This is a genomic window from Streptomyces sp. URMC 124 (assembly GCF_051386455.1).
Lineage (GTDB): Bacteria > Actinomycetota > Actinomycetes > Streptomycetales > Streptomycetaceae > Streptomyces.
The window spans coordinates 1-47,378 of sequence record NZ_JBPQTS010000040.1 but is presented as its reverse complement, the minus strand read 5'-3'; the positions used below and the strand labels follow the sequence as shown (position 1 = coordinate 47,378).

The window sequence follows — 47,378 nt, the reverse complement described above, 5'->3', positions numbered from 1 at the left end:
CTTCCCGGCAAGGACTGGCGCTCGGCCCTCGACGCCAAGAACAAGGCCCAGCTGCGCCGCCGCCTCGCCGAGACCGGCGCCGACACCGTCCGCTCCGCCGAACTCGCCCCCGGCGACGAGCCGGAGGGCCTGCCCGGCCGGCTCGCCGCGCTGGGCGTGGCCTACCCCTGCGTCGTCAAGCCGCGCGAGGGCGTGGCCAGCGAGGACGTCGAGCTCGCCGAGGACGCGGCGGCCCTCGTACGCCACTGCCACGCCATCCGCGGCCGCAGACCCGGCGCCTCGCTCGTCGTGGAGGAGTACCTGGAGGGCGAGCTGCACACCCTGGAGACGCTCGGCGACGGCAGCACCCTGCACGCCCTGGCCTCGTTCCGCACCCGCCTGTCCCCGCTGCCGCACTTCATCGAGGAGCGCCTGGACCTGCTGCCCGCGCCGCCGCAGCCGCACACGGAACAGGTCCTCGCCCAGCTGCGCGCCCTCGGCATCGGCTTCGGCGCCTGCCACACCGAGTACGTGGTCCAGGGCTCGCGCGCCCGCATCATCGAGGTCAACTACCGCGCCATCGGCGACCAGTGCGACATCGCGCTCGCCGACGCCCTCGGCATCCCCCTCTTCGAGCACATCCTGCGCACCCACCTCGGCGAGCCGCTGCCCGCGGACCTCGGAGCGCGATCCGACGGCCGGTTGCGCGTGGAGTATGTCTGTGCGGACCGCGGGGGTACGCTCGAAAAAGCGCCCCCGGCGAGCGATACCGAGCGTGATGGCGTGCGGCTGGTCTACCGGCCGCTGCGCGCGGCCGGCGAGGCGCACCCGCTCCACCGCACCAACCGCGACTACCTCGGCGTCATCAGGGCGACCGGCACCGACCAGGGCCGGATCGACCAGGCGGTCGAGGCATTCCTGGCCGCAGAGCGCTGGGAGATCCTGTCATGAGCCTGACCAGCACGGACGGGGTGGAGGACGACCTCCTGCGGCGCGTCCTCAGCACCCTGCTCCGCGAGGACGCCTACGGCCTGCGCCGCCACGCCCTCACCGAGCACCGCCCCGACGGCGACTGGCTCCACCTGCGCACCGCGGGCGAGACCCTCCTGCTGCCCGTCGCCCCCGACGGCTTCCAGTGCGAGGTCCAGGCGCGCGAACCGCTCCTCGAGACGGACGGCGGCGTCCTCACCGGCCTGCGCCCCGTCCTGGCCCGGCTGCGGGCCGCGGTGCCCGCCGAGGACCGGGCCGGCTACGACGCCTTCCTCTCCGAGTGCGAGGAGGCCCTGGCCGCCGCGCGCCTGCACGACCGCGTCCGCGACGGCGTCACCGCGCGCCTGGCGCAGACCTACGGGCGGCGCACCTGCGGCTGGACGGGCCCGGGCGGCTCCCTCGCCTACGACACCCTCGCCGCCTACCGGGACCACCCCGTCTACCCCACCGGCCGCTCCCGCTCCGGCCTCAGCGAAGGCGAACTACGCGCGTACGCCCCTGAGTTCCACCCCTCCTTCTCCCTGCGGTGGCTCGCCCTCCCGCACGGCGCCGTGCGCGGCGACCGGTCCGGCCTGCCCGACTGGTGGCCCGCCCCCGGCGGCCTCGGCCTGAGCGGGCTGGACGCCACCCACGTCGCCCTGCCCGTCCACCCGCTCACCGCGGCCGGCCCGCTGGAGGCCGCCCTGCGCTCGGCCGGACTGGGCGGCTCCGCCCGCTTCGCCGAGAAGCCCTGGCTGGAGGTGCTGCCCACCCTCTCCACCCGCACCGTCGCCGTCGCCGACGACCCCGCCGTCCACCTCAAACTGCCCCTCGCCACCGCCACCCTGGGCCTGCGCAACCGGCGCACCATCAAGCCCGGCACCCTCCTCGACGGCGAGACCGGCCAGCGCCTCCTCGAAGAGGTCATGGCCCACGAGCCGCGCTTCGCCGGGCGGATCCTCCTCGCCGACGAGCGCACCCACCTGCAGTCCGACCACGAGCTCCTCGCCGTCCTCGCCCGCCGCTACCCCGCGGGCCTGCAGGACGCCCACGTCCTGCCCGTCGCGGCGCTGCTCGCCCGCACCCCCGCCGGCGCCCTCGTCGCCGACGAACTCGCCGAGCGCTACTACGACGGCTCCCTCACCGCCCTCCTCGACGCCTACCTCACGCTCCTCCTGGACTGGCACACCACCCTCTTCTCGTACGGCATAGGCCTCGAGTCCCACCAGCAGAACACCTCCCTCGTCCTGGACGCCCCCGGCGGCCGGACCCGAATGCGGCTGCTGCTGAAGGACAACGACGGGCCGCGCGTGCACGGCGTGCGCCTGGCCGCCCGGCTCGGCGGGGAAGCCGCCGACCTGCTGGGCTTCGACGACCGGCGCATCCTCGTGGCCGGCGACGGGCCCGTGGCCGACGTGTTCGCCACCATCACCGTCCACCTGTGCGCCGCCGCCCCCCTCTTCGAGCTCGCCCGGCTCGGCCGCGCCCCCCTCGGCGAACTCCTCGCCCGCCTGCGCGACCGGCTCACCGAGGCCGTCGAACGCACCGCGGACACCGCCCCCGGCGCCGCCGCCGTGCTGCGCGCCCGCGTCCTCGACGCCGACCGGCTGCCGGTCAAGGCCATGGTCACCGCCGGCACCCTGCTCACCAAGGAGCGCTCGGGCGCGTCCGACATCAACAAGCACTACGTGCAAGGGCCCAACTACCTGCGGGGCGCCGGACGATGACGGCCGTACTCCACGACGGCCGCACCCGCGAGGAACGGCCCGTGCTGCGCACCCGCCAGGTCCACGCCGTCGCCGCCTGCTACTTCGTCGCGTCGTTCGCCGCCCTCGGCCTGCCGCCCTACCTCACCGAGATCCTCCCCGCCCTCGGCGACCACGGCGCCCGGTGGGCCGGGCTGCTCTACATCGTCCCCACCGTCTTCGGCGCCCTCGGCGCACCCCTGTGGGGCCGCCTCGCCGACCGCTACGGCCGCAAGCGCCTGCTGCTGCGCGCCCAGCTCGGCCTCGCCCTGTCCTTCCTGCTCGCCGGGCTGGCCGACAGCCTGCCCGCCTTCGCCGCCGCCCTCGTCCTCCAGGGCGTCCTCGGCGGCACCTTCGCCGCCTCCAACGGCTACCTGGCGGCCTCCCTCGACGGGCACAAGCTCTCCTGGGCGCTCACCCTGATGCAGGGCAGCGCACGCCTCGCGCTCGTCGCCGCGCCCGTCGTCGTCGGCGGCCTCACGCCCTGGCTCCCCCCGCACCGCCAGTACGCCCTCCTCGCCGTCCTGCCGCTGGCCGCCGCCCTGATGCTGGCCGCGCTCCCCGAGCCGCCGCGGACGGCGGCCCCGGCACCCGCCGCCCCGGAGGGGGAGGAGCCGCGGCCCGGACCGCTGCGCACCCTCTACGCCCTCGAATTCGCCTTCGTCCTCGCCACCGTCATCTCCTACCCGTACCTCATCACCCTCGTCGGCGAGCGGCTGCCGGGCCTCGGCCCCTCCGCGAGCGGCGCGCTCTTCGCCCTCCCGCACGCCTGCTACCTGCTGCTGGCCAAGCCCGTCCACACCGCCGTCGCCCACCGCCCGCACCTCGGCGCCGTCACCGGCTTCGCCTGCGTGGCCGTCGCCCTCGCCGGGCACTGGGGAGCCGCCACCGTCACCTCCTTCGTGGCACTGAGGGTCCTCCTGGGCGCCGGCATGACGCTGGGCCTGGTCAGCCTGTCCGCCCTCGCCGCCGAGGCGAGCCGGGGCCGCGGGCCCGGCCGCCTCTTCGGCTCGCTGGAGTTCATATCCAAGGCCGGAGCCGTCGTCGCCGGAGCGGCAGCCGCCGCCTCCACCGGCCTCTGGGGCCCGGCCGCACCCGCCGTCGCAGGATCCGCCGTCGCCGCCCTGACGGCCGTCGTCAGCACCCCCACCCTCCTCCGCACCCGCTGGAGCCGCTGAATGTCCTCCGCACCCGCCGCCGCCCCCGCCGGCGTGGCCACCGCCGACCACGTGGTCGCCCACACCCTGCTCAACTGCCTGCTGCGCGAGGTCTCCGGGCCCGAGCACCAGACCGCCGTCACCGACGGCCACCTGGTGCTGCGCCTGCCCCGCTGCGGCGTCCTGCTCCGCGTCGGGCTGCGGCGCGCCTCCCTGATCGGCGCCCACCGCTTCACCGGCCCCGTGCGGACCCAGCGCGACGGCACCTGGACCGAGCTGACGTGGCAGGAGCTCGCCGAGCACATCCACCGCGAGCTGGAGCTGCGCACCGGCGTCCGCAACGACGAGTTCCTCGGCCAGGTGGCCGCCAGCCACGCCGGTGTGACCGCGGCCCTGGGCGCCCCGCGCGGCGCGGCGGGCCCCGACCTGTACATGGACTCCGAGCAGTCCCTGCTGTTCGGCCACCGCTTCCACCCCACCCCCAAGGCCCGCACCGGCGCCGCGGAGGACTGGGGCCGCTACGCCCCCGAGGCCCGCGCCCGCTTCCCGCTGCACCACCTGGCCGTGCGGCGCGAGCACGTGCGCGAGGAGAGCGCGGCCGACGGGGCGCTCGCCGCCCTCGACCGGCAGCGGCCCGTCCCCGACGGCTACCGGCTGCTGCCCGCCCACCCCTGGCAGCACGCGATGCTGCGCGACCACCCCGTGCTGCGCGCCGCCGTCGCCCGCGGCGACGTCCTCGACCTCGGCCCCGGCGGCGAGCCCTTCGAGCCGACCGCGTCCGTGCGCACGCTCTACGACGGCCGGGACTTCCTGAAGTTCAGCCTCAACGTGCGCATCACCAACTGCCTGCGCAAGAACGCCGAGTACGAGCTGGCCGGCGCTGTCGCCCTCACCCGCCTCCTGGAACCCGTCGCCGCCGGCCTCACCGCCCGCTTCCCCGGCACCGGCCTGCTGCGCGAGCCCGCCTACCGCACCCTCGACCTCGGCAGCCGCGAACTCGCCGAGGGCTTCGGCGTCATCGTCCGCGAGGGGCTCGGCGCCCGCCTCGCCCCCGGCGTCACCGGGCTGCTGGCCGCCGCCGTCGCCGACGAGTACCCCACCGGCGGCGCCCACCTCGGCGCACTGCTGCGCGGCGCCGGCCCCGCGGAGGCCCTCGCCTGGTGGAAGGCCTACCTCGCGCTGCTCGTCCCGCCGGTGCTGGCCGCCTACTTCGACCACGGCGTCGTCCTCGAACCCCACCTGCAGAACGTCGTCGTGGGCGTCGGCGCCGACGGCATGCCACGCCAGGTGCTCTTCCGCGACCTGGAGGGCGCCAAGCTGCTCCCCGAACACCACGCCGCCGCCCTCGCGGCGCTCCCCGCGGACGTGGCCGGGCCCCTCACGTACGACCGCGAGCGCGGCTGGGACCGCGTCGTGTACTGCCTGGTCGTCAACCACCTCTCCGAGGTGCTCGCCGCCCTCGCCGACCTCCACCCCCGCCTCGAACCCGAGCTGTGGTCCGCCGTCCGCCGCATCCTCGCCGACCGCGCCGCCGCCCACGGCAACCCCCCGCTGCTGCGCGCGCTCGTCGCCGGGGTGCCGCTGCCCGCCAAGGCCAACCTGCTCACGCGCTGGGAGCGCAAGGCCGACCGGGACGCCGGCTACGTGCGCATCGCCTCGCCCCTGGTGCCGGACGTGCTGTCCGCCCTCACCACGGGCGCCCGCACCGAGACCACCTGGAGCGCCGCACAGTGATCCTGCCCCGTGTCGCCCGGCTCGCCGCGGACCTCTCCGCCGGGGAACTACCCTCCTACGTCTACGACCTGACGGCTCTGGCCGCGCACGCCGCCGACGTGCGCGCGGCCCTGCCGCCGGAGACGGAGCTGTACTACGCGGCCAAGGCCAACCCCGCCCCCGAGCTCCTGCGGGCCCTCGCCCCGCACGTCAGCGGCTTCGAGGTCGCCTCCGGCGGCGAACTGGCCCACGTCCGCGAGGCCGTCCCCGGCCTGCCGCTCGCCTTCGGCGGGCCCGGCAAGACCGAGGCCGAACTGCGCCTCGCGCTCGGCCTGGGGACCGAGCGCATCCACGTGGAGAGCGAGAGCGAACTGCGGATGCTGGCCGCCCTCGCCGCCGAACGCCCCGGCGAGGCGCCGGTGGACATCCTGCTGCGCGTCAACCTGCCCGTGGGCGAGAACGGGGACGAGGGCGAGCGCGGCGGCCGCGAGAGCCGCGGCGGCCGCGGAGAGCTGGCCGGGGCGGCCCTGGCCATGGGCGGCCGGCCCAGCCCCTTCGGCCTCGACCCGCGCCGCGCCGAGGCGTGCCTGCCCCTGCTGCGCGGCACCCGGCTGCGGCTGCGCGGCATCCACGCCCACCTGGCCAGCGGCCTCCCCGCGCCCGCCCTGCTCGCCGTCGCCGCCCGCATCACGGCCTGGGCGCGCGAGCTGGACACCCGGCACGGCCTCGGGCTGGAGGAGGTGAACGTGGGCGGCGGCATGGCGGTCGACTACGCCCGCCCGTACACCCGCTTCGACTGGGCCGCCTACGGCGCGGGCCTCGCCCGGCTCGCCACCGCGCACCCCGGCTACACCCTGCGCATCGAACCCGGCCGCGCGCTCACCGCCCACTGCGGCTGGTACGTCACCGAGGTCCTCGACGTCCGGCACAGCCACGGGGAGGCCTTCGCGGTCGTGCGCGGCGGCACCCACCACATGCGCACCCCCGCCGCGAAGGGGCACGACCACCCCTTCACGGTGCTGCCCGCCGACACCTGGGAGCGCCCCTGGCCGCGCCCGGCCGCGCTGGACGAACCCGTCACCCTCAGCGGGCAGTTGTGCACGCCGAAGGACGTCCTCGCGCGGGCGGTGCCGGTGGCCGAGCTGCGGGCGGGGGACCGGATCGCGTTCGCGATGGCGGGCGCGTACGCCTGGAACATCTCGCACCACGAGTTCCTGATGCACCCGGCGCCCTCCTTCCACTTCCTGTCCTGAGCGGGCGGGGGCCGGGGCCGGCCCAGCAGTTGGCCGGTTCCCACTGGTTTCCCGGCGTTTTACTCCTACATGGATGGTGAATGCATCTATGTGGGCGTACCGTTGATCCCCGCGGTCCCCGCCGCCCCCGAGGCGGGGACCGCACCCCACGGGGGAGCAGCCGTGCCCGGACACCCGGGCCGGCCTACCGAAAGGGGACAACGCAACGATGTGCGGGATCACCGGATGGATCTCCTACGCCGACGACCTCACGGCCCTCACCACGGCGCGCGGCACGCTCGACGCGATGACGGGGACCATGGCCTGCCGCGGACCCGACGCCGGCGGCACCTGGCTCGACACCCACGCCGCCCTCGGCCACCGCCGCCTCGCCGTCATCGACATCGAAGGCGGCGCCCAGCCCATGCGCGTCGAACGCGACGGCCGCACCCTGCTCGTCACCACCTACAGCGGCGAGGTCTACAACTACCGCGAGCTGCGCGCCGAACTGGAGGGCCGCGGCCACGCCTTCCGCACCAGCAGCGACACCGAGGTCGTCCTGCACGCCTACCTCGAATGGGGCGAGGACTTCACCGAGCGCCTCAACGGCATGTACGCCTTCGCCCTGTGGGACCCGCGCACCGAGGAACTCCTCCTCGTCCGCGACCGCATGGGCATCAAGCCGCTGTACTACCACCCCACCCCGGACGGCGTGCTCTTCGGCTCCGAGCCCAAGGCCATCCTCGCCCACCCCGCCGTCCGCCCCGCCGTCGACGCCGAGGGCCTCGCCGAGCTCATCGCCTTCACCAAGACCCCCGGCCACGCCGCCTACAAGGGCATGTACGAACTGCCCCCCGGCCACACCGCCCGCATACGCCGCGGCGGCCTGGTCCTGCGCCGCTACTGGGCCCTGGAGGCCCGCGAGCACACCGACGACCTCACGACCACCGTCCGCCACGTGCGCGACCTGCTCGACGACATCGTCGGCCGCCAGCTCATCGCCGACGTCCCCCTGTGCACCCTGCTCTCCGGCGGCCTCGACTCCTCCGCCATCACCGCCCTCGCCGCCCGGGGGCTCGCCGGCGCGGGAGCCGGACCCGTGCGGTCCTTCTCGGTCGACTTCACCGGCCACACCGAGAACTTCGTCCCGGACGCCCTGCGGCCCACCCCCGACGGCCCCTACGCCCACGCGCTGGCCGCCCATGTCTCCTCCCACCACTCCGACATCGTCCTCGACACCGCCGACCTGATGGCCAAGGCCCACCGCGACGCCGTCATCACCGCCCGCGACATGCCCGTCAGCGGCTTCGGCGACGGCGACGTCTCCCTCTACCTGCTCTTCAAGGCCATCCGCGAACAGTCCACCGTCGCCCTGTCCGGCGAGTCCGCCGACGAGGTCTTCGGCGGCTACCGCTGGTTCCACGACCCCGCGCACGTGCACGCCGACACCTTCCCCTGGGCCGCCGCCGGCGCCGCCGACCGCTTCTCCGGCGAGCACAGCGGAGGGCGCGCGGCCCTCCTCGACCGCGGCCTCCTCGCCAAGCTCGACCTCGCCGGATACCAGGACGCCCGCTACCGCGACGCGCTCGCCGAAGTGCCCCGCCTGCCCGGCGAGCAGGGCCTGGAACGCCGCATGCGCGAGATCGGCTACCTGCACCTGACGCGCTTCGTCCAGCTGCTCCTCGACCGCAAGGACCGGGCCAGCATGGCCGTCGGCCTGGAGGTCCGCGTCCCCTTCTGCGACCACCGCCTCGTCGAGTACGTCTTCAACACCCCCTGGGCCATGAAGACCTTCGACGGCCGCGAGAAGTCCCTCCTGCGCGCCGCCACCCGCGACCTCCTGCCCGACCTCGTCGCCGACCGCGTCAAGAGCCCCTACCCCAGCATCCAGGACCCCCGCTACGCCGCCGCCCTGCGCACCGAGCTCCGCCGCGTCCTCGCCGACAAGGACGCGCCCGTACGGCCCCTGCTCGACACCGCCGCCGTCGCCGGATCCCTCGCCGACGACGCGGGCGAGTCCTTCCGAGCCGCCACCGAGCTCGTCCTCAACCTGGACACGTGGCTGCGCATGCACGACACCGCCCTGGAGCTGTAGGGCTTGCGGAAGCGGTAGAGTCCGCACGTGGCCCTGAAGATCACCGTCGACCCGGACGCGGCCGAGCCGCCCTACGAGCAGATCCGCGCCCGGATCGCCGACCGCGCCCGCTCCGGCGAGCTGCCCGTCGGCTTCAAGCTCCCGACCGTCCGCGGCCTCGCCGAGGAACTGGGCCTCGCCGCGAACACCGTCGCCAAGGCCTACCGCGCGCTGGAGACCGACGGCGTCATCGAGACGCGGGGCCGCAACGGCACGTTCGTCGCCGCGCCCGGCGACACGGCGGCCCGCGAGGCCGCGGCGGCCGCCGCGGCTTTCGCCGCGCGGGCGCACCGCCTGGGCCTGGACCACGAGTCCGCCCGCGCAGCGGCGGAGGAAGCCCTCCGCGCGGCCTACGGCTGACCCACCCGGCCGGGCGGGCCCGGCACCGCCGGACTGCGCCGTCGTGGCGTTTCTCCGCTGCGGCGGAAAGAAAAGAAAGGGTGCGGCCGGTCGGGCAGGCACCGACGGCGCACCCCCACTGAGGCAAGAGCCACGGGGGGTTTTCCCCGCCGCAGCGGCGCTCAGCCACCACGTGCCGGTCCGGCGGTGCCGTGCCGGCCCCGGTCGGGTGGGGCCGGTGCCGAAGCCGCCCCGGCCGGAGGCCGTGAGGGCCGTCGGTGCGGGGGCGCTACAAGTACAACCCCGCGTCCGAGTCACCGGGCTGCGGTGGCACCGTCGCCGGGCCGGTGCCCCGCCGCAGGGCGAAGAGCTCCGCGAGCGTCGCCCCCTCGCGGCCGACTCCCCGCTCCGTGCCCAGCCAGCCGACCGCCTCCGCGCGGCTGAGGGGGCCGACCTCGATGCGGGCGAGGCAGCGGCCCGGCCGCACCACGGCGGGGTGCAGCCGCTCCAGGTCCTCGTTGGTGGTGACGCCGACGAGGACGTTGCGGCCCTGCCCGAGCAGGCCGTCGGTGAGGTTCAGCAGCCGCGACAGGGCCTGCCCCGCCGTGTGCTTGGCCTCGCCGCGGATCAGCTCGTCGCAGTCCTCCAGGAGCAGCAGCCGCCAGCGTCCCTTGGAGCCGCCGTCGTCCTCGCCGATGGCGATGTCCATCAGATAGCCGACGTCGTTGAACAGCCGCTCGGGATCGAGCACGCAGTCCACCTGGCACCAGTCCCGCCAGGACCGCGCGAGCGTGCGCAGCGCGGACGTCTTCCCCGTGCCGGGCGGCCCGTGCAGGAGGAGCAGCCGCCCCGCGATGTCATCCGGGGTGATCTTCATCAGCCGGTCCATGGCGTCCGCGACGCGCGCGGTGTAGTTGGGCCGGACCTCCTCCCACGTGCCGGCGGAGATCTGCCGGGTCGTCCGGTGCGGCCCGCGCCGCGGCGAGACGTACCAGAACCCCATGGTCACGTGTTCGGGCTGGGGTTCGGGCTCGTCCTCCGCGCCCTCCACGGCCTGGCCGAGCACCTTCTTGGCCAGCTCGTCGGTGGTGGCGGTGACGGAGACGTCCGCGCCCCGGTTCCAGCGGGAGATCAGCAGCGTCCAGCCCTCGCCCTCGGCGAGGGTCGCGCTGCGGTCGTCGTCCCGCGCGGAGCGCACCACGCGGCCCGCGGGCGGCAGGAGGGTGGCCCCGGACTTCACGCGGTCCACGGAGCGGCTGTGCGCGTACGGCTGCTCGCCGGTGGCGAACCGGCCCAGGAAGAGGGCGTCGATGACGTCGGACGGCGAGTCGCTGTCGTCCACGTTGAGACGGATGGGCAGCGATTTCTCGGTCGGAGTGAAGTCCGGTTCGGTGGGCAGGGCCTGCCTCCTGGCGCTGGGTCGGCGGTCGGCACACATGCGGCCCATGATCCGGCACCGACGGCCCTTGCGCACACAGGTTTTCCCTTGATTCACGACCGGATCCGCGACACCCGTCCACGTTCGCCCGGAACGCGCCGCACATCGTTTCGGCCGCGGATACGCTTGCCCGTGATGGCACGACGTGGTGTGAGTCGGACGTTTTGGCGGGCCGGGCGCCGGCGGTTCGCCGTGCTGCTCGCGGCCGGTGCGGTCGCGCTGGCGGTGCTGGCCGTGCTGACGGTCCTGTGGGCGACCGGCCGGCAGACGGGAGGGGACGGTTCGCAGGACGGCACCAACGGGGACAGGGCGGCCGTCGAGCTCGGCTGGGGCTTCACGCACACCCAGTACAGCGCCGACCGCGGTGACGACGCCGCCCGGCGGGCCGCGGCCGGACTGCTCACCGGCTTCCGCATGCCGCAGAACCAGCACATCATGGGCTGGGGCGTCGACAACCCCGAGCCCAGGCCGGGCTCCTACAACTTCGGCGACCTCGACCGCCGGGTCGCCTTCATGCGCAAGACCGGCACGACCCCCGTCCTCACCCTGTGCTGCGCGCCCGACTGGATGAAGGGCGGCGGGGAGCGCACCGACTGGTCGCTGAAGTCCCTGGAGAAGGCGCCCGACCGCGCCCACTACAAGGACTTCGCCAAGCTCGCCGGCGTGATCGCCAAGCGCTATCCGGACGTCCGTCATTTCATCGTCTGGAACGAGTTCAAGGGCTTCTACGACGAGGGCCGCAACCGCTGGAACTACGAGGGCTACACCGAGCTGTACAACCTGGTCTACGCGGAGCTGAAGAAGCAGAACAGCGCCAACCTCGTCGGCGGCCCGTACATCAGCATGGACAGCAATCCGCCCGGCTCCTCCTCCAACGCCTCCTCCCTGCGCGGGGACTGGGGCTCGGTCGACCAGCGGGCCGTCGACGCCCTCACGTACTGGAACGCCCACAAGAAGGGCGCCGACTTCCTCGTCGTCGACGGCGCCAGCTACACCCGCGAGGGCAGCAAGCTCATCCCCGACGAGTTCGCCGCGACCCGCAAGTTCGCCGACGTGACCACGTGGCTGCGCCGGACCGTCGGCCTGCCGGTGTGGTGGTCCGAGTGGTACGTGGAGCCCGGTGACGCCAACGACGACCGCAAGGCCTGGACCGAGCCGCACCGCACCGCCGTCCACGCCACGGCCCTGATCCACTTCGCCCGGGCGGGCACCTCCGCGGCCTTCTACTGGAACCCGGAGGAGACGGGCGCGGACTGCCCCGGCTGCCTGTGGCGCAGCACCGAACTGAAGGGCGGCGGGGGAGGGCTGCCCATGCTGGACCTGCTGTCCCGCTTCGGCAAGGCCTTCCCGCCCGGGGCGGAGCTGCGCGTCCCGGAGGTCACGGGCGACAACCGCGACGCCGTGACCGCCCTCGCCTCCGGCAGCACCGTCCTCGTGGTCAACATGCAGGACCGCCGGCTGACCGTCGAGGTCGACGGAAACAGCCTGGATCTGGCACCCAACGAGATCCGCTGGGCGGACTGACCCCCCTCGGAGCGGGCGACGGCGCCCGCTCTACGACATCGTCGCGAACCGCTGCACCAGCGACGCCAGCAGGACCAGCAGCAGCGGCAGCGCGAACCAGTACGACCCCTGCAGCCAGCGCAGCTGCCGCACCCCCGGCCGGCCCACGACCCGCAGCACCTCCCGCGCCGTCAGCAGCACCAGCAGCGCCACCGCCGCCAGACCGCCGACCACCGACACCGGCGTCCACGTCACGCGGGGACCCGCCGGGCCCGGCCGGGGCAGCGGGGCCGCACCGGCGGGCCGGTCCTTCAGCTCGTACAGCACCGCGTCGTCGTTGACGAGGACGCGGCGCAGCTCCGGCCGGCCGTCGAGCGTGCGGCGCATCCGGCCGTCCCAGTCCGCCGCATAGCCCGCGTCGAGTTCGAGATAGACCGACTGGCCGCGGTTGACCATCAGATACGCCCGGGGGCCCGCCTTGCGGAGCGCGGTGACCAGATCGTCCACGCGGGCGGGATCGCGCGGGGCGAGCATCGCGTCGTAGTGGACCCGCTCCATGTCCTTCGCGCCCCACGGCATGGCGGGGGTGACGTTCTTCGAGGGGTCGCTGCTCATCCACAGCAGCCGTACGGTCGGCTTGTCGTGCGCGTACACGAAGTCCATCGCGGCGACCTCGCCGGGCCGCACCCGCTCGAAGGACTCGTTGCCCCAGCGGGCCACCAGGAACCCGAAGACCAGGACCAGGCCCGCCACCAGCGCGGCCAGGGGCGCGAGGACCGCGCGGCCGGGCCGTTCCGCGGCGTGCGGGAAGAGCGCGAGCGCGGCCAGGACGCACGCGCCCGGCAGGGCGAAGAGGAAGACCCGCAGGGCCACTTCGCCGCCGTAGGACTGCATGCCGAAGGCCAGGAAGGGCACCCCGGTCAGCACCAGCAGCGCCACGTCACCGATGCCCGCCCGGCGGCGGCGCCACCAGCCGATCGCGGCGAAGGACAGCACCCCGCCGGCGAGCAGCACGCGCGCGTAGAGCACCAGCTTGTGCACGGGGCTCCCACCCTCGATCCGGCCGGAGACCGACGAGGAGACGTTGCCGCCCAGGGAGCCCAGGCCGCCGAACAGTTCGTCGAAGTGACCCGACCAGTAGGGCTCGGCCAGGAAGCCCACCCACACCACCAGCATCACACCGCACAGCAGCGGCAGCCCGCTCAGCGTGGAGCGGCGGGTGACGACCAGGGCCGTCAGCACCCCCAGCATGACGAACGGCGTCAGCTGGTGGCTGGCCACCGACGCCGCGAACAGGGCGATGACCACGGCCAGCAGCGCGCCCTGCGCCCTGCGCCCGGCGGGCTGCGGCTCCGTCTCGCCCGGCAGCAGCGTGCCGCGCAGCTGCCGGGGCCAGCGGAACCACACCAGCAGCACGGCGGCGAACAGCAGGTAGAAGAAGTAGTTGAGCGCCTGGGGCGAGAAGTAGTCCTGCCCCACCCAGCCGCACAGCACGAACAGCCAGGCCGCCGTCCACTTCGCCCGCCACCCCGCCCGCACGGCCCGCAGCAGCAGCGCGAGCGGCGCCAGGCACAGCAGCTGGATCACCGTCGGCCACCAGCGCAGCACCTCGGTGAAGTCGCTCACGCCCGCCGTCTTCGCGGCGAACGCCATCAGGGCGAAGAAGCCGGGCCAGCTCCAGCGGGCGTCCAGGTCCGGCGCCGCGACGCCCGTGCGGTCGATGAAGTCGAGGAAGCCCAGGTGCTGCCAGGCCGTCGCGAAGCGCGGCTGGTCCTCCAGCACCGCGGGCAGGGCGTGCAGGGAGACCACCGTCAGCAGCAGCACCGCCGTCAGCAGCCGGCGCTGCTGCACGTCCAGCCGCAGCGCGGCCACGAAGGAGACGACCAGCAGCGCCGCGCCCGCCAGCGTCGCCATGGGCAGCACGGAGATCAGGCCGAGCCCGCCCATACGGTCCAGCGTCGCCTCCCCGGCCCCCACCAGGGGCAGCCAGTACAACGCGAGGGCGGCCGCGAGCAGCAGCCAGACCGTCGCTTCGGGGCCGCACCACCACGGCGCCGGGCCCGGGGGAGCGGCCTTCTCCAGGACGGTCTTCTCCCGGGCGGGCGCCCCGGCGGGCTGCTGGGGGGCCGCCTGGGACGCGGCCTGGGAGACGGAGTGGGACACGACGACTGCCTCCGGGGTGTGCCGGAGATCAGGGCGCCTCTCCAAGTGGTCGAAGTCCAGCCGCACGCCTAGCGGCATCGTGTCCGCGTCGAGCGCGGCCCGTAGCGCCCAGCGGGTCCCGTAGGCGCCGCTGTCTCTCTCGCCGGGCTCCTGCTCGCCCTCACCTCCTAAGCCACGGGTGATGCCGTGGCGTGCCCCGCGCCGGAGCCCGTGGGGCTCGGTGCGCGGGGCGTCCCGCCGGTCGCCGCGGACCGCCAGGTCGGCCAGGTCGCCGTCCGGGGCCACGTCGGGGGCGTAGGCCGCGGGCTCGGGCCGGGCACCGCGCAGTATCCGGCGGAGCCTGACCGCCGAGATGGAGACGATGACGGCCAGGCTGCAGATCTCCGCCACTCCCGCCCCCGTGAGCCCCATGCGCGGCAGGAGCAGCAGCGTCAGCCCCAGCACCAGGACGCACAGCAGCCCCTGGAGATAGGCCAGCCCGGCCGTCCGGCTCTGCGCCCGCAGCACCGCGAAGTAGACCTCCATCACCACGCGCAGCGCCGCGCCCACCGCGAACCAGCGCAGCAGCGGAGTGGCCGCCTGGGCGTAACCGGGGCCGAAGACGCGCAGGATGTACGGCGCGAGGAGGAACAGCAGCAGGCAGACCGGCACCATGATCGTGGCCATCCGCCGCAGCGCCGCCCGGCAGTTCTCCGCCAGCCGCGCCGGGTCGTGCGAGCCCTCCACCGTCAGCGACGCGCCCATGTTGATGGCGAGCAGATTGACCGTGCCGCCGATGGTGGTGGTGATGTAGAAGTACGCGTTGTCCTCGGAGCTGACCTGGGAGGCGATGATCACCGGCACCAGATAGACCACGGCCAGGGAGAACAGCGAGCCCGTGTAGTCCCCGGCGAGGAAGCGGCCCATCTCCCGGTACGAGACGGGCCGCGCGGTCGCCTCCGTGGCGGCCACGTGCGCGGGCACCAGCCGGCGGAAGACCAGCCAGCCCAGCGGCACCACCGACACGGCGATCGAGACCACCCACGACACGAAGACGCCGGAGGTGGGCAGCGCCGCCGCCAGCGCCACCAGCAGGGCCAGCTTCACGGCCGAGAAGACCGTGTTGCCCACGGGCACCCACAGGGCCCGGCGCAGGCCGGTCAGCACACCGTCCTGCAGGGTGAGCACCGACCAGGCGATGACGGCGGCGACGAAGCCCAGGCCGTTGAGCGACCCGTCCAGAAAGCGGTACGAGGGCCCCCACGAGCCCAGGGTGAGCAGGAAGACGCACGCCGCGGACGCGACGAGCAGCGAGCTGCCCGCGTACGTCCGGAAGACGAGCTTGCCCGTCGCCCGCCCGGCGACCGGGATGAACCGCGCCAGCCCCCCGGTCAGGGTCACCGCGGTGAGCCCCGCCAGGAGCTTCATCGCGGCGATGGCCGCCGAGCCCTGGCCGACCGCCTCCTCCGTGTAGTACCGGGCGGCGATCAGCCAGTACCCGAGCCCGAGGACGGCGCTGATGCCCGTGTTGAGCATCAGCGCGAAGGCGTTGCGGAACAGCGGGCTGCCGCCGCCCCGCCCCGGCAGCCGCAACCTGCGGCCGGCCGGCCCCTCCGTCTCCCGCTCCTCGGTTCGGGTGGACGTGTCAGACACGGGTTTCGGTTGCCTTCCTGACGACCTGACGGGTTCTGCGGTAGAGGGCGTAGCCCTTGGTGAGCGTCCGGTCCCGGGCGAAGATCCGCCCCACGCCCCGGCCCTCCACGAGCCGCTCGAACTCGGCCATACCCGTCGAGCGCCGCACTGTCACCCGCTCCAGGGCGTAGGGCCCCTGGGGACGGGCGGCCAGGCCGTTGCCCACCGCCAGGGAGATCCCGAAGCCCGCCGCCCGCACGATGCGGCGGACCCTGCGGCTGGAGTAGCCGTACGGATAGGCGAAGGAGACCGGCGCGCGCCCCAGCTCCGTGGCCAGCACCTCGCGGCACTTCAGCACCTCGAACCACAGCTGCTCGTCCGGGAGCTGATCCAGCTGCGGGTGGGTGTGGCTGTGCCCGCCGATCTCCATCCCCGAGGCCGCCAGCTCCTTGACCTGACCCCAGCTCAGCATCAGGTCGAGCGCGCCGCCCGACTCGTGCCGGCCGCGCAGCCAGCCGGTGGAGGCGAACAGCGTGGAGCGGAAACGGTGCTCCGCCAGCGTGGGCAGGGCGTGCCGGTGCACGCCCTCGTAGCCGTCGTCGAACGTGATCAGCACCGGCTTCCGGGGCAGCCCGGAGCCGGAGCGCCACGCCGTGGCCAGCTCCTCGGCCGTCAGCGGGTGGAACCCGCGGTCGGCCAGGAGCCGCATCTGCCGCGCGAACGCGTGCGGCGAGACCGACAGGCCGTAGGTGGCGCGCGCGGGCGCGTGCGCCACCGCGTGGTACATCAGTATCGGGACCCGGGACGCGCTCATGCGCCGGCCTCCTCGGCGGGGGGTCTCGGCCCGGCCGGCTCCTGCGTCGCCGCCACCGCGTACCGGCTACCGCTGCGGCGCGCCCGCAGGGTGCCCACCGCATAGCCCCCGGCCGCGGCCGTCACCCCGGCCAGGATCGCCCCGGCCCGCCCGGCCCCGCCGGGCCGGCCCAGCAGTGCGTCGCGCACGCCCCGGGCGATGCCGGCGGGCAGCACCCGCGTGGTGTAGCGGCGCTCCGAGGCCAGCCCGGCCTGCGCCCCCACGCTCCGGGCCACCAGGGCCTTCGACAGGCCCTCGGCGTACGAGCGGGTCCACAGGTAGCGGAAGCGCTCGCGGGCCGCGGGCACCCGGTGGTGGATGACCGAGCGGTCGTCGATCAGCAGCACCGCCTCGGGCATCGCCCGGGTCAGGCGGATGCACAGCTCCGTCTCCTCGCAGCCCAGCGGCAGCCGGTCGCCGTCGCGGCCGATGCCGCAGGCGAACCCGCCGGCCAGCTCGAAGGCCGACCGGCGGAAGGAGGCGTTGCCCCCGAGGACGTTGCGCACCGGCACCTTGCCGGGCGGCAGGCCCCGGTACGTACAGCCGACGGCCCAGTCGAACTCCTCGGGGAACCAGGCGGGACGCCGCCGGGACTCCCACACCGGCTGGGTGCGGCCCCCCACGGCCATCACCAGGGGATCGGCGTAGGCCTCCGCGAAGTGCCGCAGCCAGTCCCGCTCGGCGACGGCGTCGTCGTCGAGGAAGGCGATGACCTCGCCGGACGAGGCCTCGATGCCGGTGTTGCGGCCCGCCGACAGGCCGCGGGGGCCGGCATTGGCGAGCACCCGCAGGCCGTCCCCGGCACGGCCGTCGTCCGTGAAGTGCCCGGCGAGCCGCCGCAGCAGGGCCGGATTGTGGTCCACGACCACGAGGGTCTCCAGCGCGGGCCGGGACTGCTCGCGGACCGAGGCCACTGCGGCGACGATGTCGTCCCAGCGGTCCTCGGTGTACACACAGATGACCACCGAGACCGAGGGCCCGGAGGCCGGGCCGGCGTCGTTCGCGGCGCCGGCCCGGGAAGTGGTGATCGTCAAGACACTTCCCCACGGTTGGCCGCGGGCGCGATGGCGAGCCGCTGCGGGCGCCGCCGCCGGGTGCCGCGCTCCTGCAGGATCACTTTGAGCACCCGCAGTCCGTCGCGCACGGCCCGCAGGTTGCTGGTGCCGTGGATGCGGACGAACTCGTGGCTGGGAATCTCCTGGACGCGCAGGCCCGCCTTGACGACTCTGATGTTCATCAGGGTTTCGACCTCGAAGCCGGCGCAGTCGAGGGCGATCTCGTCCAGGCAGTGCTTCCAGAAGGCGTTGTAGCCGTAGCACAGGTCGGTGTAGCGGGCGCCGAACTTGTGGTTGACGATCGAGCACAGGACGCGGTTGCCCAGCTTGCGGATGGGCGTCATGTCGTCCGTGCCGCCGCCGTTGGCGAAGCGCGAGCCCTTGGCGAAGTCCGCGCCGCCGACGAGCGCGGACACATAGCTGACGATCTCGTTGCCGTCGGCGGAGCCGTCCGCGTCGACCATCACGATGATCTCACCGGTGCAGGCGGCGAAGCCGGTGATGAGGGCGTCGCCCTTGCCCTTGCCGAGCTGGCGCACCACCTTCACGTCCGGCCACAGCTGCCGTGCGACCTCGATGGTGTCGTCGGTGGAGTTGCCGTCGACGAGGACCACTTCGTGGACCCACTCCGGCAGGGTCTTGAAGACGTACGGAAGGTTCTCCGCCTCGTTCATGGCGGGGATGACGACGCTCACGGGTGGCGCTATCGCGAGATGCGACGTCACCGGGCGGTAATGGGCGGCGACCAGGGCCTCCTGATCGGCCGCCGGGCGCAGGAAAGAACTCATGGCTCGGATGTCCCTCTCGTCCGGTGGACCGCCCGCCCCGAGCGGTCCGGTGGCGTATCCGGTTCGAAAAGGGGGTACTCACCCCGCCCTGCAGCGCTCATCGCCGCAGGGGCCGGGTGAGCTGGCAACGGTTGCTCGCCGCGCGGTCAACGCGACACGGCGACTCTGATCAGCCGGACGCGGCACCCCCCACCGCGCCCCGCCCCGGGCCCCATCGCGACGCTTGCCCTCCCCTTGAGCCGCTTTGCATGATGGGCCGATGCGGGTGGATGTACGACGGTATTGATGGTTGAGACTGTATGGCAAGAGCTGGTGCGGTGACTCCTCCTTTGGGTGTTTTTTGCGCCCAAGTCATGCACTGTGTTGACGCTTTGCGCCGTTAACGGCGCGCGCACGACCCGGTGCGCCCTCAGCCGCCCGAGCGCAACCTGCCCATGCGCTTGAGCAACCGGTCGGCGGGCTCGAAGAGTTCGGGCCGGGAGACCACGGTGTTGCGCAGCGCCCGCACCGGCGCCCGCCGGGCCCGGTGCCCCAGCGCGACCGGATGACGTCGCATCACCCATCCCTCCGACACGCTGAGTTCGCGCGTCTTCAGCGAATCCTTGTACGCCTTGTCGCCCCGCCCGAGGTCGAGGTAGGCCAGGCCCGCGGCGGCCGCCCCCTCCGCCATGCGCAGGTGCAGCACCAGGCCCGGCGAGTACTTCGAGAACGCCGGGTCGTACGACGGGAACCAGCAGGAGAGCACCTGCCGCGAGCGCAGCCCGAAGTGGGCCGCGACCGGCCGCCCCCCGGCGTAGAGCACCGACAGCAGCCCCGCGAAGGACTCCGTCCTGGTGTGGAAGAGCTGTTCGACCAGACGCACTATCCACGGGCGCGCGAACCGGTCGCTGCGGCCCGTTCTTCGGTACTGCGCGGACTTCCAGGCGATCAGCGTCCGCAGCATCTCCGGATCGCGCTCGTCGTGCACGTACCGCACGTCGCCGACGTCCCGGCCGAGCCTGCGCTCCTTGGCGAACGTGGCGCGCAGGAACTTCGGCGACTGCTTGCGCAGGAGCGCCAGGTAGGACTCGAAGCCCTGCTCCACGTCCATCACCGGCGACCGGAACGCTCCGGAGGCGCTCACCTCGAACGGCTTCTGTCCCTCCACGAGGTGGTCGAACTCCCACACCGACAGCCCGCACGCGTGCAGCAGCTCGCGGGCGTCCCACTGGAAGCCGGCCCGGTGGACGAGCCCCTGGGCGTCCGAGAGCCCGAGCCCGATCGCGCGGCCCACCCCGAGGGCCGAGCGCTGGTAGGGGAAGAACCCCACGGGCTCGCCGTCCTCGCGCACCACCGCGATCCGCGCCCCGGTCCGGCACCGGCCGACGGCGAGGGCGAACTCGGGTGCGAGGAAAGGATTCGCAAGCTGCGGCGAGCCGTCCTCGACCGCCGCCGCCTGCAGGGCAGACCAGGCCGCCCGGTCGGCCGCGGTGAGGTCACCGGGCCGGTACACGCTGATGTTCACCTCAGGAAGCCCGACTTTTCGCCGTGCGGCACCGGTGGTGACGCACGTGTGCCAGCAGGAACAGGAGAAGGCTGACGGCCGCGACCGCGGCGACGCCACCCCGCACCGTCCAGGTGTGGAGCGCGAGCATGGCCTGGGCGACCAGCATGTCGACGGCGACGGCTCCGCCGGCCGCGACCACGGAGCGGCTGAGCGGATCGAGGCCGCGCAGCGCCGCCCCCACGGCGCAGGCCGGCGCGACGAGCAGGAAGAAGAGGGTGAACGGCGCACGCAGGGGTGAGCCGATGTCCGCGAGTGCCAGCACGGCGCCGACGCCCGCGATCGCCGTGGCGGCCCCGGCCACCACGGGGAGGGAGTCCCCGGCGGGCGTGCGCGCTCCCGCCGGCCGGTCGGGTGCGGCCGGTGGTGCGGGACGGTCGGTGGCCGAGGCCGGGACGGACGGGCCGGAAGGTCCGGGTGTGCCGGACGGGACTGACGGGCCGGGTGAACCGGACGAGCCGGTGAGACCGGCGGGATCTGTGAAGCTCTGCATTGGCGACTTTGCCCCCCGAAGCGCCGGATGCCGAGGCTTCAATGTCGCGCAATCGGCGGAGCGACGTCAAGATGTGAAGGCCGTGCAAACGGGCTCCGGTTACCCGATCGGCACAGAACCGGAGTCTTTCGGTCAGATGAATACTGCACGAATATGTTGGGCCGTCAGAATGCCCCGACCTGTCAGTGGTTGAGCGTTCACTGGCTCACATCTTTGACATGGACACTTCCGGAAGTCGCGGGCTGCTGCTACCACGGGTACGGCAGAAACCCTGGTAAAGGAGGTTCCATGAAGCTCTCCCGCCTCGCGGGTTCCCTCTCCGCGATCGCCCTCGCCGCCACCCTGGCCCTCACCGGAGCCGGCTCCGCCCACGCCTCGACCGAGTCCGCAACTCCCGCCTATGTGGCCCTCGGTGACTCCTATTCATCCGGTCTGGGAGCCGGGAGCTACTACACGAACAGCGGGGACTGCAAGCGCAGCTCCAAGTCCTACCCTGCGCTCTGGGCCGCCGCACACGCCCCCGCGAGCTTCGCCTTCACCGCCTGTGCGGGAGCCCGAACGGGTGATGTTCTGGCCAAGCAGCTTGGCCCGCTGAACGGCTCGACCGGGCTCGTCTCGCTCAGCATCGGCGGGAACGACGCCGGCTTCGGCGACACCATGGTCACGTGCGTGCTCAACTCCGACAGTGCCTGCGTCAATCGCATCAACGAGGCCCGCACATTTGTCCAGAACACCCTTCCCGGTGAACTCGATAAGGTCTATACCGCAATCCGTGGAAGAGCGCCTTCCGCCCATGTCGTCGTTCTCGGATATCCGCGCTTCTACAAACTCGGCGCCACGTGCGCCGGGCTCAGCGAGACCAAGCGGAAGGCCATCAACGCCGCCGCTGATCTGCTCAACTCCGTCATCGCCAAGCGGGTCGCCGACCACGGCTTCGCCTACGGGGACGCGGCGGCCGGCTTCACGGGCCACGAGCTGTGCTCGGGCAGCCCCTGGCTCAACAGCGTGACCCTGCCCGTCGAGAGCTCCTACCACCCGACCGCGGCCGGGCAATCCGGCGGCTACCTGCCGGTCTTCTCCCGGGCCGCCTGACCCGGGTCAGTACCCGTACGTCGGGTCCGTCCCCGTGGCGGGCGGCGGGCCCGGCGACCGGGACGGACCGGCCGACGACGGCCGGTCCGACGGGCGGCCGGACGGCGGCCCCTGGCAGGTGACGGTGAACGGCACACGATTGGAGGTGATCTTCTGCGGGCTCCTGACCTCGACTGCGAGCCAGTCCTTGCCCGTGCCGTGCTCGGTCTCGACGTACGTCAGGCCGAGGCTCCTGCCCGCCGTGATGTCGGAGGTCCGCCAGGGGTCGACCTGGCCGCTGCCCGTGACCACGCGGTAGCTGAGCCGGGCGGGGGTGCGGTCGACGGTGAACGTCACCCGGAAGGAAGGGCCCGCGCTCTTCGGCGGGCAGGGACCGGTGTAGCTGTCGCGCACCGCCTCGACGGAGACCCGCAGGCCGTACGAGGAGTCGCCGCCGCCCTCGGAAGCCTTCCCCGGGCCGTCCGGCGACGCCGACCGCGAACCGGCACTCTTGCCGGGCCCCGCGGAGTCCGCGCTGCCGGACGAGGAGCCGCTGCCGCCGTCGTCGCCCTCGCCCCTGCTGAAGGCCCAGGCCAGCCCGCCCACCAGCAGGGCGAGCACGACGGCGGCCACCGCGAACACCACCCCCGGGCGGCGGCGCCGGTCGTCACCGGTGGTGCCGAGGCCGCCCGGCGGCTCCGCGGGCCCGTACGGCCCGTCACCGGCGGGCGGGCCGAAGCCGCGGGGGCCGTGCTCCGGGGAGGACGCCGCCGGGCCGGCGGACGGATCGGGCCGCGGGTGCGCCGGGACCGTCGGCGCCTCGGCGGTGGGCGGTGCGCCCGGGCCGGGCAGGGTGCCGCCCTGCGCGACCACCCGCAGCATCCCGTCCGCCTCCTCGGCGCCGAGCCGCTCGGCGGGATCCTTGCGCAGCAGCCCTTCCAGGACGGGCGCGAGCGCCCCCGCCCGCACGGGCGCCGGGAGCTGCTGGTCCACCACGGCCCGCATGGTGGAGAGCGGGGTGTCCTGACGGAAGGGGGAGACGCCCTCCACCGTCGCGTACAGCGTCACCCCGAGGGACCACAGGTCCGACTCCGGCCCCGGCGGATGGCCCAGCGCGCGCTCCGGGGCCAGGAACTCGGGCGAGCCCACCAGTTCCCCGGTGCGCGTCAGCGCCGAACTCCCCTCGACCGTCGCGATGCCGAAGTCGGTGAGCACGACACGCCCGTCGTTGGCGAGGATGACGTTGCCCGGTTTCACGTCCCGGTGCAGCACGCCCGCCGCGTGCGCCCCTCGGAGCGCGGAGAGCACACCGGCGCCGATGTGCGCCGCGCGCGCCGGGGCCAGGGGGCCCTCGGCCTCCAGGACGTCGGCCAGGGACAGGCCGCGCACCAGCTCCATCACGATCCAGGGCCGGCCGTCCTCGGAGACCACGTCGAAGACCGTGACGACGTGGGGGTGCGAGACGCGCGCCGCGGCCCGGGCCTCCCGCTCCAGGCGCACGTACAACTGCCGGATCTCGTGCTCCAGCAGGCCGGACGGCGCCCGGACCTCCTTGACGGCCACCTCGCGGTCGAGCACTTCGTCCCGCGCGCGCCACACCACGCCCATGCCGCCCTGGCCCAGGCGCTCCAGCAGCCGGTAACGGCCCGCCACCACCCGGTCCGGCGGCACCCCTGCGCCTTCCGGACCGCCCCCGAACGTCCCGCTCATCGACGGGCCCCCTCCACCAAGAGAGCGATTCGGGGTGAATCTACCGCAACGGAGCGTGATTGCCCCCTCTTCTGCATATCCTTGTCCCGCTAACTCGCCCACAGTGACGGCAGGTTCACGCCAGCCCTGTCAACGCCCTTGACGGAGTGGTGAATCCGCCCCGCCGATGCGCGGGTGACGGAATGGGGCGGTAGGGTTACCCTGCCTGAGCCGGGTGCCTCGTTCGGGTGGGGAGTCTCAATGGATCAGATAGCAATGCGCGGCAGGCCACGGGTGCCTGCCATCAGCTGCAACAGCGGTGCGTCCAGCGCGCGCCTCGACCGCCATCTCGCGGTGCTGGGCGGGCCTGCCGTGCCCCAGCGCGAAGTCGAGGGGGCGACCCTGCTGATGCGCGAGCTGACCACGCGTGATCACGCGCGCACCAAGCAGGGCCGGACCGCGAAGGTCTCCCTCTTGGCGCCGCTGAGACGCCTGCGTCGCTCCCTGTTCGGCAACCACGACTGAGCCCCGCCCCGAGCGCAGCGCCCCCAGCCGTTCCGTGATCGACAGCGACACCGGTGCGACGCCGTCGGCCCTCCACCCTCTCCCCAGGGCGCGGCCGCACGGCGCCGTGGCATGTCCGCGCAGCCGGACGGCTCCGGCCCGGGGCGGGCCGGCCGGCGTCGCCCGGTGCCGGTCATGGCCCGCCGGCGGTCAGTCGGCGTCCGCCTCCAGCGTGACGCTGAAGGAGAACCGGTCGCCCCGGTAGCGGATCCGGGCCACGTCCACCGCCCGGCCCGAGGCGTCGTACGTCACACCCGTGTAGTGCAGGATCGGGCTCAGGAGCGGCACCTGCAGCAGCCGCGCCGTCTCCGGGTCGGCGAGGCGGGCCTCGACCGTGTCGGTGATCCTGCTGATCCGCACGCCCACCACGTCCCGCAGCACCTTCGTCATCGGCCAGCGCGCCAGGTCCGCCAGGTCGATGCGCTCGGCGAGCTCGGGGCGGACGAGGTTCTCCGCCCAGTTCGTCGGCTCTCCCGACCCCCCGTCGCAGCGCAGCCGCCGGAAGACCACCGCCTCCTCCAGGTCGGGGAAGTGCTCGCCCAGCTCCGCCGGGACCGCCGCCGGCCCGTGGCCCAGCACGGTGGTGCGCTCGCCGGACTGCTGCGCCACGATCGCGTCCACCGAGCCGAGCAGCCGCACGGGGGAGGCCCGCCGGGCGCTCGGCTCGATGAAGGTGCCGCGCCGCCGGTGCCTGCTGATCAGCCCTTCCGCCTCCAGCTCCTTCAGCGCCTGCCGCATGGTCAGCACGCTCACGCCGTAGTGCTCGGCGAGGGCGTCCTCGGTGGGCAGGCGCAGCGGATCGCTCGGGCAGCGCCCGAGTATCGAGGCGCGCAACGACTGCGACACCTGGTACCACAGCGGCAGCTTGCGGTTGAGCGCGAGGGAGTCGGGGGCGAAGGTGGTCACGGACACTCCGGCTCGTACGGCGTCATGGGCGGGGCTGGCGGAAATGACGCTCCAGACCCTGCCACACGTCGTCGTAGCGCGTCTGCAGGTGGCCTGCGGTGCGGGCCTGCTCCGTCGTGATCACCGGCCAGCGCGTCTCGAACATGAAGGCCAGCCCGTCGTCCACCTTCTGGGGCCTCAGCTCGGCCGCGCTGGCCGCCTCGAAGGTGTCCCGGTCCGGGCCGTGCGCCGACATCATGTTGTGCAGCGAGCCGCCGCCGGGGACGAAGCCGCCCTTCCCGGCGGACTTCGCGTCGTAGGCGCCCTCGATGAGGCCCATGTACTCGCTCATCACGTTCCGGTGGAAGTACGGCGGCCGGAAGGTGTCCTCGCCCACGAGCCAGCGCGGCGCGAAGACGACGAAGTCGACGCCCGCCAGGCCCGGGGTGTCCGACGGGGACGTGAGCACCGTGAAGATCGACGGGTCCGGGTGGTCGTAGCTGATCGAGCCGATGACGTTGAAGCGGCGCAGGTCGTAGACGTACGGCACGAGGTTGCCGTGCCAGGCGACCACGTCGAGGGGGGAGTGGTCGTACGTCGCCGTCCAGAGGTTGCCGCAGAACTTGTTGACGACCTCGACGGGGCCGTCGGCCTCCTCGTACGCGGCCACCGGTGCGAGGAAGTCGCGCGCGTTCGCCAGCCCGTTCGCGCCGATCGGCCCCAGCTCCGGGAGGACGAAGGGCTGCCCGTAGTTCTCGCAGACGTAGCCGCGGGCGGTGGCGTCGAGGAGCTCGACGCGGAAGCGCACCCCGCGCGGGATCAGGGCCACGTGCCCGGGCTCCGCGCGCAGCAGCCCGAACTCCGTGCGCAGCAGCAGTCCGCCGCGCTCGGGCACGATGAGCAGCTCGCCGTCGGCGTCGCTGAACACCCGGTCCGTCATGGAGGCGTTCGCGGCGTAGAGGTGGACGGCCATGCCCGCGCGCTGGGTGACGTCGCCGTTGCCGCCCAGGGTCCACAGGCCGGCGAGGAAGTCGGTGCCCTCGGCGGGCTCCGGCATCGGGTCCCAGCGCAGCCGGTTGGGGTCGGCCACGGCGTCGGCGAACGGCGCGCTCGCCAGGTGGCCGTTGCCGGTGCGGGTGAAGGGAGGGTGCGCGGCGGAGGGCCGGATGCGGTAGAGCCACGACCGGCGGTTGCTGTGCCGGGGCTCGGTGAAGGCCGTGCCGCTCAGCTGCTCCGCGTACAGCCCGAGCGGGGCCCGCTGGGGGGAATTGCGCCCTTCGGGCAGTGCGCCCGGGACGGCCTCGCTGCTGTGCTCGTTGCCGAAACCGGCCGAGTAGGCGAGCCCCTCGGCGGCCTTCCGCGCCTGCTCGTTGCCCCTACCGCTCATCGCGTGCTCCCAGCGCCGATGGATTCCTATGGGAGACCGTAGGATTCCTGGCGGGGCGCGTCAATGGATCAGGCCGCGAAACGGCGCCCTACTTCTTCGCGTACCCCACCATGCGCAGCGCCAGGTCCGCGTACAGCTCGCCCACCTCGTCCGGTGTGCGCTTGCCCTCGGCGTTGAACCACCGGGCGACGTCGATGCACAGCGACAGCACCGCCAGCGTCGTCCCCGGGACGTCCGCGGTGGCGAAGTCGCCCGAGGCCACCCCGTCCTCCACGATGGAGCGCACCGCGGCGTCGGTGTCCCGGCGCAGGGCGACGACCTCGGCGTAGTGCTCCTCGCCCAGCGCCCCCAGCTCGTACTGCACGACCCGCGCGGTGGTGTGGTGCTCGGCGTGCCAGCGGACGAAGGACCGCACGGCCTCGGAGAGCCGGTCGGCGGGGCTGCCGCCGGAGTCCCGCGCCCGGCGCAGGATGTCGAGCGCGAGGCGGTGACCGACGCTGCTGATGCGGTAGAGCAGCTCTTCCTTCGTCTTGTAATGGATGTAGAGCGCGGCGGGGCTCATGCCGGCGCGGCCGGCGATGTCGCGGGTGGTGGTGGCGTGGTAGCCGCGCTCGGCGAAGGCCTCGACGGCGGCGGTCACCAGCCGCCGCGCGGCATCGGGTGTGACGTCGGCCCACTGCCCGCCCCGCTGCCCCTCCGCACCCATCCCACGCCCCGCTCTCCCGGCCCGCCCCGGGCCCTGCGCCCGCGGAACGAACACCATACCCCGGGGTGAGCAAGCGCTTAGGGAGGTGTGGGCCGGTCCGGTGCGTTACGGCCGCAGCGCCCTCATCAGCAGGTCCGCGAGGTGGCCGGCCACCTGCTCGGCGCTCAGCCTGCCCTCCGGGCGGTACCAGGCGCCCAGGTGGTGGACCGAGCCGAAGTGGTAGTCCACCACCAGGTCGGCGGGGGTGGCCGAGGTGAAGACGCCGCAGCGCTGGCCCTCCTCGACCAGGGCCCGGAAGCGCTCGTGGTACGTGCGCCGTGCCGCCCGCACCTGCGCGAGCTTCTCGGGGCAGAGGTGGTGCATGGAGCGGAAGAAGATCTTCGTGTCGTCGAGGTTCTCGATGGTCGTGACCACGACGTCGGCAGCCGCCTCCCGCAGCCGCTTCTCGACGGGCGCCTGTGAGCGGGCGAAGCAGTCCAGGCGCTCCTGCTGCAGGCGCAGCACCCGTGCGTAGACCTCGTGCAGCAGGTCGTCCTTGGAGCCGAAGTAGTGGTAGAGGGCGCCCTTGGTGACGCCCGCGGCCTCCACGATCTCCTGGACGGACGTGCGGTCGTAGCCGCGGTCGGCGAAGAGCCGGGTGGCGGCGGCGAGCAGCCGCTGCGGCACGGAGCAGCCGCCCCGCTCCTGCGCCATCCCCTCCGTGCCTCCGGCGCTCACAGCTCTTCTTCCAGCTTGCGCTGGAGGTGGTTCATGCCGCGCAGCCAGCGGTCGGGGTCGGTGGCGCGGGCCGCGTAGTAGTCGGCGACCTCGGGGTGCGGCAGGATCAGGAAGCGGCCCGCGGCCATTCCCTCGAAGAGCGCGTCGGCGACCTGTGCGGGCTCGATCGCCGTGGGCACCAGCACCAGGTCCCCGGCCGGGCCCGTGCCGCGCAGCATGTCCGTCCGCACGCCCTGCGGGCAGATGGCGTGCACGTCGATGCCGCAGTGGCGGTAGGTCAGGGAGAGCCACTCGGCGAAGGCCAGGGCGGCGTGCTTGGACACGCTGTACGGGGCCGAGCCGAGCATCGTCAGCAGCCCGGCGGCGGAGACCGTGGCGACGAACCGGCCGCTGCCGCGGTCGAGCCACTCGGGCAGCAGCTTGCGCGCCGCCCGCACGTGGGCCATGACGTTGACGTCCCAGGCGGTCTCCCAGAGGTCCTCCTCGGCTTCGGGCCCGCCCGCGGGGGCCACGCCGGCGTTCGCGCAGTAGATGTCGACGCGGCCGCCGAGCGCCTCGCGGGCCGCCTGCACGACGTCGGAGGCGTCGCCGGGGACGGCCGTGGCGCCGATCTCCGCGGCGACCGCCTCCGCCTTGGCGGCGTCGAGGTCGTTGACCGCCACCCGTGCGCCCTCGGCCGCGAAGCGGCGGGCCAGCGCGGCGCCGATGCCGCCCCCCGCTCCCGTGACGACCACTCCCGCGTCCCGCACGATGCCCACGCTCGGTCTCCCTCGGCTCGGCTGCAGGGCGGCAGACTAACCAGTCGGTATGTGCCGGGGGAAGAGGCCGGGACGGGCCCGGACGCCTGCGCTCCGGCTGCGTCCTCCGGGGGACGGCCGTTGCGCCCCCGGCCTGAACTGCGGCGCGGCCCGGCCCGGCGGAGCGCTGCCGCCGCACGCACGCCGTACTGTCCGTGCCCATGCGGCACTCTTCCGGGGGACCTCCCCCGCACACACGGCATGTGACGCGCCGCCAGGTGCTGGGCGCGGCGGCCGCGGGAGCGCTCGCCGGGCCCGTCGCCGCGCCGGCGGAGGCCGCGGCCGGACCGCGCGTGCGCACCGGCTTCGACCGGCTGGCGGAGAGCGGCTACGACCAGCTCGCCGGGGCCCGCACCGGCGTCGTCACCAACCCCACCGGCGTCACCGCCGACCTCCGCCACGTCGTGGACGTGCTGCACGCCGACCCGAGGGTGGACCTCCGCGCGGTGTTCGGCCCCGAACACGGCTTCCGCGGCACGGCGCAGGCCGGCGGCTCGGAGAAGGCGGGCACCGATCCGGCCACCGGCCTGCCGGTGTTCGACGTCTACGGCCTGCGCGGCCGGGAGATCGCCGCGCTGTTCGGCCGCGCCGGCGTGGACACCGTCGTCTTCGACGTCCAGGACGTGGGCGCACGCTTCTACACCTACGTCTGGACGCTCTACGACTGCCTCGTCGCCGCGGCGCTCGCGGGCCTGCGCGTCGTCGTCCTGGACCGGCCCAACCCCCTGACGGGCCGCGGCGCGTACGGCCCGGTCCTGGAGCGCTCCCTGGCGTCGGGCGTGGGACGCGAACCGCTCGCGCAGGCCCACGGCATGACCGTGGCCGAACTCGCCCTGCTGTTCAACGCCGACGGCGTGCCGAGTGCCGCGGGGCGCGCCGCGCGGCTGGAGACGGTGCCGATGAGCGGCTGGCGGCGCACGCGGTTCTTCGACGGCACCGGGCTGCCCTGGGTGCCGCCGAGCCCCAACGTGCCCACGCCGGACACTGCCCTCGCCTACGCGGGCACCTGCCTGCTGGAAGGCACCACCCTGTCCGAGGGGCGCGGCACGACCCGCCCGTTCGAGATCGTCGGCGCCGAGGGCATCGACCGCCGCTGGGCCGCGGCCCTGAACGCCCTGGAACTGCCCGGCGTGCGCTTCCGGGAGACGTACGCGGTGCCGGTGTTCTCCAAGTTCCGGGGCCGCACCATCGGCGGGGTGCAACTGCACGTGCACGACCGGTGGGCGTACGACCCGGTGCGCACCGGCGTCGCCCTGCTCGTGACCGCCAGGCGCGTGTGGCCGGGCTTCGCCTGGCGCCCGGACCTGTGGATCGACCGCCTCGCCGGGACGGCGTCCGTGCGCACCATGACCGATGCGGGAGCCTCGGTCGACGACATCGTGGAAGCCTGGCAGCCCGGCCTGGAGGCCTTCCGCGCGACGCGCGAGGAACACCTGCTGTACGACTGAGGCCTTGTGCGCGGACCCGGGGCGCGCGGGGCCGGGACACGGAAGCGTGAAGGGCGTGGCGGAAGTCTGGACAGGCCTCCTCGACGGCGGGACGATGCGCCGGCACAGGACCGCTCAAGGGGGAATGCCATGTCCGGCATGAGTGTGGATCCATACTGGGAGCTCACGTTCGACGCCGACGGGGACGTCGACGCGGGCGAGCGCGACGCCCTGATACGCGGGGTCGCCGATGCGGGCCTGACCGACCTGGTGGTCTTCGCGCACGGCTGGAACAACGACAGGCCGATGGCCACGCGCCTCTACTCCCGCTTCTTCGAGCCCTTCCCCGGCCTGCTCGCCGGTGCGCCCGGCGCGCGCGTCGGCTACGCCGGCGTGATCTGGCCGTCCATGCGCTTCCCGGGGGAGGCCGTTCCGGACTTCCCGTCGGCGGCGGCAGCCGCGGGCCCGGGCGACGTTCCCGCCCCGCCCGCGCTGGACGCCGCCACCCGCGAGGCCCTGGTCAGGATCCTGCCGTGCGATCCGGCCGTCACGGACCGGCTCGCGGAGCTCGCCGCCGAGCAGTCCGACGACCCCGCACGCCTGGAGGAGTTCGTCTCCCTCGTGCGCGGCCTCGCCCCCGCCCCGCCGCAGGGAGCGGCCGCCACCGGCGCGCCGGGCGAGCCGGAGGACGGAGCCGCCGAGCCCCATCTGCTCACCGGTGACGCCCAGGAGGTGTGCGAGGCGTTCGCCTCCGCCCTGGGACACATGGGCGCCCTGCCGCCCGCCTTCCTCGGCGGCGGCCTGAAGCGGCTGTGGGGCGGCGCCCTCGAAGTGCTGCGGCAGATGTCGTACTACACGATGAAGAAGCGCGCCGGCACGGTCGGCGAGAAGGGCCTCGGACCCGCGCTCGCCGCGCTGGCCGCCTCCGCGCCCGCCCTGCGCGTGCACCTGGCGGGGCACAGCTTCGGCGCGCGCCTGGTGTCGTTCGCGCTGCGCGGGCTGCCCGGCGACAGCACGTGCCTGGCGGGCGTGACCCTGCTCCAAGGCGCCTTCTCCCACTACGCCTTCTCCTCGCGCCTGCCGTTCGACACCGGCAACGGCGGGGCGCTGGACGGGTTGTACGGGCGCGTCCGCGGGCCGCTGGTGGCCTGCCACTCGCGCCACGACTCGGCCCTGGGCGTCCTCTACCCGCTCGCGTCCCGCGTCTCCGGCCAGGACGACAGCGTCCTCGGGTCCGACGACGGCCGGTGGGGCGCGGTCGGCCACGACGGCATCCAGGCCGTGGACTCCTGCGCGCGGCTCGGCCTCGACGAGGCCCTGCGCGACGGGCTGCCCGACGGGGGCTGCGTCAGCGTGGACGCGTCCTCCGTCGTCGCGCGCGGCGGCCCTCCGTCGGGCGCGCACAGCGACATCTGCCACGAGGAGCTGGCCCGCGTCATCCTGCTGGCCGGCCGGCTCCTGCGTCCGTGAACGAAACGTGAGCGGAGAGTGAGGATCCGCCACGTTCGCGCGTTCCCACATCCCCGGGCCACTTCGGGGTAGCAGAGCGGAGTCGGCCGTGCACCGCGGCCGATGGATCCGAATGGCGATGAGTTACGTCCCTTCCATGTCGATCCGAGTCCGCGCTGTCGGAGGTGGGATGCAGTGGCAGGTTTCAGAGCACTCGCACGAGAGGTGCGCAATCCACGGAACACCATCGCCTTGCGGCGGACCTCCCTGCGCAAGTGCCTCGAACGTTTCGCCCCCTACGGCCACCGGGCGACCTGGCACCACCTGTGCGACCTCGCCGGGATCGACCCCGCCGACCGGTCCCCCGACCCGGCCCGGCTGGTCGTGGCCCTGACGGAGCTGGAGGAGGCCCGCGCGGTCTGGCTGGCCTACGAGGCGTCCTTCGCCGACCGCCGCAAGCGCGAGAAGCACGACGGCATCCGGCAGCTCGCCGGAGCCGACGCCTGGCACCGCCACACCTGGGGCGGCTGTGACATGGTGCCCTGCGTCAGCCCCACCGCCTACCCGGCCGCCCGCCTGTCCGACGTGCTGCGCAAGGTCATCGCCGCGATGGAGGCCGCGCCCGGGGACAGCTGCCCGGTCTGCGCGCAGGACCGCCTCGAATGGCGCCCCGACCTGGACCGCTGCCCCGCGCAGGGCCCCGTCTGCGCGGACTGCGGCATCATCGTGCCGGCGCCCGTCCTGACCCCGGGGGCGCTGGCCGCGGCGCGCCGGAGGGTGCTGGAGGACCGGTACGCGGCGGTGTGACGAACGAGGAGGCCGGGACGAGAAGTCCGGGAACGGGGAGGCCGGGAACGGGGTGTCCGCCGTCGGCCGGTGGTGCGAGGATGCGTGCACGGCTCACCGGTTCGAGGAGAAGGCGGACGGCATGGCGCAGTTGCACGACCTGACCGCGGTGGAGCAGGGGGAGGCGGTGCGGGCGGGGCGCGTGTCGCCCGTCGAGCTGACCGAGCACTACCTGGAGCGCATCGGGCGGCTCGACGCCGCCGTGGGTGCCTTCATCACCGTCACTCCCGACATCGCGCGCAAGCAGGCGGCCGACGCCGAGAGCACGGCGTCGGCCGCCCGGCGCGAAGGCCGGCCGCTGCCGCCGCTGCACGGCGTGCCCGTGCCGGTCAAGGACCTCAACCAGGTGGCCGGGGTGCGCTGGACGATGGGCTCGGCGGCGTTCGCCGGGCACGTCGCGCCCGTGGACGACCACGTGGTGACCAAGCTGCGCGAGGCGGGAACGATCCTGCTGGGCAAGACCAACACCCCCGAGTTCGGCCTGCCGCCCCACACCGAGAACGCCCTGGCGCCGCCTGCCCGCACCCCCTGGGACCTCGGCCGGTCGGCCGGCGGATCGAGCGGCGGGGCGGCGGCCGCCGTCGCCGCGGGGCTCGCGCCGCTGGCGCACGCGAGCGACGGAGGCGGCTCGATCCGCATCCCGGCGTCCGCCTGCGGCCTGTTCGGGATCAAGCCCAGTCGCGGACGGGTGAGTTCCGGCCCGGTCCTGTACGACGTGACGGGCCTGGGCAGCTCCGGGCCCCTCGCCCGTACGGTCGCGGACGCGGCGGCGCTCCTCGACGTGATGGCCGGCACGGTGCCCGGCGACCCCTACGCGGCGCCCGGGCTCCCGCCGGGCGAGACCTTCGCCGGCCGGGCGCGTCGCGCCCCTGGCAGGCTGCGCGTCGCCCACATCACGCAAGCGCCGATTCCGGGTGTGGACGTGCACCCCGAGTGCCGGCGGGCCGCCGAGGAGACGGCCGCCCTGCTGCGGGAACTCGGCCACGACGTCGAAGAGTTGACGCTGCCCGCCGACGACGCCCTCGCCGCCGCCTTCGTCACCGTGTGGGAGGTGCTCTCGACGCTCGTGCCCGTACCCCCGGGAGGCACGGAGCACCTGCTGCCCCTCACCCGGCACCTGCGCGAGCGCGGCGCCCGCGTCACCGGGCCGCAGTTCGCCGCCGCCCTGTACCGGATGCGCGCAATCGGCCGGCTCGTCGCCGACGCCCTCCAGGCGCCCGGCACCGGCTACGACGTGCTCCTGTCACCCACCCTCGCCCGGCCCCCGCTGCCCGTGGGCGCCGTCCGCAACGACGCCGACCCGGAAGCGGAGTTCGCCGCCGTCATGGGCTTCACGCCCTTCACCCCGCTGTACAACGCGACGGGGCAGCCCGCCGTGAGCCTGCCGCTGCACTGGACGCCCGAGGGCCTGCCCGTCGGCGTCATGCTCGGCGGCCGCTACGGCGACGAGGCCACCCTCATCTCGCTCTCCGCACAGCTGGAGGAGGCCCGCCCCTGGGCCGGGCGGAAGCCGGCCATGTGGTGACGAAGCCGGCCATGCGGTGACGCCGGGACGAGCCGTTGCGAACGGCACGGGGCCGCGGCCCGGGGGACCGGGCCGCGGCCCCGGCCGTCCGGCAGGCTCAGTGCTCGACCAGCAGGCGGGAGCCGGCGCCCCGCAGGCCGTTGAGGTCGTCCGGGTTGGACAGCGCGCAGTTCTCCAGCGACAGGCAGCCGCAGCCGATGCAGTCGTCCAGGTGGTCGCGCAGCCGGGCCAGCTGCGTGATGCGCTGCTCCAGCTCGCCGCGCCACATCTCGGACAGCCGCGCCCAGTCCTCCCGGTTGGGGGTGCGCTCGTCGGGCAGCTCGGAGAGCGCCTCGCGGATCGTGGCGAGCGGGATGCCGACGCGCTGCGCCGCGCGGATGAAGGCGACGCGGCGCAGCGCGTCACGGTCGTAGCGGCGCTGGTTGCCGGACGTGCGGCGGCTGCTGATCAGGCCCTTGGTCTCGTAGAAGTGCAGGGCGGAGACCGCCGCGCCGCTGCGCGCGGACAGCTGGCCGACGGTGAGTTCCTGGACCTTGTTCGAAATCTGCGGCACAGCTCAGACCTTACGTGACCGGCGGCCCCCGGCATTGAGACGACGGCCACACCCGCGGCCACGGCGCCCCCTGGTACGCCTTGCGTCCCCGGCGTTAGCTTGGGACCACAGCTGCGGGGGACGTGAGCTGTGGGCACCTTTGATTCCGCGTCCGCGAGGAGACGACCAGTGAGTGCGCACGACGGCATGTACATCGACGGAAGCTGGCGGCCCGCCGCGGGGACCGGAACGATCGAGGTCGTGAACCCGGCCGACGAGCAGGTCATCGCCACCGTCCCGGCCGGAGACGCCGAGGACGTCGACGCGGCCGTCCGCGCTGCCCGCGCGGCGCTGCCCGGCTGGGCGGCCACCCCTCCCGCGCGGCGCGGCGAGTACCTCGCGGCACTGCGCGACGCGCTGGCCGCCCGCCAGGAGGAGATCGCCGCCACCGTCACGGCCGAGCTCGGCGCCCCCACGGGCTTCGCCACGCGCGTCCACACCGGGCTGCCGATCGCCGTCGCCGGCTCCTACGCCGAGCTCGCCGCGAGCCACCCCTTCGAGGAGCGGATCGGCAACTCCACGGTGCTGCACGAGCCGGTGGGCGTCGTCGGCGCCATCACGCCCTGGAACTACCCGCTCCACCAGGTCGTGGCCAAGGTCGCCCCGGCGCTGGCGGCGGGCTGCACGGTCGTCCTCAAGCCCGCCGAGGACACGCCGCTGACCGCCCGGCTCTTCGCCCAGTGCGTCCACGCGGCCGGGATCCCCGCCGGCGTCTTCAACCTCGTCACCGGGCTCGGCCCCATCGCCGGCCAGGCGCTCGCCGAGCACCCCGGCGTCGACCTCGTCTCCTTCACCGGCTCGACGGCCGTGGGCAAGCGGATCGGCGCGATCGCCGGGGCGGCCGTCAAGCGCGTCGCCCTCGAACTGGGCGGCAAGTCCGCGAACGTCATCCTGCCGGGGGCCGACCTCGCGAAGGCCGTCGCCGCCAACGTCGCCGACGTGTGCCGCAACACCGGCCAGTCCTGCAACGCCCTCACCCGCACGCTCGTCCACGCCGACCAGTACGAGGAGGCCGTCGCCCTCGCGGCGGCCGCGCTCGCCGACTTCGCGCCGGGCGACCCCACGGCTCCCGGCGTGCGCGTCGGCCCACTCGTCAACGCCAAGCAGCACGCGCGCGTGCGCGACTACATCGACCGGGGCATCGAGGAGGGCGCGCGCCTCGTGGCGGGCGGCCCGGCCGTCCCGGAGGGCCGGGACAAGGGCTACTACGTCGCCCCGACGGTCTTCGCCGACGTCACCCCCGAGATGACCATCGCCCGGGAGGAGATCTTCGGCCCGGTCCTTTCCTTCATCAAGTACGAGGACGAGGAGGAGGCCGTCCGAATCGCCAACGACACCGTCTACGGACTCGCCGCCGCGGTCTGGGCCGCCGACGCGGAGCGGGCCGCCGCCTTCGCGCGGCGCCTGGAGGCCGGCCAGGTGGAGATCAACGGCGGCGGGTTCAACATCCTGGCGCCCTTCGGCGGCTACAAGGAATCGGGCGTCGGCCGCGAGCTGGGCGTCCACGGCCTGGGGGAGTACCTCCAGACGAAGTCGCTCCAGTTCTGACGGTTTCCCGCTGCAGAAGGAGGAATGGCATGATCCGCGCCGCCGTACTGCCCGCCGTGGGCGCACCGCTGCAGATAGCCGAGATCGACCTGCCCGCGCCCGGCCCCGGCCAGGTGCGCATCCGGCTCGCCGCGGCCGGGGTCTGCCACTCCGACCTCTCGCTCTCCAACGGCACGCTGCGCCAGCCCGTGCCCGCCGTCCTCGGCCACGAGGGCGCGGGCCGCGTCACCGCCGTGGGCGAGGGGGTGACCCATGTGGTCCCGGGCGACCTGGTCGTCCTCAACTGGGCGCCCTCCTGCGGCGGCTGCCGCTTCTGCGGGCTCGGCGAGCCCTGGCTGTGCGCGGGCTCCGCGGCCGCCGCCACGCTGCCGTACGCGAGCCTCGCCGCCGACGGCAGCGCGCTCTACCCGGGCCTCGGCACGGCCGTCTTCGCCGAGGAGACCGTCGTCCGGGCCGAAGCGGCCGTCCCGCTCCCCGCGGGGATCCCGCCCGTGGAGGCGGCCCTGCTGGGCTGCGCGGTGCTCACCGGCTACGGCGCCGTGCACCACTCCGCGCGGGTGCGCGAGGGCGAGTCGGTCGCGGTGTACGGCGTGGGCGGGGTCGGCCTGGCCACGCTGCAGTCCGCGCGGATCGCCGGCGCGGGCACGATCGTCGCCGTGGACGTCTCGCCGGAGAAGGAGGAGCTGGCCCGGGCCGCCGGTGCCACCGAGTTCGTCGTGGCGAGCGCGGACACGGCCAAGGCCGTCCGGGCGCTCACCGGAGGCTGGGGCGCGGACGTCGCCATCGAGTGCGCCGGGCGCGCCGACGCGATCCGTACGGCCTGGTCGTCGACGCGCAAGGGCGGCCGCACCACCGTCGTCGGCATCGGCGGCATGGACCAGCAGGTGACGTTCTCCGCCCTGGAGCTGTTCTTCTTCGGGCGGACGCTCTCGGGCTGCGTCTACGGCAACAGCGACCCGGCGAAGGACCTGCCCGTCATCGCCGGGCACGTGCGCGCCGGGCGCTTCGACCTCTCCGCCCTGGTGACGGCCCGGATCGGCCTCGACGGCATCGCCGGCGCCTTCGAGGCGATGCTCGCGGGGCGCGGCGGGCGGTCGCTGGTGGTGTTCTCCGAGGACGCCTAGACAGGAGGCATTCCCCCGGGGGCGCCCCTCAGCCCTCGGGGGAATGCCTCCCCCTGCTACCGCTGGGGGTGCCCCCAGGCGACGGCAGGTCGTTCCCGGAGGGCGGTCCTCAGCCCTCGGGGGAATGCCACTGCGGCGAGGGCAGGTGGATCAGCACCAGCACGAACCCGGCCAGCAGGAAGTTCCGCCCGGCGGCCTCCAGGCCGTTCCACTTCTGGGACTGCCACATGGCGAACCACTCGCCGCCGATGCCGATGAAGCCCGCCCCGAACAGCAGCAGGACCATCACCAGCCCCAGCGTGCTCACCCGCCGCGCACGCCGGTAGCCGGTGCCCCGTGCCGTGAGGCCGCGCGCCCACAGGACCGTCCCGGCCACGAGCACGACGGCGGCCAGCGCCTCCCAGACGATGATCGCGACGTAGGCGATGTCCTGCAGGGTGCGGTCCGTGACGGCCCGCCACATCAGGTCGTCGTCGCCGAAGGTCGTGTCCATCGCCAGCACGTGGCGGACGAACTCCCGGTTCGTACCGAAGTCGGTGATGTTGCCGAAGGCGACGAGCGCCATGTAGAGCGCCACCGTGGCGGTCAGGGCGGCCGCCGCGAACGGAAGCCCTCCCAGCCGCACGGCGTCCCTCGGTCCCTTCCGCCTGGTGGCCATGCGATACCCCCGGTCCGCCGCGCCTACGGACTATCTCTGCCCGCACACGCGGCCGGTACGCGGGGGAACGCCGTTCGTACTAGCGGTATTGCCGCAGCTCCCGCCGCGCCAGGGACCGCTGGTGCACCTCGTCCGGCCCGTCGGCCAGGCGCAGCGTCCGCGCGGCGGCCCACAGCTCGGCCAGCGGGAAGTCCTGGCCCACGCCGCCCGCGCCGTGCAGCTGGACGGCCCGGTCGATGATGCCGGCGACCGTCCGCGGGGTGGCGATCTTGATGGCCTGGATCTCGGTGTGCGCGCCGCGGTTGCCGACGGTGTCCATCAGCCAGGCCGTCTTGAGCACCAGCAGCCGCAGCTGCTCCACCGCCACCCGCGCGTCGGCGATCCACTCCTGGATAACGCCCTGCGCGGCCAGCGGCTTGCCGAAGGCCGTACGGTCCAGCGCGCGCCGGCACATCAGCTCGATCGCCCGCTCGGCCATCCCGATCAGCCGCATGCAGTGGTGGATGCGGCCCGGGCCGAGGCGCGCCTGGGCGATGGCGAAGCCGCCGCCCTCCTCGCCCACGAGGTTCGCCGCGGGCACCCGCACGCCCTCGAAGAGGACCTCGGCGTGGCCGCCGTGGTAGTGGTCCTCGTAGCCGTAGACCCGCATCGCGCGCCGGACCCGCAGGCCCGGCGTGTCCCGGGGGACCAGCACCATCGACTGCTGCCGCCGCGGGTCCTCCCCGTCCGGATCGGTCTTCCCCATGACGACGAAGATCTCGCAAGCGGGGTTCATGGCACCGGAGATGTACCACTTGCGGCCGTCGATGACGTAGTCGCCGCCGTCGCGCACGATGCGCGTCTCGATGTTCGTGGCGTCCGAGGAGGCGACGTCCGGCTCCGTCATGGCGAACGCCGACCGGATCCGGCCGTCCAGCAGCGGCTCCAGCCAGCGTTTGCGCTGCTCCTCGGTGCCGAACCGGGCGAGCAGCTCCATGTTCCCGGTGTCGGGCGCCGCGCAGTTGAGGGCGGTGGGGGCCAGCTGCGGGCTGCGGCCGGTGATCTCGGCGAGCGGCGCGTACTGGAGGTTGGTCAGCCCGGCGCCGTACTCCTGCTCCGGCAGGCCGTGCTGGTTGGTGAAGAAGAGGTTCCACAGCCCCCGCCGCCGCGCCTCCTGCTGGAGCTCGGCGACGACCGGCGGCGCCGTCCACGGGTCGGCGAGCGCGGCCCGCTGCTCCTCCGCCACGGCCTCGGCCGGGTACACGTGCTCGTCCATGAACGCGAGCAGCCGTCCGCGCAGTTCCTCGGTGCGGGCGTCGAATGCGAAGTCCATGCCGGTCAGCCCTTCCGCAGGGTGGAGAGTCCGTTGCCGATGAAGAGCGGGACGAGCTGCCCGATGCGGTCGAAGCCCGCGCCGACGGTCTGCCCGAGGGTGTAGCGGTAGTGGATGCCCTCCAGGATCACGGCGAGCTTGAAGTAGGCGAAGGCCGTGTACCAGGGCAGGGCGGAGACGTCGCGGCCGGAGCCCGCCGCGTAGCGCTCGACGATCTCGGCGGGGTCGGGATGGCCGGGCGCGGTGCGCGTGGTGCTGACGGGGGAGCCGGGGACGGGCTCCTGCTCGCTGTACATCACCAGCAGGCCCAGGTCGGTCAGCGGGTCGCCCAGGGTGGACATCTCCCAGTCGAGGACGGCTTTGACGGTGTCGTCGTCTCCCACGAGGACGTTGTCGAGGCGGAAGTCGCCGTGCACGACCGTGGGCGCGGGGGAGGCGGGCAGGGCGCCGGCCAGGGCGGAGCGCAGCGCGTCGATGCCGGGCAGGTCGCGGTTGCGGGAGGCCTCCAGCTGCTTGCCCCAGCGCCTCAACTGCCGCTCCAGGAAGCCCTCCGGACGGCCGAAGTCCGCGAGCCCGGCCGCCCCGGGGTCCACGGCGTGCAGGTGGACGAGAGTGTCGGCGAGGCCGAGCACGACCTGCCGGGTGCGGTCCGGCCCGATCGCGGCGAGCTGGTCCGCCGTGCGGTAGGGCGTGCCCGCCACGAACTCCATGACGTAGAAGGGCGATCCGAGGACGCTCTCGTCCTCGCACAGCAGCACCGTCTCCGGCACGGGCACCGCGGTCGGCCGCAGGGCGCTGATGACCCGGTGCTCGCGCCGCATGTCGTGGGCGGTGGCGAGCACATGCCCGAGCGGAGGACGGCGCACCACCCAGCGGCCGGTGCCGTCGGTGACCGAGTAGGTGAGGTTGGACCGGCCCCCCTCGATCAACTCGGCCGACAGCGGCCCCCGTACGAGCCCCGGGCGTTCCCGCTCCAGATGGGCACGCAGCCGGTCGGGGTCGAGTCCCGGGGGGTTGCTCCTGCCGGTCGAGCTCATCGAGTGCTCCTCCACGCGTCGTCGGACCCGCCGCCGGGCGGTCCCGGATCATCATGCCGACCAGTCGGTATGGCGTCCAGGGTGCGCCGGGAGGTGCCGGGGTGCACGGAGGTGCCGCGGGGGTGCGCCGCGGGTGATCGCTTACGCGTGACAGGTCATCGGACGCCCGCCGTTCATCGTCGTCATGTCGGCGATGACGGTGGGCATGTCGAGCGGTGCGGCCAGGGGGCGGCCGCCCTCCAGTTCGGCGTAGGCGCGGTGCAGGTTGGCCACGAGGCGCTCGCTCTCGCGCAGCCGGGCGAACTCGCCGAGGTCGGCACGGCGGGCGGCTTCCAGCGGGGTGCGGCCGGCGGCGTGCTCGGTGCGGGCCAGCTCCTGCAGCCAGCGCAAGTAGCGCTCGATGACGTCGTAGGCACCGGCGTCGGTGACCGGCCCGTGCCCGGGCACGACGGTCTCGGCGCCGAGGGCGCGCAGCACCTCCAGGGAGCGCAGCGAGCCCGCCAGGGAACCCATGAGGAGGAAGGGGGTGCCGCCGTTGAAGACGAGGTCGCCGGTGAAGACGATGCGCTGCTGCGGCAGCCAGGCGACGGTGTCGCCGGTCGTGTGCGCGGGGCCCGGGTGGATCAGCTCGACCTCGGTGTCGCCCACGTGCAGGGTGAGGGTGTCCTCGTAGGTGAGCTCGGCGGGCGTGATGCGCACGTCGCCGTACTCGACCCAGGGCCAGATGCCGTGCAGCTGCAGGCCCGCGGCGAGGGTCTCCCGGCGGCACTCGCGGTGGCCGACGACCGTCGCCTCGGGGAAGACGCAGTTGCCGTAGGTGTGGTCGCCGTGGTGATGGGTGTTGACGATCGTGGACGGCAGGGGAGCGCCGGCCCCGGTGACGGCGTCGCGCAGCAGCCGCGCGCGGCGTTCGGTCGCGGCGGTGTCGATCAGTGCCGTCCGGCCGCCGCCGGTCACGATCCCCGCGTTGTTCAGGCACCAGCCGCCGTCGGGCTGGACGAAGGCCGTGACCCCGGGGGCGAGGCGGACGGTGTAGGGCTCGGTCGGCTCCGCGCCGACGGGCGCGACCGGGCTCGTGCTGGACATGGATGACCTCCCCTTGCCGCCGCGCGGGGTGCGCGGATCGGACTGCCCGTCAGAATACGGGCGCGGTGGGGAGGGCGGTGGAGGGGCGGCGGAGGGTGCCGGCCCGGCCGGCCCGCGCTCTCAGCCGCGGTGCTCCATGCCCGGGCGCAGCCGTTCCAGCAGCCCGTAGAGCGTGGTGCGCTCCTCCTCGTCGAGGGTGTCGAGCGCGCTGTGGGTGGCCTGCATCTCGGCGCGCACCCGGCGGATGGTCTCGTGGCCCTTGTCGGTGGCGACGACGTTCTTCACCCGCCGGTCGCCCGGGTCCGGCTCGCGGCGCACCAGGCCGCGGGCCTCCAGGCGGTCCACGATGCCGGTGACGTTGGAGGCGTCGCACACCAGCAGGGTGGCGAGGCCGCGCATCGGGACGGGGCCCTTGAGCTGGGCGAGGAGCTTGGCCTGGACGGAGGTGAGGCCCTGCCGGGCAGCGGCGGCGGCGAAGTCCTGCCACTGGGCGGTGCCGAGCGCGGCGACGAGCTCCAGGAGCTGGGCCTTGGTCGGGGGCGGGTAGGCGGTGCCGGTCATGGTTCGAGTGTACTCAAGAGCTTCATGACTTAAATCATTAACTTGACTACCTTAAATATCCCGGCCTACGGTGGACCGGTTGCTTGATTTCCTCAAGCATCCATGTCTTGAACTAATGCGGCCTGCAGCGATGCGGCACGCAGCGATGCAGAGCCACACGAAGGAAAACCCCCACCCATGTCCTCCCCAGCGCCCGCCGAGCGGGGCACCCAGCGCAACGAGACGGTGATCGTCTTCGCCCTGAGCCTCGCCGCCATGGTCGTCTCGATGATGCAGACCCTGGTCGTGCCGATCCTCGGCCTCATCCAGAACGACCTGCACACCACGTCCGCGAACGTCAGCTGGGTCACCACCGCGACCCTGCTCTCCGCCGCCGTCTTCACCCCGCTGCTCGGCCGCTTCGGCGACCAGCACGGCAAGAAGAAGACCCTGGTCGGCGTGCTGATCGTGATGGTCGCCGGCTCCGTCCTCGCCGCGGTGACGCACTCCCTGCTCTGGCTGATCGTCGGCCGCGTCCTGCAGGGCGCAGCCACCGCGATCTTCCCGCTGGCGCTGTCCGTGCTGCGCGAGGAGGTCCGCCCGGCCAAGCTGCCCGGCGCCATGGCCATGGTCAGCGGCACCCTCGCCTTCGGCAGCGGCCTCGCGCTCGTCGCCACCGGCCTGCTCACCTCCGGTGACGACCCCGACTACCGCAGCGCCTTCTGGCTGGCCACCGGCCTCGCCGCGCTCGCCCTGATCGCCGTCGCCTTCCTCGTCCCCGCCACCCGGGAGACCACCGGCGGGCGCACCGACGTCCTCGGCGCGCTCACCCTGGCCGCCACCCTCGTCCTGCTCCTGCTGCCCATCACCCAGGGCCACGAGTGGGGCTGGTCCTCCGGCCGCACGATCGGCTGCTTCGCGGGCGCCGTCGTGATGGCCGCGCTGTGGACGCTCGTCGAGCGCAAGGTGCGCGAGCCGCTGGTCGACATGAAGATGTTCGCCCACCGACCGGTGCTCTTCGCCAACATCGCGGGCCTCCTCGTCGGCTTCGGCTCCTTCGCCCTCTTCATCGGCGTCTCCTACCTCGTGCAGATGCCGGAGAAGATCGCCGGGTACGGGTTCTCCGCCAGCGTCCTGCGCGCCTCCGTGGAATACCTGCTGCCCAGCACCATCGTCTCGCTGCTCGCCGCCCCGATCGGCGGCCAGCTCGTCCGCCACAAGGGCCCCCGTCTGGTCCTGCTGCTCGCCTCCCTCATCGGCACCGCCGGCTTCGTGTGGATCGCCCTCGACCACGAGCACACGATCTCCGTGATCGCCGCAGGCATGTTCGTCGGCGCCGCCATCAGCTTCGGCTACGCCGCCATGCCCGCCGTGATCGTCGCGAGCGTCCCGCACCACCAGACCGGCATCGCCAACGGCATCAACTCCATCTCGCGCTCGACCGGCAGCGCCATCGGCAGCGCCATGATCACCACGGTGCTGGCTTCGAAGAGCCTCGAACACCTGCCGCCGGGGGCGCCCAAGCTGCCCGCCGAGAGCCAGTTCACCCTGACGTTCGTCATCGCCGGCACGGCGTTCCTGCTGGTCGCGCTCGTCGCCGGGCTCGGCCTGCGCACGATCCGCGCCCGGAGCGCCGAAGTGGCGGGGCACGCCCCCGCGGCGGACGCTGAGACCGCACCCGCCTCCGCCTGACCCCGCTAGGAGCACCACCCATGAAGGCCATCAGCTACCGCAGCTACGGAGGACCGGAGGTCCTCGAGTACGGCGAGCTCCCCGCCCCCACGGTCGGCCCCGACTCCGTCCTGGTCAAGGTCAAGGCCGCCGCGGTCAACCCCGTCGACTGGAAGGCCCAGGCCGGCTACCTCCAGCCCGCCCTCGACGCCGTCTTCCCTGTCGTCCCCGGCTGGGACATGGCCGGCGTCGTGGTCCGGCCGGGCGCCGACGCCCCCGAATTCGCCGAGGGCGACGAGGTCATCGGCTACGTCCGCGAGGACTTCCTCTCCCGCGGCACCTTCGCCGAATACGTCGCCGCGCCCGTGCGGACCCTCGCCCGCAAGCCGAAGAACCTCACCTTCGAACAGGCCGCCGGGCTGCCGCTGGCCGGGCTCACCGCCTACCAGGCCCTGGTCAAGGCGCTCCGGGTGTGGGAGGGCGAGACCGTGCTGATCCACGCGGCCTCCGGCGGCGTCGGCAGCATGGCCGTCCAGATCGCCGGGCACTTCGGCGCGCGCGTCATCGGCACGGCCAGCGAGCGCAACCACGACTACCTGCGTGCGCTCGGCGCGCAGCCCGTCGCCTATGGCGAGGGGCTCGCCGAGCGGGTCCGGGCGCTCGCGCCCCACGGCGTCGACGCCGTGCTCGACCTCGCCGGCGGGGAGGCGCTGACGGCCTCGCCCGCCCTGCTCGCCCACGGCGGCCGTCTCGCCTCCGTCGCCGACCCGGCCGTCCTCGGCCTCGGCGGCCGCTACGTCTTCGTCCGCCCCGACGCGTCCGACCTCACGGCCCTGACGGACCTGGCCGAAAGCGGCACCCTCACGGTGGAGGTCGCCAAGGTCTTCCCCCTGGAACGCACGGCAGAAGCCCAACGCCTCAACGCGGAGGGCCACACCCGAGGCAAAATCGTAGTAACGATGCCCTAACCCGGACGACGCCACCCCACCGCCCCGGCCCCGCCGGGCACTCTCCCTCCGCCGCAGCGGTGATCAACCACCGCGGCGCAGCCCGGCGGTGCCGTTCATGACACGGGCCCAGGGCGGCGGCGCTCGCAGCGCAGCTCGGGGGCGGCTCGCGCGGGGCGCGGCCCGAGCCCCCGGCCCTGCCGGGCCCTCTCCCTCCGCCGCAGCGGTGATCAACCCCCGCGGCGGAGCCCGGCGGTGCCACGCCCGCCCGAGCCAGGGGCGCCCGACCCCGCCGCAACGGCGAGCGGCCCCCGCCCGGGCGGCCCGTGGGGGGCCGCCGAACCTCCGCGGAGCGGACCCCGCACCGACCCAGCGTCAGCGCCCCCGCAAGCGCCGGTACGCCTCCAAGCCGTCCGGGACCCAGTCCCACTCCGCGAGGCGGGTCTCCAGTTCCTCCTCGGAGAGGAACGCGTGCCAGGCGACCTCCGCCACCTGAGGCCGCACCGGCACCTCGCAGCGGACCTCGTACACCGCCGACCACCACGAGCCCCCCGGGCCCTCGTACAGGAACCGGAACAGCGGGGTGGGGGCCGGCAGGCCGGAGACGCCGAGCTCCTCCTCGGCCTCCCGCAGCGCCGCTTCGTCGTAGCTCTCGCCCGCCCCCACGACCCCGCCCACGAACATGTCGTAGCGCGAGGGGAAGACCAGTTTCCCGGGCGTGCGCCGGTGCACGAAGATCCGCCCCCGGGCGTCCCGGGCGAGGACGAACACGCAGCGGTGCCGCAGCCCCAGGGCGTAGGACTCGCCGCGCGCGGCCTGTCCCACCACCCGGTCCTGCTCGTCGACGATGTCCAGCAGCTCGTCCGCCGGCAGCGGTGTCTGATCGTTCATGCCCCCATGAAAGCAGCGCGGGGAACCCCGGCCCGGCACGGCACCGGCGTCAGTGCGGCTGCAGGTCCCGTATGCGGTCGGACGGCGAGCTCCCCGACGGCATGGCCGGGTGCCGCCCGATGAGGACGATGCCGGTCACGATGGCGACCAGCCCGGCGGCCTCCCAGGCCAGCGCGCCGGGCGAGGTGTGCAGCCGGTCGCCCAGGAAGCCCACGCCGCAGGCGATCCCCGCGAGCGGCTGGGCCGCGGTGAGGGCGGGCAGGGACAGCCGCAGCGGCGCCGTCTCGAAGGCGCTCTGGACGAACACCAGCGCCGTCACGCCGAGGACGAGCACCCCGTAGGGCTGCCAGCTCAGGAAGAACGCGGTCCAGCCGTGCTCGGAGAGCCGCTCGCCGCTGACGCGGGTGAGGGCGTCCTGCACGCCGTAGAGCAGCCCGGCGGCCACCCCCAGCATCGGCGCCTCCACGCTCATCCGCACGCGCTTGGAGATCGCGGCCAGGGCGAGCGCGCCGCCGACCATCACGCCGATGATCAGCCAGTGCCGCAGGGGATCGGTGACGGTGGCGCCGCCGTGCGGCCGTCCCGCCAGGATGAACGCCGCGACGCCGCCGGCCAGCAGCCACAGCCCGCCCCACCCCGTACGCCCCAGGGGCTGGCGGGTCTGCCGGCGGGAGAGGGCCATGGCGAACAGCAGGTTCGTCGCGAGGAGGGGCTCGACCAGCGACACCTCGCCCTGGCCCAGGGCGACGGCGCCGAGCGCCATGCCGCACACCATCATCCCGATGCCGGCCCGCCAGCGCGGCATCCGGACGAGGTCGAGCAGCAGCCGCAGGGAGAGGAAGTCGCTCATCGGGGCCCGCTGTGCGGCGTTCTGCTGGAGCACGAAGCCGATGCCCAGGCAGAAGGCCGCGCTCACGGCGAAGGCGAAGACCAACACGTCGCGCACCTCAAGACCACTCGGTCGTCGGGGACTTGACAGAAAAACGATAGCCGCCTTGTGAGCGGTGTGACGGCCGGGTACCCCTCTTTCGGGCGGCCATCCCCTCCAACGGTCGACACCGCCCGGGAGTGCCCCACCCTCGCTCGAACGGTTGTTCGTCGACCGGGCGTGCCCGCGGGTCGGGCGTCCCCTCCCACGGTACCTCCGGGCCCCGTGCGGACCGCTGCGGCGGCGGGCCCGCCGGGCGCGCGGAGGAGGAAAGCGGCCCCTGGGGCACGAGGGAGTGAACAACGGTAACCGGAACTGATGGTTTGTGAGTTGATGCCGTGTCAGCCTCAAGATCGGGTCTTGACTCGGAGCCGTGACTACCGCTTTGCTGTGCGTGACTGACAGGGATGAATGCGGACGCCCCGACCCGGCGGCCGGAGGGGACGTACGCCGTGGAGGAAGCCCGCAGATGACGCCCCCGCCACCCCTGGGGAAAGCTGCCCGGGCCGCCCGCGCCCGGAACAAGGACGGAGTGACCTTCGATCCCGCCCTCGACGACGCCGAACTGGCCGGAGTCCGGGACGCCCTGGCGCGCGGCCGCTGGACCGAGGCCCGCAATCTGCTCGCCGAGACCGGCGACGACTGGGACCGCCGGGGCCACCGCCTCGTCGTCCTCGCCGAAGGCCCCTCCAGCGTCGCCTGGGCCCGCGAGTGGCAGCTCGCCGAGCCCGACAGCCCCGACGCCGCCGCCCTCCTCGCCTGCGCCGCCGTCTTCCGCGCCGTGAGCGGCAAGGACAGCCCCGATGCGGCGCGCGCCGCCTGCATGGCGGCCGCCAGGATGGCCCCCGCCGACCCGACCCCCTGGCTCGCCGTCCTCATCCTCGCCCGCCGCACCGGCACCGACGACGAGCGCGTCCGCGCCTTCGACCAGGTCCGCGCCCGCCACCGCGACCACCACCACGCCCACCACCTCATGGCCGCGTGCCTGGCCGAACACCAGCAGGGCGACCGCGACGACCCCCTGCACGAGGTCTACGACTTCGCCGCCTGGGCCGCCGAACAGGCGCCCGCCGACTCGCCCTTGGCCGTGCTGCCCGTCGTCGCCCACGCCGAGCGCTACCGCGTCCTCGCCCGCGCCGGCGTCGAGCCCGGGGACCCCGCCCGCTCCGGCCACTGGACCAGCCGCCGCGCCCGCCAGGTGATGAAGGCCGCCTTCGACTGGTGGCTCGAATGGGACGTCGACGAAAGCACCGACGACGCCGCGGG

The 47,378-nt window shown here is 74.0% G+C and carries 40 protein-coding genes; 19 read left to right on the top strand and 21 right to left on the bottom strand.

The genetic code is table 11. The features are described from left to right. From ACSNOG_RS11500 to ACSNOG_RS11470, 7 genes are all read left to right on the top strand, one after another. A partial coding sequence (locus tag ACSNOG_RS11500; RefSeq protein WP_436752494.1) for an ATP-grasp domain-containing protein occupies positions 1 to 930 on the top strand: 930 nt, incomplete at its 5' end. After that, positions 927 to 2,675 carry an IucA/IucC family protein gene (locus ACSNOG_RS11495; RefSeq protein WP_436752493.1) on the top strand — a complete coding sequence of 583 codons (1,749 nt, stop codon included), beginning with the start codon at positions 927 to 929 and terminating at the stop codon, positions 2,673 to 2,675. The genes ACSNOG_RS11500 and ACSNOG_RS11495, both read left to right, overlap by 4 nt. Then, positions 2,672 to 3,871 carry an MFS transporter gene (locus tag ACSNOG_RS11490; protein WP_436752492.1) on the top strand — a complete coding sequence of 400 codons (1,200 nt, stop codon included), beginning with the start codon at positions 2,672 to 2,674 and terminating at the stop codon, positions 3,869 to 3,871. Before ACSNOG_RS11495 ends, ACSNOG_RS11490 begins: the two co-directional genes overlap by 4 nt. Further along, complete coding sequence (locus ACSNOG_RS11485) at positions 3,872 to 5,584, top strand: IucA/IucC family protein (RefSeq protein WP_436752491.1); 1,713 nt, start codon at positions 3,872 to 3,874, stop codon at positions 5,582 to 5,584. Further along, positions 5,581 to 6,816: a type III PLP-dependent enzyme gene (locus tag ACSNOG_RS11480; RefSeq protein WP_436752490.1), complete on the top strand. Its 1,236-nt coding sequence runs from the start codon at positions 5,581 to 5,583 to the stop codon at positions 6,814 to 6,816. Before ACSNOG_RS11485 ends, ACSNOG_RS11480 begins: the two co-directional genes overlap by 4 nt. 208 nt (positions 6,817 to 7,024) lie before the next feature. Next, positions 7,025 to 8,890, top strand: coding sequence for an asparagine synthase (glutamine-hydrolyzing) (asnB, locus tag ACSNOG_RS11475; protein WP_436752489.1), 1,866 nt, complete (start codon positions 7,025 to 7,027; stop codon positions 8,888 to 8,890). A gap of 27 nt (positions 8,891 to 8,917) precedes the next feature. Beyond that, positions 8,918 to 9,289 (top strand): GntR family transcriptional regulator, encoded by a 372-nt coding sequence (locus ACSNOG_RS11470; RefSeq protein WP_436752488.1) that lies wholly within the window; start codon positions 8,918 to 8,920, stop codon positions 9,287 to 9,289. Positions 9,290 to 9,557: 268 nt separating this feature from the next. Here ACSNOG_RS11470 and ACSNOG_RS11465 read toward each other — a convergent pair whose 3' ends face one another. Next, entirely contained in the window at positions 9,558 to 10,706 is a 1,149-nt protein-coding gene (locus ACSNOG_RS11465) for a DUF5925 domain-containing protein (RefSeq protein ID WP_436752487.1), read from the bottom strand. 135 nt (positions 10,707 to 10,841) lie between these two features. Here ACSNOG_RS11465 and ACSNOG_RS11460 point away from each other — a divergent pair, with 135 nt between their 5' ends. Continuing rightward, on the top strand, positions 10,842 to 12,230 hold the full coding sequence (locus ACSNOG_RS11460; RefSeq protein WP_436752486.1) for a xylan 1,4-beta-xylosidase: 1,389 nt from the start codon (positions 10,842 to 10,844) through the stop codon (positions 12,228 to 12,230). Between the two features lie 30 nt (positions 12,231 to 12,260). Here the strand turns inward: ACSNOG_RS11460 and ACSNOG_RS11455 are convergent, their stop codons facing one another. The 6 genes from ACSNOG_RS11455 to ACSNOG_RS11430 all read right to left on the bottom strand — a co-directional run bounded on the left by ACSNOG_RS11455 (position 12,261) and on the right by ACSNOG_RS11430 (position 20,526). After that, positions 12,261 to 16,004, bottom strand: coding sequence for a lipopolysaccharide biosynthesis protein (locus ACSNOG_RS11455; RefSeq protein WP_436752485.1), 3,744 nt, complete (start codon positions 16,002 to 16,004; stop codon positions 12,261 to 12,263). Continuing rightward, entirely contained in the window at positions 15,997 to 16,797 is an 801-nt protein-coding gene (locus ACSNOG_RS11450; RefSeq protein WP_436752484.1) for a polysaccharide deacetylase family protein, read from the bottom strand. Before ACSNOG_RS11450 ends, ACSNOG_RS11455 begins: the two co-directional genes overlap by 8 nt. Continuing rightward, on the bottom strand, positions 16,794 to 17,864 hold the full coding sequence (locus ACSNOG_RS11445; protein ID WP_436752496.1) for a glycosyltransferase family 2 protein: 1,071 nt from the start codon (positions 17,862 to 17,864) through the stop codon (positions 16,794 to 16,796). The genes ACSNOG_RS11450 and ACSNOG_RS11445 overlap by 4 nt, the downstream gene beginning before the upstream one ends. A gap of 2 nt (positions 17,865 to 17,866) precedes the next feature. Continuing rightward, positions 17,867 to 18,679 carry a glycosyltransferase family 2 protein gene (locus tag ACSNOG_RS11440; RefSeq protein WP_190024304.1) on the bottom strand — a complete coding sequence of 271 codons (813 nt, stop codon included), beginning with the start codon at positions 18,677 to 18,679 and terminating at the stop codon, positions 17,867 to 17,869. Positions 18,680 to 19,088: 409 nt separating this feature from the next. After that, the gene (locus ACSNOG_RS11435) at positions 19,089 to 20,183 is read right to left on the bottom strand and encodes a GNAT family N-acetyltransferase (RefSeq protein ID WP_436752483.1); all 1,095 of its coding nucleotides are present in this window, start codon (positions 20,181 to 20,183) and stop codon (positions 19,089 to 19,091) included. Between the two features lies 1 nt (position 20,184). Beyond that, positions 20,185 to 20,526, bottom strand: coding sequence for a hypothetical protein (locus tag ACSNOG_RS11430; protein ID WP_436752482.1), 342 nt, complete (start codon positions 20,524 to 20,526; stop codon positions 20,185 to 20,187). Positions 20,527 to 21,003: 477 nt separating this feature from the next. Here ACSNOG_RS11430 and ACSNOG_RS11425 point away from each other — a divergent pair, with 477 nt between their 5' ends. Further along, the gene (locus ACSNOG_RS11425; RefSeq protein ID WP_436752481.1) at positions 21,004 to 21,807 is read left to right on the top strand and encodes an SGNH/GDSL hydrolase family protein; all 804 of its coding nucleotides are present in this window, start codon (positions 21,004 to 21,006) and stop codon (positions 21,805 to 21,807) included. 6 nt (positions 21,808 to 21,813) lie between these two features. Here the strand turns inward: ACSNOG_RS11425 and ACSNOG_RS11420 are convergent, their stop codons facing one another. Further along, positions 21,814 to 23,496, bottom strand: a complete 1,683-nt coding sequence (locus ACSNOG_RS11420; protein WP_436752480.1) for a protein kinase domain-containing protein — start codon at positions 23,494 to 23,496, stop codon at positions 21,814 to 21,816. A 240-nt stretch (positions 23,497 to 23,736) separates the two neighbouring features. Here ACSNOG_RS11420 and ACSNOG_RS11415 point away from each other — a divergent pair, with 240 nt between their 5' ends. After that, on the top strand, positions 23,737 to 24,000 hold the full coding sequence (locus ACSNOG_RS11415; protein ID WP_436752479.1) for a hypothetical protein: 264 nt from the start codon (positions 23,737 to 23,739) through the stop codon (positions 23,998 to 24,000). 189 nt (positions 24,001 to 24,189) lie between these two features. Here the strand turns inward: ACSNOG_RS11415 and ACSNOG_RS11410 are convergent, their stop codons facing one another. The 5 genes from ACSNOG_RS11410 to ACSNOG_RS11390 all read right to left on the bottom strand — a co-directional run bounded on the left by ACSNOG_RS11410 (position 24,190) and on the right by ACSNOG_RS11390 (position 28,492). Further along, positions 24,190 to 24,945, bottom strand: a complete 756-nt coding sequence (locus tag ACSNOG_RS11410; RefSeq protein ID WP_436752478.1) for a GntR family transcriptional regulator — start codon at positions 24,943 to 24,945, stop codon at positions 24,190 to 24,192. Between the two features lie 22 nt (positions 24,946 to 24,967). After that, on the bottom strand, positions 24,968 to 26,311 hold the full coding sequence (gene hmgA / locus ACSNOG_RS11405) for a homogentisate 1,2-dioxygenase (RefSeq protein ID WP_436752477.1): 1,344 nt from the start codon (positions 26,309 to 26,311) through the stop codon (positions 24,968 to 24,970). Positions 26,312 to 26,399: 88 nt separating this feature from the next. Next, positions 26,400 to 27,017, bottom strand: a complete 618-nt coding sequence (locus tag ACSNOG_RS11400) for a TetR/AcrR family transcriptional regulator (RefSeq protein ID WP_436752476.1) — start codon at positions 27,015 to 27,017, stop codon at positions 26,400 to 26,402. A gap of 105 nt (positions 27,018 to 27,122) precedes the next feature. After that, complete coding sequence (locus ACSNOG_RS11395; protein WP_436752495.1) at positions 27,123 to 27,710, bottom strand: TetR/AcrR family transcriptional regulator; 588 nt, start codon at positions 27,708 to 27,710, stop codon at positions 27,123 to 27,125. A gap of 20 nt (positions 27,711 to 27,730) precedes the next feature. Further along, positions 27,731 to 28,492 carry an SDR family oxidoreductase gene (locus ACSNOG_RS11390; RefSeq protein WP_436752475.1) on the bottom strand — a complete coding sequence of 254 codons (762 nt, stop codon included), beginning with the start codon at positions 28,490 to 28,492 and terminating at the stop codon, positions 27,731 to 27,733. Positions 28,493 to 28,692: 200 nt separating this feature from the next. On the opposite strand from ACSNOG_RS11390, the gene ACSNOG_RS11385 reads away from it, so the two are divergent. The 4 genes from ACSNOG_RS11385 (at position 28,693) to ACSNOG_RS11370 (ending at position 33,778) form a co-directional block, all read left to right on the top strand. Next, entirely contained in the window at positions 28,693 to 29,979 is a 1,287-nt protein-coding gene (locus ACSNOG_RS11385; RefSeq protein WP_436752474.1) for an exo-beta-N-acetylmuramidase NamZ family protein, read from the top strand. Between the two features lie 138 nt (positions 29,980 to 30,117). Continuing rightward, on the top strand, positions 30,118 to 31,428 hold the full coding sequence (locus ACSNOG_RS11380) for a serine-threonine protein kinase (RefSeq protein WP_436752473.1): 1,311 nt from the start codon (positions 30,118 to 30,120) through the stop codon (positions 31,426 to 31,428). Positions 31,429 to 31,602: 174 nt separating this feature from the next. Then, positions 31,603 to 32,214 carry a hypothetical protein gene (locus ACSNOG_RS11375; protein ID WP_436752472.1) on the top strand — a complete coding sequence of 204 codons (612 nt, stop codon included), beginning with the start codon at positions 31,603 to 31,605 and terminating at the stop codon, positions 32,212 to 32,214. Positions 32,215 to 32,335: 121 nt separating this feature from the next. Continuing rightward, positions 32,336 to 33,778: an amidase gene (locus ACSNOG_RS11370; RefSeq protein WP_436752471.1), complete on the top strand. Its 1,443-nt coding sequence runs from the start codon at positions 32,336 to 32,338 to the stop codon at positions 33,776 to 33,778. A gap of 97 nt (positions 33,779 to 33,875) precedes the next feature. Here the strand turns inward: ACSNOG_RS11370 and soxR are convergent, their stop codons facing one another. Then, the gene (soxR, locus tag ACSNOG_RS11365; RefSeq protein WP_436752470.1) at positions 33,876 to 34,331 is read right to left on the bottom strand and encodes a redox-sensitive transcriptional activator SoxR; all 456 of its coding nucleotides are present in this window, start codon (positions 34,329 to 34,331) and stop codon (positions 33,876 to 33,878) included. 168 nt (positions 34,332 to 34,499) lie between these two features. Between soxR and ACSNOG_RS11360 the strand changes: the two genes are divergently transcribed. Beyond that, complete coding sequence (locus tag ACSNOG_RS11360; protein ID WP_436752469.1) at positions 34,500 to 35,918, top strand: aldehyde dehydrogenase family protein; 1,419 nt, start codon at positions 34,500 to 34,502, stop codon at positions 35,916 to 35,918. 29 nt (positions 35,919 to 35,947) lie between these two features. Next, complete coding sequence (locus tag ACSNOG_RS11355; protein ID WP_436752468.1) at positions 35,948 to 37,042, top strand: zinc-binding dehydrogenase; 1,095 nt, start codon at positions 35,948 to 35,950, stop codon at positions 37,040 to 37,042. A gap of 109 nt (positions 37,043 to 37,151) precedes the next feature. Here ACSNOG_RS11355 and ACSNOG_RS11350 read toward each other — a convergent pair whose 3' ends face one another. The 5 genes from ACSNOG_RS11350 to ACSNOG_RS11330 all read right to left on the bottom strand — a co-directional run bounded on the left by ACSNOG_RS11350 (position 37,152) and on the right by ACSNOG_RS11330 (position 41,696). Then, on the bottom strand, positions 37,152 to 37,700 hold the full coding sequence (locus ACSNOG_RS11350) for a DUF2165 domain-containing protein (protein ID WP_436752467.1): 549 nt from the start codon (positions 37,698 to 37,700) through the stop codon (positions 37,152 to 37,154). Between the two features lie 79 nt (positions 37,701 to 37,779). Next, entirely contained in the window at positions 37,780 to 39,012 is a 1,233-nt protein-coding gene (locus tag ACSNOG_RS11345; protein ID WP_436752466.1) for an acyl-CoA dehydrogenase family protein, read from the bottom strand. 5 nt (positions 39,013 to 39,017) lie between these two features. After that, positions 39,018 to 40,049, bottom strand: a complete 1,032-nt coding sequence (locus ACSNOG_RS11340) for a phosphotransferase family protein (protein WP_436752465.1) — start codon at positions 40,047 to 40,049, stop codon at positions 39,018 to 39,020. A gap of 141 nt (positions 40,050 to 40,190) precedes the next feature. Next, a complete protein-coding gene (locus ACSNOG_RS11335; RefSeq protein ID WP_436752464.1) occupies positions 40,191 to 41,135 on the bottom strand; it encodes an MBL fold metallo-hydrolase in 945 nt (314 codons plus the stop codon). A gap of 120 nt (positions 41,136 to 41,255) precedes the next feature. Beyond that, positions 41,256 to 41,696 carry a MarR family winged helix-turn-helix transcriptional regulator gene (locus ACSNOG_RS11330; RefSeq protein ID WP_436752463.1) on the bottom strand — a complete coding sequence of 147 codons (441 nt, stop codon included), beginning with the start codon at positions 41,694 to 41,696 and terminating at the stop codon, positions 41,256 to 41,258. Between the two features lie 177 nt (positions 41,697 to 41,873). Here ACSNOG_RS11330 and ACSNOG_RS11325 point away from each other — a divergent pair, with 177 nt between their 5' ends. Further along, positions 41,874 to 43,367 (top strand): MFS transporter, encoded by a 1,494-nt coding sequence (locus tag ACSNOG_RS11325; protein WP_436752462.1) that lies wholly within the window; start codon positions 41,874 to 41,876, stop codon positions 43,365 to 43,367. Positions 43,368 to 43,387: 20 nt separating this feature from the next. Continuing rightward, positions 43,388 to 44,314 (top strand): NADP-dependent oxidoreductase, encoded by a 927-nt coding sequence (locus tag ACSNOG_RS11320; RefSeq protein WP_436752461.1) that lies wholly within the window; start codon positions 43,388 to 43,390, stop codon positions 44,312 to 44,314. 354 nt (positions 44,315 to 44,668) lie between these two features. On the opposite strand, the gene ACSNOG_RS11315 is transcribed toward ACSNOG_RS11320, so the two are convergent. After that, complete coding sequence (locus ACSNOG_RS11315) at positions 44,669 to 45,184, bottom strand: NUDIX domain-containing protein (protein ID WP_436752460.1); 516 nt, start codon at positions 45,182 to 45,184, stop codon at positions 44,669 to 44,671. Between the two features lie 49 nt (positions 45,185 to 45,233). After that, entirely contained in the window at positions 45,234 to 46,121 is an 888-nt protein-coding gene (locus tag ACSNOG_RS11310; RefSeq protein WP_436752459.1) for a DMT family transporter, read from the bottom strand. Between the two features lie 460 nt (positions 46,122 to 46,581). Here ACSNOG_RS11310 and ACSNOG_RS11305 point away from each other — a divergent pair. Further along, positions 46,582 to 47,378, top strand: a 797-nt coding sequence (locus tag ACSNOG_RS11305) for a hypothetical protein (protein ID WP_436752458.1), incomplete at its 3' end; no start/stop codon positions are given.

Bases quoted from the DNA above. Each gene is read 5' to 3' on its own strand.
- ACSNOG_RS11490 (WP_436752492.1), top strand. From the start codon at position 2,672: ATGACGGCCGTACTCCACGACGGCCGCACCCGCGAGGAACGGCCCGTG.
- ACSNOG_RS11450 (WP_436752484.1), bottom strand. From the start codon at position 16,797: ATGAGCGCGTCCCGGGTCCCGATACTGATGTACCACGCGGTGGCGCAC.
- ACSNOG_RS11345 (WP_436752466.1), bottom strand. From the start codon at position 39,012: ATGGACTTCGCATTCGACGCCCGCACCGAGGAACTGCGCGGACGGCTG.
- ACSNOG_RS11485 (WP_436752491.1), top strand. From the start codon at position 3,872: ATGTCCTCCGCACCCGCCGCCGCCCCCGCCGGCGTGGCCACCGCCGAC.
- ACSNOG_RS11385 (WP_436752474.1), top strand. From the start codon at position 28,693: ATGCGGCACTCTTCCGGGGGACCTCCCCCGCACACACGGCATGTGACG.
- ACSNOG_RS11320 (WP_436752461.1), top strand. From the start codon at position 43,388: ATGAAGGCCATCAGCTACCGCAGCTACGGAGGACCGGAGGTCCTCGAG.
- ACSNOG_RS11495 (WP_436752493.1), top strand. From the start codon at position 927: ATGAGCCTGACCAGCACGGACGGGGTGGAGGACGACCTCCTGCGGCGC.
- ACSNOG_RS11325 (WP_436752462.1), top strand. From the start codon at position 41,874: ATGTCCTCCCCAGCGCCCGCCGAGCGGGGCACCCAGCGCAACGAGACG.
- ACSNOG_RS11395 (WP_436752495.1), bottom strand. From the start codon at position 27,710: ATGGCGCAGGAGCGGGGCGGCTGCTCCGTGCCGCAGCGGCTGCTCGCC.
- ACSNOG_RS11420 (WP_436752480.1), bottom strand. From the start codon at position 23,496: ATGAGCGGGACGTTCGGGGGCGGTCCGGAAGGCGCAGGGGTGCCGCCG.
- ACSNOG_RS11330 (WP_436752463.1), bottom strand. From the start codon at position 41,696: ATGACCGGCACCGCCTACCCGCCCCCGACCAAGGCCCAGCTCCTGGAG.
- ACSNOG_RS11380 (WP_436752473.1), top strand. From the start codon at position 30,118: ATGAGTGTGGATCCATACTGGGAGCTCACGTTCGACGCCGACGGGGAC.
- ACSNOG_RS11400 (WP_436752476.1), bottom strand. From the start codon at position 27,017: ATGGGTGCGGAGGGGCAGCGGGGCGGGCAGTGGGCCGACGTCACACCC.
- ACSNOG_RS11425 (WP_436752481.1), top strand. From the start codon at position 21,004: ATGAAGCTCTCCCGCCTCGCGGGTTCCCTCTCCGCGATCGCCCTCGCC.
- ACSNOG_RS11335 (WP_436752464.1), bottom strand. From the start codon at position 41,135: ATGTCCAGCACGAGCCCGGTCGCGCCCGTCGGCGCGGAGCCGACCGAG.
- hmgA (WP_436752477.1), bottom strand. From the start codon at position 26,311: ATGAGCGGTAGGGGCAACGAGCAGGCGCGGAAGGCCGCCGAGGGGCTC.
- ACSNOG_RS11465 (WP_436752487.1), bottom strand. From the start codon at position 10,706: ATGTGTGCCGACCGCCGACCCAGCGCCAGGAGGCAGGCCCTGCCCACC.
- ACSNOG_RS11415 (WP_436752479.1), top strand. From the start codon at position 23,737: ATGGATCAGATAGCAATGCGCGGCAGGCCACGGGTGCCTGCCATCAGC.
- ACSNOG_RS11340 (WP_436752465.1), bottom strand. From the start codon at position 40,049: ATGAGCTCGACCGGCAGGAGCAACCCCCCGGGACTCGACCCCGACCGG.
- ACSNOG_RS11350 (WP_436752467.1), bottom strand. From the start codon at position 37,700: ATGGCCACCAGGCGGAAGGGACCGAGGGACGCCGTGCGGCTGGGAGGG.
- ACSNOG_RS11355 (WP_436752468.1), top strand. From the start codon at position 35,948: ATGATCCGCGCCGCCGTACTGCCCGCCGTGGGCGCACCGCTGCAGATA.
- asnB (WP_436752489.1), top strand. From the start codon at position 7,025: ATGTGCGGGATCACCGGATGGATCTCCTACGCCGACGACCTCACGGCC.
- ACSNOG_RS11370 (WP_436752471.1), top strand. From the start codon at position 32,336: ATGGCGCAGTTGCACGACCTGACCGCGGTGGAGCAGGGGGAGGCGGTG.
- ACSNOG_RS11315 (WP_436752460.1), bottom strand. From the start codon at position 45,184: ATGAACGATCAGACACCGCTGCCGGCGGACGAGCTGCTGGACATCGTC.
- ACSNOG_RS11440 (WP_190024304.1), bottom strand. From the start codon at position 18,679: ATGAGTTCTTTCCTGCGCCCGGCGGCCGATCAGGAGGCCCTGGTCGCC.
- ACSNOG_RS11460 (WP_436752486.1), top strand. From the start codon at position 10,842: ATGGCACGACGTGGTGTGAGTCGGACGTTTTGGCGGGCCGGGCGCCGG.